The sequence below is a fragment of the Polaribacter sp. 20A6 genome (genome assembly GCF_011378915.1).
In the GTDB taxonomy this organism is placed as follows: Bacteria; Bacteroidota; Bacteroidia; order Flavobacteriales; family Flavobacteriaceae; genus Polaribacter; species Polaribacter sejongensis.
The window spans coordinates 1-57,671 of the sequence record NZ_WTPZ01000009.1 but is presented as its reverse complement, the minus strand read 5'-3'; the positions used below and the strand labels follow the sequence as shown (position 1 = coordinate 57,671).

General features: G+C 30.1%; 40 protein-coding genes and 1 riboswitch (1 of these 41 running past the window's edge). Of the genes, 21 read left to right on the top strand and 19 right to left on the bottom strand.

Annotation, left to right across the window (positions count from 1 at the left end):
* From GQS57_RS16635 to nrdG, 3 genes are all read right to left on the bottom strand, one after another.
* Positions 1-310, bottom strand: the 5' portion of a protein-coding gene (locus GQS57_RS16635; protein WP_205860288.1) for an MFS transporter. 845 nt of this gene lie to the left of the window's left edge; 310 of the gene's 1,155 nt are visible here — the first part of the coding sequence; the start codon lies at positions 308-310; its stop codon lies off the left edge, out of view.
* A 214-nt stretch (positions 311-524) separates the two neighbouring features.
* Complete coding sequence (nrdD, locus tag GQS57_RS16630; protein WP_165733991.1) at positions 525-2,315, bottom strand: anaerobic ribonucleoside-triphosphate reductase; 1,791 nt, start codon at positions 2,313-2,315, stop codon at positions 525-527.
* A gap of 3 nt (positions 2,316-2,318) precedes the next feature.
* Positions 2,319-2,771 carry an anaerobic ribonucleoside-triphosphate reductase activating protein gene (nrdG, locus tag GQS57_RS16625; RefSeq protein ID WP_165733990.1) on the bottom strand — a complete coding sequence of 151 codons (453 nt, stop codon included), beginning with the start codon at positions 2,769-2,771 and terminating at the stop codon, positions 2,319-2,321.
* Positions 2,772-2,889: 118 nt separating this feature from the next.
* A riboswitch (cobalamin riboswitch) is annotated at positions 2,890-3,088 on the bottom strand.
* Between the two features lie 258 nt (positions 3,089-3,346).
* On the opposite strand from nrdG, the gene cysS reads away from it, so the two are divergent.
* The 4 genes from cysS (at position 3,347) to GQS57_RS16605 (ending at position 6,451) form a co-directional block, all read left to right on the top strand.
* Complete coding sequence (gene cysS, locus GQS57_RS16620) at positions 3,347-4,825, top strand: cysteine--tRNA ligase (protein WP_165733989.1); 1,479 nt, start codon at positions 3,347-3,349, stop codon at positions 4,823-4,825.
* Between the two features lie 117 nt (positions 4,826-4,942).
* Positions 4,943-5,176 carry a membrane protein insertion efficiency factor YidD gene (yidD, locus tag GQS57_RS16615; protein WP_165733988.1) on the top strand — a complete coding sequence of 78 codons (234 nt, stop codon included), beginning with the start codon at positions 4,943-4,945 and terminating at the stop codon, positions 5,174-5,176.
* A 98-nt stretch (positions 5,177-5,274) separates the two neighbouring features.
* Positions 5,275-6,135 carry a prolipoprotein diacylglyceryl transferase gene (gene lgt / locus GQS57_RS16610; protein ID WP_165733987.1) on the top strand — a complete coding sequence of 287 codons (861 nt, stop codon included), beginning with the start codon at positions 5,275-5,277 and terminating at the stop codon, positions 6,133-6,135.
* A 4-nt stretch (positions 6,136-6,139) separates the two neighbouring features.
* The gene (locus GQS57_RS16605; protein ID WP_165733986.1) at positions 6,140-6,451 is read left to right on the top strand and encodes a DUF6787 family protein; all 312 of its coding nucleotides are present in this window, start codon (positions 6,140-6,142) and stop codon (positions 6,449-6,451) included.
* Here GQS57_RS16605 and GQS57_RS16600 read toward each other — a convergent pair.
* Positions 6,448-6,717 (bottom strand): hypothetical protein, encoded by a 270-nt coding sequence (locus tag GQS57_RS16600; RefSeq protein WP_165733985.1) that lies wholly within the window; start codon positions 6,715-6,717, stop codon positions 6,448-6,450. The genes GQS57_RS16605 and GQS57_RS16600 overlap by 4 nt on opposite strands.
* A gap of 93 nt (positions 6,718-6,810) precedes the next feature.
* Here GQS57_RS16600 and GQS57_RS16595 point away from each other — a divergent pair, with 93 nt between their 5' ends.
* The 4 genes from GQS57_RS16595 to GQS57_RS16580 all read left to right on the top strand — a co-directional run bounded on the left by GQS57_RS16595 (position 6,811) and on the right by GQS57_RS16580 (position 10,757).
* Positions 6,811-7,437 carry a CoA pyrophosphatase gene (locus GQS57_RS16595; protein ID WP_165733984.1) on the top strand — a complete coding sequence of 209 codons (627 nt, stop codon included), beginning with the start codon at positions 6,811-6,813 and terminating at the stop codon, positions 7,435-7,437.
* A gap of 53 nt (positions 7,438-7,490) precedes the next feature.
* The gene (locus GQS57_RS16590; protein WP_165733983.1) at positions 7,491-8,306 is read left to right on the top strand and encodes a 1-acyl-sn-glycerol-3-phosphate acyltransferase; all 816 of its coding nucleotides are present in this window, start codon (positions 7,491-7,493) and stop codon (positions 8,304-8,306) included.
* A 165-nt stretch (positions 8,307-8,471) separates the two neighbouring features.
* Positions 8,472-9,824 carry a 30S ribosomal protein S12 methylthiotransferase RimO gene (gene rimO / locus GQS57_RS16585; RefSeq protein WP_165733982.1) on the top strand — a complete coding sequence of 451 codons (1,353 nt, stop codon included), beginning with the start codon at positions 8,472-8,474 and terminating at the stop codon, positions 9,822-9,824.
* Between the two features lie 207 nt (positions 9,825-10,031).
* Positions 10,032-10,757 carry a diphthine--ammonia ligase gene (locus tag GQS57_RS16580; RefSeq protein ID WP_165733981.1) on the top strand — a complete coding sequence of 242 codons (726 nt, stop codon included), beginning with the start codon at positions 10,032-10,034 and terminating at the stop codon, positions 10,755-10,757.
* A gap of 85 nt (positions 10,758-10,842) precedes the next feature.
* Here GQS57_RS16580 and GQS57_RS16575 read toward each other — a convergent pair whose 3' ends face one another.
* Positions 10,843-13,320 carry a M14 family metallopeptidase gene (locus GQS57_RS16575; RefSeq protein ID WP_165733980.1) on the bottom strand — a complete coding sequence of 826 codons (2,478 nt, stop codon included), beginning with the start codon at positions 13,318-13,320 and terminating at the stop codon, positions 10,843-10,845.
* A gap of 199 nt (positions 13,321-13,519) precedes the next feature.
* Between GQS57_RS16575 and bshC the strand changes: the two genes are divergently transcribed.
* Together bshC and rlmF are read left to right on the top strand one after the other, a co-directional pair.
* Positions 13,520-15,112 (top strand): bacillithiol biosynthesis cysteine-adding enzyme BshC, encoded by a 1,593-nt coding sequence (gene bshC / locus GQS57_RS16570; RefSeq protein ID WP_165733979.1) that lies wholly within the window; start codon positions 13,520-13,522, stop codon positions 15,110-15,112.
* A gap of 196 nt (positions 15,113-15,308) precedes the next feature.
* Positions 15,309-16,163 carry a 23S rRNA (adenine(1618)-N(6))-methyltransferase RlmF gene (rlmF, locus tag GQS57_RS16565; protein WP_165733978.1) on the top strand — a complete coding sequence of 285 codons (855 nt, stop codon included), beginning with the start codon at positions 15,309-15,311 and terminating at the stop codon, positions 16,161-16,163.
* Between the two features lie 390 nt (positions 16,164-16,553).
* Here the strand turns inward: rlmF and GQS57_RS16560 are convergent, their stop codons facing one another.
* Complete coding sequence (locus GQS57_RS16560; protein ID WP_165733977.1) at positions 16,554-17,156, bottom strand: hypothetical protein; 603 nt, start codon at positions 17,154-17,156, stop codon at positions 16,554-16,556.
* Between the two features lie 149 nt (positions 17,157-17,305).
* Here GQS57_RS16560 and GQS57_RS16555 point away from each other — a divergent pair, with 149 nt between their 5' ends.
* On the top strand, positions 17,306-18,793 hold the full coding sequence (locus tag GQS57_RS16555) for a hypothetical protein (RefSeq protein ID WP_165733976.1): 1,488 nt from the start codon (positions 17,306-17,308) through the stop codon (positions 18,791-18,793).
* A 10-nt stretch (positions 18,794-18,803) separates the two neighbouring features.
* On the opposite strand, the gene GQS57_RS16550 is transcribed toward GQS57_RS16555, so the two are convergent.
* The 5 genes from GQS57_RS16550 to argS all read right to left on the bottom strand — a co-directional run bounded on the left by GQS57_RS16550 (position 18,804) and on the right by argS (position 23,907).
* Positions 18,804-19,082, bottom strand: coding sequence for a hypothetical protein (locus GQS57_RS16550; protein WP_165733975.1), 279 nt, complete (start codon positions 19,080-19,082; stop codon positions 18,804-18,806).
* A gap of 62 nt (positions 19,083-19,144) precedes the next feature.
* Positions 19,145-19,816, bottom strand: coding sequence for a hypothetical protein (locus GQS57_RS16545; RefSeq protein ID WP_165733974.1), 672 nt, complete (start codon positions 19,814-19,816; stop codon positions 19,145-19,147).
* Between the two features lie 184 nt (positions 19,817-20,000).
* On the bottom strand, positions 20,001-20,375 hold the full coding sequence (locus tag GQS57_RS16540; protein WP_165733973.1) for a LysM peptidoglycan-binding domain-containing protein: 375 nt from the start codon (positions 20,373-20,375) through the stop codon (positions 20,001-20,003).
* A 173-nt stretch (positions 20,376-20,548) separates the two neighbouring features.
* The gene (lpdA, locus tag GQS57_RS16535; protein WP_165733972.1) at positions 20,549-21,937 is read right to left on the bottom strand and encodes a dihydrolipoyl dehydrogenase; all 1,389 of its coding nucleotides are present in this window, start codon (positions 21,935-21,937) and stop codon (positions 20,549-20,551) included.
* Between the two features lie 194 nt (positions 21,938-22,131).
* Positions 22,132-23,907, bottom strand: coding sequence for an arginine--tRNA ligase (gene argS / locus GQS57_RS16530; protein WP_165733971.1), 1,776 nt, complete (start codon positions 23,905-23,907; stop codon positions 22,132-22,134).
* 189 nt (positions 23,908-24,096) lie between these two features.
* On the opposite strand from argS, the gene GQS57_RS16525 reads away from it, so the two are divergent.
* From GQS57_RS16525 to bglX, 3 genes are all read left to right on the top strand, one after another.
* Positions 24,097-24,621 carry a YkgJ family cysteine cluster protein gene (locus tag GQS57_RS16525; protein ID WP_165733970.1) on the top strand — a complete coding sequence of 175 codons (525 nt, stop codon included), beginning with the start codon at positions 24,097-24,099 and terminating at the stop codon, positions 24,619-24,621.
* A 742-nt stretch (positions 24,622-25,363) separates the two neighbouring features.
* Positions 25,364-27,526, top strand: coding sequence for a glycoside hydrolase family 3 protein (locus tag GQS57_RS16520; protein WP_240915514.1), 2,163 nt, complete (start codon positions 25,364-25,366; stop codon positions 27,524-27,526).
* A gap of 207 nt (positions 27,527-27,733) precedes the next feature.
* Positions 27,734-29,989, top strand: coding sequence for a beta-glucosidase BglX (bglX, locus tag GQS57_RS16515; protein WP_165733969.1), 2,256 nt, complete (start codon positions 27,734-27,736; stop codon positions 29,987-29,989).
* A 161-nt stretch (positions 29,990-30,150) separates the two neighbouring features.
* On the opposite strand, the gene GQS57_RS16510 is transcribed toward bglX, so the two are convergent.
* From GQS57_RS16510 to GQS57_RS16500, 3 genes are all read right to left on the bottom strand, one after another.
* Positions 30,151-32,025, bottom strand: a complete 1,875-nt coding sequence (locus GQS57_RS16510) for a cytochrome-c peroxidase (RefSeq protein ID WP_165733968.1) — start codon at positions 32,023-32,025, stop codon at positions 30,151-30,153.
* Positions 32,026-32,110: 85 nt separating this feature from the next.
* Positions 32,111-33,712, bottom strand: coding sequence for a metallophosphoesterase (locus GQS57_RS16505; RefSeq protein ID WP_165733967.1), 1,602 nt, complete (start codon positions 33,710-33,712; stop codon positions 32,111-32,113).
* Positions 33,713-33,717: 5 nt separating this feature from the next.
* Complete coding sequence (locus GQS57_RS16500) at positions 33,718-34,584, bottom strand: lipopolysaccharide assembly protein LapB (protein WP_165733966.1); 867 nt, start codon at positions 34,582-34,584, stop codon at positions 33,718-33,720.
* 508 nt (positions 34,585-35,092) lie between these two features.
* On the opposite strand from GQS57_RS16500, the gene GQS57_RS16495 reads away from it, so the two are divergent.
* The 4 genes from GQS57_RS16495 (at position 35,093) to GQS57_RS16480 (ending at position 41,628) form a co-directional block, all read left to right on the top strand.
* Positions 35,093-35,671 carry a sigma-70 family RNA polymerase sigma factor gene (locus GQS57_RS16495; protein WP_165733965.1) on the top strand — a complete coding sequence of 193 codons (579 nt, stop codon included), beginning with the start codon at positions 35,093-35,095 and terminating at the stop codon, positions 35,669-35,671.
* Between the two features lie 112 nt (positions 35,672-35,783).
* A complete protein-coding gene (locus GQS57_RS16490) occupies positions 35,784-36,725 on the top strand; it encodes a FecR family protein (RefSeq protein WP_165733964.1) in 942 nt (313 codons plus the stop codon).
* A 153-nt stretch (positions 36,726-36,878) separates the two neighbouring features.
* Positions 36,879-40,049, top strand: coding sequence for a TonB-dependent receptor (locus tag GQS57_RS16485; RefSeq protein WP_165733963.1), 3,171 nt, complete (start codon positions 36,879-36,881; stop codon positions 40,047-40,049).
* Between the two features lie 28 nt (positions 40,050-40,077).
* A complete protein-coding gene (locus tag GQS57_RS16480) occupies positions 40,078-41,628 on the top strand; it encodes a RagB/SusD family nutrient uptake outer membrane protein (protein WP_165733962.1) in 1,551 nt (516 codons plus the stop codon).
* A gap of 243 nt (positions 41,629-41,871) precedes the next feature.
* Here GQS57_RS16480 and GQS57_RS16475 read toward each other — a convergent pair whose 3' ends face one another.
* The 4 genes from GQS57_RS16475 to GQS57_RS16460 form a co-directional block, all read right to left on the bottom strand.
* Positions 41,872-43,410, bottom strand: a complete 1,539-nt coding sequence (locus tag GQS57_RS16475; protein WP_165733961.1) for a RagB/SusD family nutrient uptake outer membrane protein — start codon at positions 43,408-43,410, stop codon at positions 41,872-41,874.
* Between the two features lie 19 nt (positions 43,411-43,429).
* Positions 43,430-46,414, bottom strand: coding sequence for a SusC/RagA family TonB-linked outer membrane protein (locus tag GQS57_RS16470; RefSeq protein WP_240915513.1), 2,985 nt, complete (start codon positions 46,412-46,414; stop codon positions 43,430-43,432).
* 440 nt (positions 46,415-46,854) lie between these two features.
* Complete coding sequence (locus GQS57_RS16465; RefSeq protein WP_165733959.1) at positions 46,855-51,009, bottom strand: hybrid sensor histidine kinase/response regulator transcription factor; 4,155 nt, start codon at positions 51,007-51,009, stop codon at positions 46,855-46,857.
* A 513-nt stretch (positions 51,010-51,522) separates the two neighbouring features.
* Positions 51,523-52,758, bottom strand: coding sequence for an FtsX-like permease family protein (locus tag GQS57_RS16460; RefSeq protein ID WP_165734009.1), 1,236 nt, complete (start codon positions 52,756-52,758; stop codon positions 51,523-51,525).
* Between the two features lie 4 nt (positions 52,759-52,762).
* Between GQS57_RS16460 and GQS57_RS16455 the strand changes: the two genes are divergently transcribed.
* The gene (locus GQS57_RS16455; protein WP_165733958.1) at positions 52,763-54,025 is read left to right on the top strand and encodes an exo-beta-N-acetylmuramidase NamZ domain-containing protein; all 1,263 of its coding nucleotides are present in this window, start codon (positions 52,763-52,765) and stop codon (positions 54,023-54,025) included.
* Between the two features lie 75 nt (positions 54,026-54,100).
* Here the strand turns inward: GQS57_RS16455 and GQS57_RS16450 are convergent, their stop codons facing one another.
* Positions 54,101-54,994, bottom strand: coding sequence for a transporter (locus tag GQS57_RS16450; RefSeq protein WP_165733957.1), 894 nt, complete (start codon positions 54,992-54,994; stop codon positions 54,101-54,103).
* Positions 54,995-55,261: 267 nt separating this feature from the next.
* On the opposite strand from GQS57_RS16450, the gene GQS57_RS16445 reads away from it, so the two are divergent.
* Positions 55,262-56,296: a quinone-dependent dihydroorotate dehydrogenase gene (locus GQS57_RS16445; protein WP_165733956.1), complete on the top strand. Its 1,035-nt coding sequence runs from the start codon at positions 55,262-55,264 to the stop codon at positions 56,294-56,296.
* Positions 56,297-56,350: 54 nt separating this feature from the next.
* Positions 56,351-56,965: a LysE family translocator gene (locus GQS57_RS16440; RefSeq protein WP_165733955.1), complete on the top strand. Its 615-nt coding sequence runs from the start codon at positions 56,351-56,353 to the stop codon at positions 56,963-56,965.
* The last annotated feature ends 706 nt before the right edge of the window (positions 56,966-57,671 follow it).

The window sequence follows — 57,671 nt, the reverse complement described above, 5'->3', positions numbered from 1 at the left end:
AACCTGCCATAAACCTAGAAACGAGTAAAAGTGAATATATTGGAGAAACAGCAAATAATGCATTAAAAACAGCAAACAAAAGCATTAGAAAAATTAATACTTTTCTAGGTGAATATTTAGCGGTAAATAGTACTAAAATAGGAGAACCAATAACAACACCTAAAGCGTATAAAGAAATTAAATGCCCTGCAGAAGGAATATCAATATTTAAGTCTTTAGCAATATCGGGTAAAATACCCATCATTGTAAATTCTGTCATTCCTATGGCAAAAGTCCCTAGTGCTAATGATAATAAACTCTTTTTAATCATATAATTTTTTTGACACCCTTTTTTAAAAGTTTGGCAAAAGTACTACATGTAAACTTTCTACAAGACATATAATTGTGAAGATTTGTTTGATTTAAAAAATGGTTTCTATTTGGGAGGGTAACTGTAATTTTCTTATTGTTAGTTTTTTATTTACTTATGGAAGGAACAAGTTTCTGTAAAAGAAGAAACTCATTCCTTAATTAGTTGGGGTGGTTTAAGAAGCTTTAATATTGTTTAAGTGATAAAACCTTAAATCGTGTTCATTTTGTCTCTCTGAACTAAAGTTCGAAATACGCTTTAGGTATCCAATAACTCGTGTTCCGTAGTCTATATTTTTAGAATTGCACTCACAACATTTTTGAAGTGTTTTTTTATCAATATGACCACATTCATTACAAATAGTAATCTTTACATTAAAACAAAAATAATTGCATCCAGCTTTTGCTGTAGCTTCAATTAGCTTAAGAAAACCGTCTTTATTAGGAGCTTCTTCTAGGTTTAAATGAAGTGCAGAACCACCATCTAAATACTTTATAATATCTGTACCATGCAGTATTATTTTATCCAAAGAATTGATAGCATTATTTTCTACAGGATAGAAATAAGAATTATAACAATCTCTGGGTACAAATAAGCCATCTTCTTTGTCCCATTTTGCATTTTTTACACCTAAATTTTCAGCAGGGACAAACTCAGTATTAAACATGTAACCATACGTTACTTTAGCTTCCTTGTTTGCGTCGAAAATTATTTTGAGCTGTTTTTCTACAAAATCTTTATAGATTGGCGTATTTTCTGCTTTTATTCCTTGACTTTCTGCTGCTTCTACCATTCCATTAATTCCGATAGTTAGAAACTGTTTATCAAGTGATATAAAACCAGCATCATAAACCGGAAGCATTCCTGCGTTTTTATATTCTTCAATTAATTTTCTGTAGGCAATTTGATATTTTTGAATTTTATTGATTTCGGTTTTAAGATCTTTACCTTGTTGAATTAAGCGATTCATATTTAGAGTAATCACATTAATCGAGCCAGTTGAAACACCTCCAGCACCGAGAGAATAGCTAAAAGTATTATCGCTAATTTCGTTCCTTAGCCTGCAGCAAGAAGCTAAACTATCTGCGCTTTCAGATTGATATATAAAAAACGAATTTCCTTCGCTTAATTCTGTGGCGCACATATTTGCAAATTCGGTATCTACAGGTTTGCCTTCTTTTACTAACATTGCAGCGGTAACTACCGGAAAAGTTAAAACAGCTTTTTCTCTTTCTTTATTAAACCATTTCATAAAGAACTGTTGTAGTTCTTTAAGGCTTTCCCATTGCGGTTTTGTCATGTCAGGGAAAACAAATTCACCAAATAAGCTATCAAAATATTTTTCATCATACAAAGAAATGTTCCAGAAAACAGATTGATAACCTCTGGCAGCTGCAGGTTGGTTTATGGCGTAAACAGCATGTTGTAAGTGGTTAGAAACCGTTTTTGTATTAGTGTAGAGGTAATCTTTTCCAAAATCTTTTCTAGCAAAATAATCGAAATATAGTAAAAATTCTACAGTTGCCAAAGCACCTGCAAATTGAGAACTTACCGCAAAAACAAGGTTTACAAATTCACCACAATAACTCTCTAAGTGTTGAGGAGCTTTACTTTCTCCGCCCAATTTTGTCAATCCATCAAATAAAAACGGATACATGCTAATAGAAGTGCAATAGGGTTTTAAAGAAGTTTCATCATGTACATAAATTTCATGAGCTTCTATTTGTCTTACATATTCATTAGCTAGTTCCTTGTTAAACAACTGTTCAATTTTATTTTTCACCAACTGCCTATTTACTTGTACATTGATGTCTTTATTTAATTCAGCTTCCATTGTGGCTATGTTTTTTGAAGAAACATTTGCGTTGGCATCTATTTTAGAGCCATCTGCAGCATTGTTAGCGTTAATGTAATTACTGATAAAATTAATTTTTTGATCTACCTGTTTTTGTGTTAAGCGAATCATAGCTTAATAGTTTTTTAAGAATAAATGATTTAATATATTATTTGTTTTTACGTCTATAAATTGCTGATTTGTATTAGGATTTTCTAAGCCTCCTTTTTTAGAGATCCATTTTCCAGTTTTAAGCCAAGTAAGGTGTTGTTGTAAGTTTTTATCAATCCTTTTTTCACCAGTATACAGACAGGTTTTATAGCCTTCTTTTTGTGCATATTTAAGGTGATTAATAAGTTCTTTTTGATGCCATTCGCCTCCCATAAATAAAACACAACTTGCAAACCCTTTGTATTTTTGTAATGTTTTTTGGTATAATTTGATAGAGAGTTGTTGTCCGTTTTCTTCTTTCCATAATATGGGTGAATGACAGCCTTTACAACGAATCTGGCATCCACAAATGCTAAAACATATGCTGATTTCACCAGGAACTTCTTGCAAAACAACCTGAATACTAGAGTAATTCATGTTCACGAAAATTATAATCAATAAAATGTATTTATTGATGGTTAATAATGTGTCAAAAAAGGTACGATAACCAATGATATAAGTAGATACATCGTGCCAATAACCTTTATCCCGAAAGCTCGACTAATATGAAATTGGCAGGTCTTCTGACTTACTCTAGTTTTTACGTCTTCCCATTTTAGAAATAAACAGTGACAAAGAATGTAACAACCTTTAATAGAGCTTACAGCTGCGGGAACAGTACAGGTTTTTCACCTGTTTCCCTTTTAATTATAACAACTAAAGCTGTTATTAGAACCAAATTCTATTCAAATTTAAAAATGATTTCACAACTTTTACTCTAGCAGATAATAACTTGTTAAGAAACTTATGAACAGCTTTTTTTTGTTGACTTAGTTGTTTATATAGTTTTTATTTTAAAATTTAACTTTATTTTTTTTTAGAATATTATCCGAATAAAGAAAAAAAACAGGTTTTATGACAAACTTTAAATCTTATTAAACTTCTAACAAATTCCATTTCGTCATTCTTTTTAAAGTGTCTATCTTTATCCGCTGTAATTAGTCACTTATTTAATGGAACTGTACAAAGAAAATCAACTGAAAGTATACAACTCTTTAACAAAGAAAAAAGAGAATTTTAAATCTATAACAGACGGATACGTTGGTATGTACGTTTGTGGTCCAACCGTTTATAGCAACGCACATTTAGGTAATGTTAGAACTTTTATGTTCTTTGATGTTGTGTATCGTTATTTATTGCATTTAGGCTACAAGGTACGTTATGTGCGTAATATAACCGATGCAGGTCATTTAGAAAACGATGCAGATGAAGGTGAAGATAAAATTGCTGTAAAAGCTCGTTTAGAACAAATTGAGCCGATGGAAGTTGTACAGCGTTATACTGTAGATTTTCATGATGTTTTAAAAAACTATAATTTTTTACCACCAAGTATAGAGCCTACTGCAACCGGACATATTGTTGAGCAGATAGAAATGATTAAAGAAATCATTGATAAGGGGTTTGGGTACGAAGTAAATGGTTCTGTATATTTTGATGTACACGAGTATAATAAAAAAGAAAATTACGGAATTCTTTCAGGAAGAAAAGTAGAAGATTTATTAAATAATACCAGAACTTTAGACGGGCAATCTGATAAGAAAAATCCACAAGATTTTGCACTTTGGAAAAAAGCGGATGAAAAGCATATTATGCGTTGGCCTTCTCCTTGGAGCGATGGTTTTCCGGGTTGGCATTTAGAATGTTCTGTAATGAGTACAAAATATTTAGGTGAAAGTTTTGATATTCATGGTGGTGGAATGGATTTAAAATTCCCACATCACGAATGTGAAATTGCACAATCTAAAACATGTAGTGGTGTAACGCCCGTAAATTATTGGATGCACACAAATATGCTTTCTTTAAACGGACAGAGAATGGCCAAATCTACAGGTAATTTTATTTTACCGAATGAAATTTTATCTGGAGAAAATAACATTTTACCGAAACCATTTTCGGCAAGTGTAGTTCGTTTCTTTAACATGCAAGCCAATTATAGAAGTATTTTAGATTTTTCTGGTGATGCTTTAGAAGCGTCGGAAAAAGGACATTCTAAATTAATGGAAGCGGTTAATTTTTTAGAAAAAATAGAAGCTGGTAAAACATCTACTTTTAATGTTCAAGAATGGAAAACAGCTTGTTATGCTGCCATGAATGACGATTTTAATACGCCAATGTTAATTCCTCAATTGTTTGAGGCTGTAAAGGTTATCAATCAAATAAAAGAACATAAAGCAAGTTTAACTGCAGAAGATTTAACTGAATTTAAAACAACAATTAACGCATTTGTATTTGATGTTTTAGGGTTGATGAATGAAAAATCTCAAGACAATTCAGAAAAAATAAATGGAGTTGTGGAATTGTTGATTAAGTTAAGAAAAGAAGCAAGAGAAAATAAAGATTGGGCATTGTCTGACCAAATTAGAGATGAACTAATCGCTTTAGGAATTCAGCTAAAAGATGGCAAAGAAGGCACCACTTTTTTAATCAATTAAAAAGGAAATTACGAATTATGAATTTCAATTTTTTGAGTGTGATTGTCATTTCGAAAGAGGAACGATTGAGAAATCTCATAATCAGGATGTATTCATTTAATTCTTAAATTTTAATCATTGAAAAAAATACTTTCTTTTCCATTTATATTGCTAGTTCGTTTTTATCAGGTAGCAATTTCACCATTTACACCAGCAACTTGTAGATACAGTCCAACGTGTTCACACTACACCATTGAGGCATTACAAAAACATGGTTTAATTTCTGGTGGATGGTTAGCGTTAAAGAGAATATTTAGTTGTCATCCTTGGGGAGGAAGCGGTTATGATCCTGTTCCGGATAAAAAAGAATAAATTAAATTGACATCTCGAGCGCAGTCGAGATATTTTTTTAATAGTGCATTTTATAATGAGGTTTCGACTGCGATCGACTAACATAGAATAAGAAATATATGAGCTTTTTAGCAATTACATGGGATCCTTCAATAGGAATAGATTTAGGTTTTTTTATCGTACGTTGGTACAGTTTAATGTTTGTAGCAGCATTTTTATTAGGTTTAAGACTAATGAAGAAGATTTATGTTGAAGACAAAATTCCTGCAGAAAAATTAGATGTATTATTTATGTATGTCTTTGTTTCGATGCTTGTAGGAATGCGTTTAGGAGATGTGTTTTTCTATAGCTGGTCTTATTATCAGAATCATTTATTAGAGATATTTTTACCGATAAAAGAAAGTGCAAACGATTCTTTATTCGGGATTATAAAAGGATGGAAATTTACTGGTTTTACTGGTTTTGCTAGTCATGGAGCTGCAATTGGAATTCCTATCGCAATGTATTTTTATGCAAAAAAACACTTGAATAAACCTTGGTTATTTATCTTAGATAGATTGGCAATTATGGTTGCTTTGGCAGGTTTCTTTATTCGTTTTGGTAACTTTTTCAATTCAGAAATTTACGGAAAAGCAACAGGTTCTAATTTTGGAGTCATTTTTAAAGCGGCAGGAGAAACGGAGCCAAGACATCCAACACAATTATATGAAGCATTTAGTTACTTAATATTGTTTTTTGTGATGTGGCATTTATTTTGGAAAACAGATAAAAAAGAACAAACAGGATTTCTTTTTGGTCTTTTTATGGTAGTACTTTGGTCTTTACGTTTCTTTATAGAATTCTTAAAAGAAGCACAAGTAGATGGTAGAGAAGATTGGGTTTTTAACTCCTTAAACACAGGTCAGGTTTTAAGTATACCATTGGTTTTAATCGGTTTTTGGTTAATGTTTAAGAAATCTAAAAAAGCTGGAAACAAATAGTTTTATGGAGAAATTAAAACAACGTTGGGGAGTAAAAAATAATTGGTCTATTGTAGCAATTATTTTAGTGTTTTCTATAAACGGTTCTTTTGCTACTTGGGTAGCTAAACCTATAACAAGTTATATCGGCTTGTCTCAAGAAACAACAAATCCTTGGGTATTTTGGCCTTTAAGAATTTTATTAATTTTTCCTATTTACCAAGCTACACTTCCAATTGTAGGTTGGTTTTTTGGGCAATTTAAATTCTTTTGGTCTTTTGAAAAAAAGTTTTTAAGTAGATTAGGTTTAGGATTTTTATTTAAAAAAGAAGATTAAAACGTTATAATTTCTTCTACATCTTCCTTTTTAATTACATGGCTATAAAACCACATTATTGTAAATGTTGGTATAATATCTAAAAAAGGGAGAGCTTCTTCAATAAAACTAATTACAGCAGCAACTTTTCCTTGTTTTCCTTTGTACATCTTGGTCATTAAATAACTAGATAATGGTGCCCAAAGAACATCTATAAAAGGTATTGGAATGATACCAATAAGATCTAGTACAATGCTTAAAATTAGTTTCTTGTATTTTTTAGTCATAGTTATATTTTAATAGGATCATTCAAAATTCTTGCCAAATAGGGTTTAATTAAAATCGAAATGAATAATTTTGTTAAAATTAAATTTTTATAAGTGAATTTTAACGATTTTAAAAATAAAATAACGCAACTTAAAACAACCGAGTTGGGTGGTTTAAATGCACAATTTAAATTAGCACCAAAAATTAGGTTAAAGTACGATGCTGATAAAATTACTGCAAATAATCCAAGAAAAGCGGCAGTATTGGCATTGTTTTATCCAAACTTAAAAAATGAAACTTGTTTTTTACTAACTCAAAGAGCAAGTTATAAGGGCATACATTCTGCGCAAATAAGTTTTCCTGGAGGCAAGAAGGATACAGAAGATGAAAACCTTGAAAAAACAGCTTTAAGAGAAACCTTTGAAGAAGTTGGTGTAGCTGAGGCGACTGTTGAAATAATTAGAGAATTGACAGATGTATACATTCCGCCAAGTAATTTTTTAGCAACGCCTTTTTTAGGATATGTAAATCAACAACCAAATTTTAATCTAAATTATGAGGTTGAGCAAACAATTGAAGTTTTATTAAGAGATTTGTTAAGTGAAACGAATTTAACGGTTATAAAAATGAATACTTCTTATATGGATAATGTAGAAGTACCTTGCTTTAAGTTAGGTGGTTATATTGTTTGGGGAGCAACAGCTATGATGCTTTCTGAAATTAAAGAACTCTTTAAATAGCATCTTTCTTAATTGTTTTGTAAGTTTGTTAAACTAACTAAAACGAATATAGAATGCCTTTATTTAAAAGGAATCCATTTGGCCATATTTTATTACTAAAAAAATGGCTTATCAGAATTTTCGGAATTGTATCTCACGGTAGATATCGTAAATTTAATAGTCTACACATAGAAGGTTCAGAAAATCTTAAAAACTTACCAGATTCTGGAGTTTTATTCATTTCTAACCATCAAACTTATTTTGCAGATGTAGCTGCTATGTATCATGTTTTTAATGCTTCTTTAAGTGGTAGAGACGATTCTATAAAGAACATAGGTTATATCTGGAAACCGAAGTTAAATGTTTATTTTGTTGCGGCAGGAGAAACAATGAGATCTGGTATATTACCTAAAATATTTGCTTATATGGGCTCTGTATCTATAGAAAGAACCTGGAGAAGTGATGGTAAAGATGTAAAAAGACAAGTAAAAAATTCTGATATTTCTAATATAGGAAAAGCAATAAAAGACGGTTGGGTAATTACTTTTCCACAAGGAACAACAACGCCTTTTAGACCAATTAGAAGAGGTACGGCTCATATTATTAAAACCTATAAACCGGTTGTAGTACCTATTGTAATTGATGGTTTTAGACGTTCTTTTGATAAAAAAGGCTTGAGTATTAAAAAACGTAATGTATTGCAGTCTATGGTTATTAAAGAGCCATTAGAAATAGATTATGAAAATGAAAGTGTAGCAGATATAGTAACAAAAATTGAGTTTGCTATAGAACAACACAAATCTTTTTTAAAGGTTTTGTCTGTTAAAGAATTAGAGGCATTAACTCAAGAAGAAGAGGAATTGAATAAAAAGAGAGAATTTTGGAGTTAACAATTTCAATTTGAAAATAATAAGTATCAAACCTCGATTTTTTCGAGGTTTTTTTATGCAAAAAAACAAGATTTATGGTATTAAAAAATCGTAATTAATAACCATATAAAAACTATATAGATAAACCCTAATTAAGCTGTATATTTGCAGTCAGAAAAAAATGATATGCGTACAAAAACCATCAAAAAAAATAAGATCAACGTTGTTACTTTAGGTTGTTCTAAGAATATTTACGATTCGGAAGTATTAATGGGGCAGTTAAAAGCCAATGGAAAAGAGGTTGTTCATGAAGATGAAAATGATGATGGAAATATTGTCGTAATCAATACTTGTGGCTTTATTGGTAAGGCAAAGGAAGAATCTATCGATACTATTTTACACTATGCAAACAGAAAGGAAGCTGGAGAAATTGATAAAGTTTTTGTTTCTGGATGTTTAAGTGAACGTTATAAGCCAGATTTAGAAGAGCAAATTCCTAATGTAGATCAATATTTTGGTACGCATGATTTACCTAATTTATTAAAGGTTTTAGAAGCAGATTATAAGCACGAGTTAATTGGAGAACGTTTAACAACAACTCCAAAACATTATGCATATTTAAAAATTGCAGAAGGTTGCGATAGACCTTGTTCATTTTGTGCAATTCCTTTAATGAGAGGAAAACACGTTTCTACTCCTATAGAAGATATTGTTACAGAAGCAACAAAATTAGCCGAAAAAGGAATTAAAGAAGTAATGTTAATCGCACAAGATTTAACTTATTACGGATTAGATATTTATAAGAAAAGAGCATTAGCAGATTTATTAGTTGCGTTAACAAAAGTAGAGGGAATTGAGTGGATTAGAATGCATTATGCTTTTCCTACAGGTTTCCCTATGGATGTTTTAGAAGTAATGAAAAGCGAGCCTAAAGTGTGTAACTACTTAGATATTCCTTTACAACACATTAATACAGAGTTGTTAAAGTCTATGAAACGTGGTACAACGCATGAAAAAACAACAGCTTTAATTCATAAGTTTAGAGAAGTTGTGCCAGAAATGGCTATTAGAACTACATTAATTGTAGGTTATCCAGGAGAAACAGAAGAAATGTTTCAAGAGTTAAAAGATTGGATAGAAGAAATGCGTTTTGAGCGTATGGGAGCTTTTGAATATTCTCATGAAGAAAATACAGGAGCATACGTTTTAGAAGATGATGTACCTGCAGATGTTAAGTTTAGAAGAGTAAATGAGATTATGGAAATTCAATCTCAAATTTCTTGGGAATTGAATCAAGAAAAAATTGGTAAAACTTTTAGATGTTTATTCGACAGAAAAGACGGGGAGTTTTTCTACGGAAGAACAGAATCTGATTCGCCAGATGTTGATAATGATGTTATTGTAGATGCAAAAGAACATTATATTAAAATTGGTGAATTTATTGATATTAAAATTCACGAAGCTGGAGATTACGATTTATACGGTACACCAACTGTTAAGCAAGAAAAGCCAGTTTCTTTAAATCAAAAAAGAAAATAATCATTGAAAATCCTACTTATGTAGGATTTTTTTATGAAAAATAATTTCTAGTGTCCACCAAAAATGTTACTAATAGACTTGAGTTTTTAGCTTTATTTATAAATGATATTTCCAATAATCAACTTATGTGAATCGATTAAGTCTTGTTTCTTATGTCTTTTAGCGTAGCGGTCTTAAGTCAATTTAGTTAGTGATAAAATTACCCTTATGAAAAAAACGTATTTTAATTGGAGTTCGGGTAAAGATTCCGCCTTGGCGCTTTATAAAATTTTACAAGATCCTACTTATAATTTAGATTTATTGGTAACTACAATCAATAAAGATTTTAATAGAGTTTCTATGCATGGACTTAGAAATGAATTATTATATAAACAAGCCGAATCTATAGGAATCAACCTAAAAACCATAGAATTTCCTGCGGATGTTACGATGGATTTGTATGCTGAAATAATGAAAGAAGCGATGGATTCTTTGGTTGAAAATAAATACTCTCATACCATTTTTGGTGATATTTTTCTAGAAGATTTAAAAGCATACAGAGACACTAAATTAGCAGAAGTTCATATCACAGGCGTGTATCCACTTTGGAAAAAGGATACAAAAGAAGTATTGCAAGAGTTTTTAGATTTAGGGTTTAAAGCAATTACCGTGTGTGTAAATGCAAAGTTACTTGGCGAAGAGTTTGTGGGACGAGTTATAGATGAACAATTTATAAAAGACTTGCCAGACAATGTGGATGTTTGTGGAGAAAATGGGGAATTTCACACCTTTGTTTTTGACGGTCCTATTTTTAAAACACCAATTGATTTTACTATCGGAGAAAAAGTGTTGCGTTCTTACACGTTACATGATAATGAAGATGATAACTGTTATCAATCTAAAAAAGAAAACTCAAATCACGATACGAGTTTTTGGTATTGTGATTTGAGTTAGAATTTTACTATTGTATGTTCGACCGCAGTCGAGAACTATAGTATTATTAAAATAGGTTTATACTGCTCTCAACCTGACATATAACTTATTTCAATTGATCAGAATTTAGTAAGAAAACTGCATTGGCAACAAATAGTTTTCCGTTTTGCCAAAAAGATCTAAATAACGGATTGTCTACCATATAAATAATGCTTCCGCTACCCATTTTTTCTTCAGTAAATAAAATTGATTTTGGTACGTTTTTAACCGCTTTACTTCCTGCGTAACCCGATACGTTTTTAACATTTTCATCAAAGTAAGCAACGTTATTTCCTTCTTTTAAATACTCATAAGTCGTTCCACCTAATTTTAAAGAAAAATAGTCCTTTCCATAACCAAAAGCTAGCGGATGCGTATTGTCTAAAGTGCTTTTAAAAATACTACCAGTAATTAAGTTGGCAACATTTTCTCGCTCTCTATCCGCATAAGGAGTTAAATTATCTTCTTTAATTAGTTCTTCGGATATTTTCTTTTTTAAAGAGAATTCCTTTTTATCAGCAAAACTATTTAAAGCACTTCCAATGGCAATTAAAGTACCATCAGAACGTGTCCAAGTTTTTAATTTATCTAAAGTAGTTTTTGTTAAAATGCTATTATATCGTCCTTCAGGAATAATAATAACATCGTACTTTGAAAAATCTAAGGAACCAAAGTTTTCAGAATTTACGTTCGTTATTGGATACTGTAATTGTGTTTCAAAGAAATGCCAAACCTCACCAAAACTTAAAGAAGAAGTTCCTTTACCAGATAAAACAGCTACTTTTTGTTGGTTGATTGGTTTCACAGAATAAGACCCAAAATCTACGCCAGAAGAAACAAAACCTGTAGAAACATTTGCTAATTCTCTTTGGTGTTTGTCTGCAATGGCTATTAAATTAGTATCAAAATCATCATTTCTATTGTCATTTCTTAAAATAATTAAGGTTCCTCTTTCATACGATTTCCCTTCAATAGAAAATGGTTTTTCAGAAAAACGAGGGGTAATATCTGCTTGTAATAAAGCACCTAAAAAAGTAGCATCGTCTAAACTATTCCATTTAGAAATGTAAGCATATGCACTTTTATCAACTATATTAGTAATCTTGTTTGTAGTTTTACTAATAGCAGAACTTACTTTCGTTTTAGATGCAATTGCTTTAAATCCGTGTGCATAAGGCAGCGACCAAGCAGTAATATCATAGGTTAAAGAATCTACTATTTTTGCTTTTGGCTCAAAAAGGACCTTTACCATTTTACCTTTTGGCTGATTGGTGTGTATAACTAAATCAGATGAAGAAACAGCCATTTTACCTTCTGTTTGCGTACTATAATCATATCCTTTTACACTACCGTTATTAGTGTTTTCATATTTAATTTCATGTGTGTCTAACAATGCCTTTAAACGATTTGTTTTATCTTCATTCTCGTTTTTTAGTACATAACTTTTATACTCTAAAGCATCGTTTTTAAAGAATTTTCTAAATTCTGTATTTAATTTCTCGGCATTTTTAGATGCAATTTCTACGGTAGACAAACCTGTTGTTAGGTGATGAATCGCTCTGTCTTTTAAAGTCAAAACCTCTCCCTGATCTGTTTGAATACCTAAACCAGCCATTCCATGACCAGCTTGTTCGTACGTCATTCCAATTGCACCCATATAGGTTGGATACGTATCTCCGTAACTTGGGTACAGTAAATCGAAACTTTCTTTTGTAAAATACAACCAGCCTTCTTTGTCAAAATAGTTCGCATGGTTTTTTCCTATTTCTGTCTGAAATTCTCTTTGCCAATCAGAAATAATTTCATGAAAAGGTTCAGCCGCAGGCGCAAAATAATACGGATTATTAATATATTGTTCATGGAAATCTACGTGCACGTGAGGCATCCATTTATTATACATTTTTATACGTTGGGCAGATTCTACTTGTGTTGTCCAAGCCCAATCTCTATTTAAGTCGAATAAATAATGATTTGGTCTTCCAGAAGGCCAAGGTTCTGCATGTTCTTTTGCATTTTGGTTGATGTTAAAAGGAGTACTTTTTACTTGATTGTACCAATTTACATATCTATCTCGTCCATCAGGATTTACAGACGGATCAATAATTACAACGGTATTTTCTAACCAAGTTTTCTTTTTAGTAAGTAAATCATAAAGCGTTAACATGGCAGCTTCTGTACTAGAAGCTTCATTTCCATGAACGTTGTAGCTTAACCAAACAATGGCTTTGTTATTTTTTTCGTTTCCAGGAATAATCCCAGTTTGAGTAAGATTCGCAATTCTAATATTCTCTAAATTATCAATATTTTCTTCGGAAGAAATATAACTTAAATACAAAGGTCTATGCTCATTTGTTTCTCCATATTTCTCTAATTTTACATTAGATAAAGTGTTACTTACATATTTAAAATAGTCTATAACCTTATAATTTCTGGTAAAACGAGATCCAATTTCATAGCCTAAAAATTCAGAAGGAGACTGTAAAGTTTGAGAAAAAATACTTCCAAGTGTTAAGAAAGCAGTAATAAAAAGTAATTTAATTTTCATGAAGATGCGTTTGAAAGCCAAAAGTAAGAATATATTTTTTTGTTTTTCAGAAGATTGATTCTTTATCTTGTTAAAACTTTGTTAGATTGGATTGGGGTTTACGACAAAGAAAAAATTATTCGTATTTTTATCAAAAATTAATCAAACTAAATGAATTCTACTTCAGAATCTGATTGTTGCCAAAACCGTGTTATTTAAGATGAAAGTAACACAGATACCATTTCAAAAAACAGGATTTTTTTCTAAGATAATGCTAGATTATTTAGAGAAAAAAGAATCTATACAACCATTTTATAATAATTTTCCTGATATTTCTGGTTTTCATAGTCAGATAGAGGAGAAGCAAAAATCATTTAGATTGCAATCTAGATTGGTGCTAGTTGATGCTTTAAAAAATCAATATCAAGGATTTAATGCTTCAAAAAATACGGAAGAAAATATTGAGAGCTTAAAGTTACAAAATACATTTACCGTAACTACAGGGCATCAATTAAATTTGTTTACTGGACCGTTATATTTCTTATATAAAATTCTTTCAACAATTAATTTGTGTGAAGAATTATCAGTAAAATTTCCCGAACAAAATTTTGTTCCAATTTATTGGATGGCAACAGAAGATCATGATTTTGAAGAGATTAATTATTTTAATTTTGATGGAAAAAAAGTTCTTTGGAATAGAGAAGATGGCGGAGCAGTTGGACGATTTTCTACTGTAGGATTAGCTGCTGTTTTTGATGTTTTTTCTGAACACTTAGGCCATTCTAAAAATGCAGAATTTCTAAAAAAGTTGTTTTCAGATGGTTATTTAAAACATGATAACTTAGCGGATGCTACTCGTTATATAGCAAATGAATTGTTTAGTGATTATGGTTTGATAATTTTAGATGGAGATGATGCTAGTCTAAAACAATTATTTAATCCGATTGTTAAAGATGAGCTAGAAAATGAAACTTCATTTAAAGCCGTTTCTAAAACCATTTCAGATTTAGAAAAGAATTATAAAATTCAAGTGAACCCAAGAGAAATTAATTTATTTTATTTGGGTGATGAATTTAGAGAACGTATTATTTTAGAGGGTGGAATTTATAAAGTAAACAATACAGACATTACTTTTTCTAAGGCTGAAATTTTAAAGGAAGTAGATGAAAATCCGAAATTATTTTCTCCAAACGTAATTATGAGACCTTTATACCAAGAGGTTATTTTACCAAACCTTTGTTATTTAGGTGGAGGAGGAGAGATGGCGTATTGGTTAGAATTAAAAGATTATTTTGAAGCAGTAGCCATTCCATTTCCTATTTTATTATTACGTAATTCGGTACAAGTAGTATCAGAAAAACAAGCAAAAAAATTAGAGAGATTAAATATTTCTTTAGAAGAACTGTTTTTAAATCAACATGATTTATTAACTGAAAAAGTCAAAGAAAACTCTGATATTAAAGTGAACTTCGATGAAAAGATTCAGTTTTTAGAAAAGCAGTTTTTAGAACTAAAGGAAGTAGCCAAACAAACAGATGTTTCTTTTGAGAATGCTGTAAATGCACAAGAAAGAAAGCAAATTAAAGGTTTAGAAAATTTACAAAAACGTTTGTTAAAAGCAGAGAAAAAAAGACAAAAAGATTTAGTGGAAAGAATTACATTATTACAAAATGAAATTTTACCAAATCAGAGTTTAGAAGAGCGTCAGCGTAATTTTTCTGAATATTATTTAGAGTATGGTTCGTCATTTACAAAAGCTTTAAAAGTTGCATTGAAACCATTGCAATTAGAATTTACAATTTTGGAGTTGTAACACAGAGACTCGCAGAGAAATTACAGAGATTAACAGAGCTTTTTTGTGAATTAGAAATCTGATACACAATAACAAACTATTTTAAACTTAGCGTATAAATTCAATTAGATTCATCATTTTATAACTTACTTTTGACACGCTGTTATAATCAGTGAAATTTGTGTAAATTATTTACACTATAATTACATAAAACACAATGAAAGACAAAGGCTTACACCCAAAAAATAAATTCAACAAAGGTTATAATTTTGATGAATTAAATACCATAAACCCAGCATTAAAACAATATGTTGCTAAAAATCAATTTGACACTGTTACTATAGATTTTTCAAATCCGGATGCAGTAAAAGAATTGAATAAAGCTTTATTATTTTCTTTAGATAAAATCTCTACTTGGAATTTTGGTGACAAAAATTTATGCCCACCAATACCTGGTCGTTTAGATTACATTCATCACTTGGCAGATTTGTTATCAGAAGAAAAAGATATTAAAATTCTTGATATCGGTACAGGAGCAACTGGTATTTATCCTTTATTAGGAATTGCAGAATACGATTGGAATTTTGTAGCTACAGACATCGATTTAGATTCTTTAGATACTGCCCAAGATATTATGGATGATAATAATTTTACAAATAAAATAGAATTACGTCAGCAATTAAATGAAGAGCAAATTTTAAAAGGAGTTTTAAAAGATACCGATTCATTTTCTGCAACAATGTGTAATCCGCCTTTTTACAAATCGGCAGAAGAAGCACAAGGAGCAAATGGTAGAAAATCTAGAAACTTAGGTAATAATGCCGTTAGAAACTTTGCAGGAAATAACAATGAACTTTGGTACGTTGGTGGAGAAAAAGCTTTTTTACATAATTATTTGTATGAAAGTTCTTTGTTTCCTAAAAGTAGTAAATGGTTTACAAGTTTAGTTTCTAAGAAAGAAAACGTAAAGAGTTTAGAAAAGTCTTCTGCAAAGTTAGGAGCTGTTGAATTCAAAATTATTCCGATGCATCAAGGAAATAAAGTAACTAGAATTGTTGCTTGGAGATTTTAATAAAAAAGACCATCTTAATTTTCCCAAAGGAAGAAATATATTTTATAAAAAAGGCTCAATCAAAATATTTTGATTGAGCCTTTTTTTATGAAGCAAATAATATTTAAATTTTCAATCTAATTGAAATCGTCTGAGATTTCTGATTAGTTTATCCTGAGTGAAGACGAAATACTAAATACACATTTGTTATATAATACAATATGTCATTCCAAATGAGGAACGAAGAGGAATCTATCTACTCAAAGAATTGCTATAAAACTCTCCGAGAATCTTGGTGTAATAATTACCCCACAATCATCAGAATCATCAGTGAAATCCGTGAAATTTGTGTCTTTTTTTTTATTTTCTCTGAGAAACTCTGTGTCTTCTCTGTGAATCTTTGCGAAACAACTAATTAAAAACAACATCTTCAATTTTATACTTTTTACAAATAAAGTGTAAAAGAGTATAAACTAACATGTGTACAAACACCAAGCAGATAAAAGCATATAAAGGCACTCCAAAAAGTTGATATGGCCAATAATAGGTCCAAACACCTAAGTAAATAGTAATGACTTCTCCAAAAGCTGGAAGAATTAAAGCCAATAATATTGCCAGAAAAATCTTGTTTTTTTGAGTTTTCTCTTTTAATAAAGGAATTAAAGTACGTTCTAGCTTATATAAATAATGGAAAGCAAGCATCCAAGCAAAAGGCAACCACAAAGGCAATTCTCTTGTAACTTCATGATATTCCCAATAGCCATTTGCTACACCCCAAGTTTCACCAACGATACCACCAAAACCGGTTAATAGCATTCCGACTAATAACAACCAATTTTTGTTTGTTTTTGGCTGAATAATTTCTTTGTAAACGTTATGTATAATTTTTAAAACTAAAATACCTGCTATTATAGCGTCATATTCTTTTAAAACACCAATAAGAATTCCTGCAATTATTAATTTTAATAATGCTTTAAGCGTTTCTTTTAAGAATAGTTTTTTATTAGTAATCAATGTATTATTTCTTTTGTGGCAAAAATAAGGTTCTAAACTGAGTCAACTCTTCTTTTTTTATAAAATTGAACGGTATGAGTTCATTCTTTTGTGCATTGAATTAAGAAAGAACAGATTAGTGTGTTAAATTTGTTTTAAAGCAAACTCACATGAATAAAAATAAAACCTTTAAAATATTATTAGTAGTTATTTCTATTTTGGTAGTTTATAAAATTGTGGATTATTATGTTACAGACAAAGTAGATGCTTATTTAAAAACACAACCATTAAGTTATGATGCTGTATCAGTAAATTTATTACTTGGTAATATTACTTTAAAGAATGTAACAAGTGTAAAAGATAGTCTTCAATTTACAACCGAAAAATTAGAAATAGAAGATGTTTCTTATTATCAATATCTAAAAAACAAGTCAGTTTCTGTTGGGAATTTAAAAATACTGAACTCTAAAATTACAGGGAAGCTAATAAGTAAAGAAACTAAAAAAGAGGATAATACTAGTCAATCAAGTAAAGCTCCTTTAGATTTAAAAATAGATAATATTCAGTTTGAGAATATCGAAATTGATATCATTAAGAATGATAATTTTCCTTTAACTGTACAAAACATTTCTTTTGAAATGAATGGTTTTGAGTTGGATGATACTCAAAATAAAACGATTCCTTTTTTATATGATCATATAGAAGTCTCAATAAGTAATTTTGAAACTCAGTTTTCTAAAGTTCAGAAAGTTAAATTTTCTAAACTAAATTTTGAAAAAGACAATTTAACCTTAGATAGTTTAGAAATTTTGCCTTTAAAGTCGAGAGAAGAATATATCTATCATGTTTCTCAAGAAAAAGAATTAATGACTTTATTTAGTGAAAAAGTTGTTATTTCTGATATAAAAATTGAAGAAAAAGAAAAACTTCACGTTAGTGTAAACCATGTTTTATTTGATGAAGTTTTTTTTAATTTATATTTAGACGGAACTGTTTTAGAGCATCCAAATATAAGAAAGGATTTGTATAGTAAAAGTCTTAGAGATTTACCTTTTAATATTGATGTGAAAAATGTAGATATTAAAAATTCTAAAATTGTTTATGAAGAATATATAATTGAAAACAACAAACCAGGAATTCTAATTTTCGACAAGTTACAGGCGCAAATAAGTAATATTAATAATAGTAGCGATAAAGCTACTAAGTTAACAACAGCAAAGATTCAATCTAATTTTATGGAACATTGTCCGTTGGATATTGAGTGGACATTTGATATTAATAATAAAAATGATAATTTTAGAATAACAGGAAGTTTGTTTGATGTGAATTCAAAAAACATGAGTTCTTTTTTATTACCTACCATGAATGTGAAAATGGATGGTTATATAGATAAAATGTATTTCGATTTTGAAGGAAATGATTTTGCCTCTAACGGGAAGTTAAATTTAGATTTTAAAAATTTTAACATCAAGGTTTTAGAAAAAGACAAAACTAAAAATAAAGTGCTAAGTTGGTTGGCAAATCTATTTATAAAAGATTCCTCTAAAAACGGAATTGTAAAGGTAGAAACTGAAAATGTAGAAAGAGATACCACAAAATCTTTCTGGAATTTTTTCTGGATAAATGTTCAAAAAGGACTACAAAACTCTTTGATTTAACAGCTTAAATCTATGATTGTTTTTTTAATCTCTGATATTTTTTCTCATAAATAGTAAAAGAAACATAATAAGAAAGAAGGAAATAAACGCAAAAAATAGTAAGGACTTTAGAAACGAATTGCAAGGTTAAAAAACCTTGTACACTTTCTAGTAATTGAAAAACAATACCAAAAGGAATTGCAAAGTAAAGGCTTTGTAATAGTGCGTATTTAACCCTATTATTTCTCTTTGCTTCCCAGTATTCTATAAAGTTGTCTTTCTTTTTTGAACCAGATTCTTTAGAACTCATATTTTGTTTTTATAAGTTTCAAATATAATTAAAACCAAAGATAATTACTTTGGTTTCAAAGGTTAATTATAAAAGAGTTCCTTTTTATCTTCAAGGATCGCTTCTCCTTTTATCAACCAAGAAAAACCAAAAGCCCAAAGCGCAAAGGTTTCAAAATAGAAAATAATGTCTGTTTCATTTCTAGCTTCTTCACTCATAATATAAAAACTGGCACCTGCACCTGCTACACAAACGATTATTAATATTCCACACCAGAAATAAAATTTATTTCTTAATTTTTTCATTTCAGAACGGTTCTGTTCGGCAACTCCTCTTCTAAAGATAACTAAACAGAAATAAGCAAAAACAGCGAATAATAAAGCAGCAGATGAAAAATGAATAGTTCTAACAATACTACTTTCACTGGTTGTAGGAAAAAGCGCAACTAATAATGCAAAGGCACCACCTATGTTGGCAAAAAAGTTATCGTTATATAAAAGTCCTTTTCCTTCACTTTTATAGCCTTTATAAGTAAATAAGAAAAAACCAAGCACAAATAAAAAACCGACAAAAACATCTCTTAGTTTCGTACCATAATAATCACTAATAGAATCTTGAATAAAGTTCTGTTTATCAAAGTAAAACATTCCAAGTCCTAGAATTACAGGTAAAAAGACACCAATAGAACCTATTAACTTTCTTAAAAGTTTGTAGGATATAATTAAATTGTTATCAGATTCATGTTCGGTTTCCATAGCTTGTAGTTGTTTAATTTGTTGGTAATCAAATATAAACAATTATTTAGGGAACTGAGATCTAACAATACAACACAAAAAAAGAGGTAGTCTAAAAGTATTAAGTTTGTCATGCTTAAATAGATTAAGATTGACAAAAGAAACCTTTTAAAGCACCTCTTTTAAATATGTATTCGTTTATTCCTTATAGGTTAGGAATCACTAATTCTTGTCCTATTTGAATTGCATCAGGATTGCTTAAAATATTTGTGTTAGCTTCAAAAATAACATTGTATTTTCCAGATTTTCCGTAATATTTTTTAGATATTTTACTTAAAGTATCTCCACTTTTTACAGTATGAGATGCAAAAATAGAAGTATCAGCAACTTCAATATTTGCTTGTATATCTGTAGGGTTATCACCACCTACTTCTTTTATTTTATCCCAAAGAAGGTTTTTTTCATATTGGTTTTTTGCAGTACCTGTTACGTGTAAAACACCATTTTCTTCTTTTACATCACCATTTGCAATTGCTAATTTCTCACCTAAATCTAATACTCCTTGATATTTTGTTTTCATCTTATTTTTTAGTTATCGTTAATACTTTAAAGATACAAAAAAACCGAAGCAAGAAGCTTCGGTTTTCGATAAAAGTACTGTTTTTATCGTTAGAATTAAACTATCGTAAATAATATTACTTTTTTCTGTTAGATTCGTATTTCTAAAGTGCTACAAATCTAATAATCTATATTCTATAAATGAATCACTTCATCATAAGCGTCAGCAACAGCTTCCATAACTGCTTCACTCATGGTTGGGTGAGGGTGAATTGTTTTTAAAACTTCATGACCAGTAGTTTCTAATTTACGTCCTAAAACTGCTTCAGCAATCATATCTGTAACACCGGCACCAATCATATGGCATCCTAACCATTCTCCGTATTTTGCATCAAAAATAACTTTTACAAAACCTTCAGTAGCTCCTGATGCAGTTGCTTTACCAGATGCAGAAAATGGGAATTTACCAACTTTTAAATCGTAACCAGCTTCTTTAGCTTTCGCTTCCGTCATACCAACAGATGCAATTTCTGGAGTAGCATATGTACAACCAGGAACGTTTCCGTAATCGATTGGCTCTGTATGTAAACCAGCTAATTTTTCAACACAAGTAATTCCTTCTGCAGAAGCAACGTGTGCCAATGCTTGTCCAGGAACTACATCACCAATAGCATAATAACCAGGTAGGTTTGTTTGGTAAAAATCGTTTACTAAGATTTTATCTCTGTCAACAATAATTCCAACATCTTCTAAACCGATGTTTTCAATATTAGATTTAATTCCAACTGCAGATAATAGGATGTCTGCTGTTAAAGTTTCTTCTCCTTTTTTAGTTTTTACAGTAGCAACAACTCCATCACCAGAAGTATCAACAGATTCTACAGAAGAATTTGTCATTACTTTAATACCTGCTTTTTTAATTGATTTTTCAAATTGTTTAGAAACATCAATATCTTCAACTGGTACTACATTAGGCATAAATTCTACAATAGTAACATCAGTTCCCATAGAATTATAAAAGTGAGCAAACTCAACACCAATAGCTCCAGAACCTACAACAATCATAGATTTTGGTTGCGCAGGTAAACTCATTGCTTGTCTATAACCAATTACTTTTTTACCATCTTGTGGCAGGTTCGGTAATTCTCTAGAGCGCGCACCTGTTGCAATAATAATATTGTCTGCACTATATTCAGTTACCGTTCCATCTTCGGCAGTAACATCTACTTTTTTACCAGTTTTAATTTTACCAAAACCGTTAATAATATCAATTTTGTTTTTCTTCATTAAAAAAGCAACACCTTTGCTCATTCCTTCAGCAACACCACGACTTCTTTTAATTACAGCATCAAAATCTTTATCAATAGCTTCTGCTTTTAAACCATATTGATCAACATGCTTTAAATAATCATAAACCTGTGCAGATTTTAACAATGCTTTTGTAGGTATACATCCCCAGTTTAGGCAAATTCCACCTAAGCTTTCTTTCTCTACAATGGCAACTTTAAAGCCTAATTGAGAAGCTCTAATACCTGTTACATAACCTCCAGGTCCACTTCCAATAATAATGATGTCGTATTTCATAATTGTATATTTAACTTTTTATTTTTATCTATGTTACTTCTAGTTATTTTTTTTAATAGTATCTAGAAGTTGGGCGTTTTAACAGGCTTTCCGTTGTATCTTTTGCTAAAAAAGCAAAAGGATGCCACTTCAATCCCTAACGCTTGCTAATTTACTAACTTTTGGTCTTACAGCCAATGTAAGATTCAACTAATTTACATTCTCTCTGGAACCTGAATTCCTAATAATAAAAAGGCAGATTTTATAGTATCAGCTACTTTTTTAGACAATTGCACTCTAAACGCTTTTTTATCTAAATCTTGTTCTCCTAAAATATGTACATTCTGATAAAAAGAATTAAATTCCTTTACCAAATCATACGTGTAATTTGCAATAATTGCTGGTGAATAATTAGCAGCAGCTTGTTGCACTGTTTCCGGATACAACTCTAATTGCTTCAATAACTCTTTTTCCTTTTCGTGTAATTCAATTTTTACAGGTTGAGAATAATCAAAATCTGCTTTTCTAATAATAGACTGAATTCTAGCATACGTATACTGAATAAAAGGACCTGTATTTCCTTGAAAATCTACAGAAGATTTCGGGTCGAATAAGATTCTCTTTTTAGGATCTACTTTTAATATAAAGTATTTTAAAGCACCTAAACCAATGGTTTCGTATAATTCGTTTTTCTCTTCATCAGAATACCCGTCTAGTTTTCCTAATTCTTCAGAAATTTCTTTGGCAGTTGCCGTCATTTCATCCATTAAATCATCTGCATCTACAACAGTACCTTCTCTAGATTTCATTTTACCAGAAGGTAAATCTACCATTCCGTAACTTAAATGATGTAATTGTTTTGCCCAATCAAATCCTAATTTCTTTAAAATTAAGAACAATACCTGAAAGTGATAATCTTGTTCGTTTCCTACCGTATAAACCATTCCGCCAACATCTGCATAATCTTTTACACGTTGTATAGCGGTACCAATATCTTGCGTCATGTAGACAGCTGTTCCGTCAGAACGTAAAACGATTTTCTCGTCTAAACCATCTTCTGTTAAATCGCACCAAACAGAACCGTCTTCTTTTTTATAAAAAACACCTTTTTCTAAACCTTGTGCAACTACATCTTTTCCTAATAAATAAGTATTACTTTCATAATATAAGGTGTCAAAATCTACGCCCATACTTTTGTAAGTAACGTCAAAACCTTTGTAAACCCAAGAGTTCATTTCTTTCCAAAGTGCAACAACTTCGGCATCTCCAGCTTCCCATTTCAACAACATTTGTTGTGCCTCCACAAATAACGGAGCTTCTTTTTTAGCTTCGTCTTCTGTTTTTCCTTCCTCAATTAATTGCGCAATTTCTTTCTTATATTCTTGGTCAAACTTTACGTAGTAATTACCAACCAATTTATCACCTTTTAAACCCGTAGATTCAGGAGTTTCTCCGTTACCAAATTTTTCCCAGGCCAACATAGATTTACAGATATGAATACCTCTATCGTTAATAATCTGGGTTTTGTAAACTTTTTTACCTGCAGCTTTAATAATTTCGGCAACAGAATAACCTAATAAATTATTACGAACGTGCCCTAAGTGTAAAGGTTTGTTGGTATTTGGTGATGAGTATTCTACCATCATGGCTTTGTCATCCGCCTTTGGCGAAACGATTCCATAAGTAGTATCTGTGTAAATAGCATTGAAGAAATTTGTGTAAAAACTATCGTCTATTACTAGGTTTAAGAACCCTTTTACAACGTTATAATTGGTGATTTCAGTAACATTTTCTACTACATATTTACCTAAATCCTCACCAATCTGTACAGGATTTCCTTTTTTGTAACGTAATAAAGGGAATACTACTACTGTAATATCTCCTTCAAATTCTTTTCTAGTTGCTTGAAATTCTACAGTTGGAATTTCTATATTGTATAATGCTAAAAAACCTTCTTTTACTTTGGTTTCTATGATGTTTTGAATGCTCATGTAGTGTCTAAAATTGAAATGCAAAATTACGTTAAAAGATTAAAAGATTCAAGAGTTCACAATTAAAGATTTATAGGTTTCAATTAGAGGAGTTTTAAGGATTATAATAAATATAATTCACATTTAAAATAGTTGGCAATCCTTTTTTTAGAAATCTTTTTTTAAACTATTAAATTGTATTTTTGCACAATGGAAAAACGTCTAGAACAATTACCAAAATTAGCAGAAGAAACTAGAAAGGAAAGTCTAAAGTACTTTGCGACTCTTAAGAAAAGAACGCCTAAAAATTTAGATTATGTTGTGCAGGAATTACATGATGCTGAGTTTAAAAAAACAGATTGTTTAGATTGTGGAAACTGTTGTAAAACTACGAGTCCTATTTTTACGGATAAAGATACAGAACGTATTTCTAAACATTTAAAAATGAAAGTTGCAGATTTTCAAAAGCAATATTTAGAAAGAGACGAAGACAATTTTATGGTGTTAAAAACGGCACCTTGTTCTTTCTTAGATGAATCTGATAATAGCTGTTTTATTTATGATGTTAGACCAAAAGCTTGTGCAGAATACCCGCATACAAATAGAAAAAAGTTTATAAATATTTCAGATTTAACAGTAGCAAATACAGCTATTTGTCCAGCTGCATATTCTATTGTAGAGGCATTAAAAAAAGCAGTACCAATGGTTTCTAAAGTAAAAAAGAGAAGGAGCTAAGTAGTACCTTTGTTAAAGATATCTAAAAATACATTTCAAATATTCTTTTGGCACAGAACTTGCTTTTATAAAAATGAAGACAACGTAGTTAACTGTTTTCATTTTATAATTATTTGAATTAGTTGATTTAAAAAAACCATCTCAAGCGAGATGGTTTTTTAGTTTTATAAATTATTTTTGTATCAACTTAATAGCTTTTACAGTTTCTTTTTGAGGTAATTTACATGTTCCTAAATTACAAACGTAAATGTAAGTTTCATCTTCTACGAACTTATCTTTTAATAGCGGAATACTTTCATTTTCATTTACAGAACCTACAATTATAGTATTAGGTATATAATGATCTTGTAGCTCATTTTTAATATTTTGTGCTTCATTTCCTAGAATTGCAACTTCATAAAAAGGTTTTAAGAATAGAGTTCAATCTTTTTTATATTTTTTAGGTTCTTTAAAATATCAATACAATTAAAGCAGTATAAGCAGCTAACTTACAAAAAGTCTTCCATATAAGATTTAAAGCAAAATATAGAACAAATGAGTATTGGGACTATAGAAGCTTAGGGAATCAAATGAATTGCAACAAATGTTTTATTCTTAGTTGAAATAGTTTTATTAAAATACTTCGTTTAAAAGTAGTTTTATCAAAATAATTAAAAGTAAACTAAATTTGAAAAACATGAGAGTTCCGTTTAACAAAAATATTCCGGTGTTCCTTTTTGTTTTCTGCTTACACATATCATTTATGAAAGCACAAGATAAAATACCACAAATTCAATTAGATAAAAATGAAGTTTCTACTGAATTTATAGAAGCCAAAATAGATAGTATTATTGCTGTTTTAACTTTAGAAGAAAAAGTTGCAATGACACATGCACAATCTAAATTTAGTACAAAAGGAGTTGCTCGGTTAGGTATTCCAGAAGTGTGGATGTCTGATGGACCACATGGAGTTAGAGAAGAAATTAGTTGGGATGCTTGGGAGAATGCAGGTTGGACCAATGATGCTATTACTGCTTTTCCGGCGCTTACATGTTTAGCGGCAACTTTTAACCCAGAATTAGCAGAAAATTATGGTTTTAGTTTAGGTGAAGAAGCAAAATATAGAGAAAAAGAGGTTTTATTAGGTCCTGGTGTAAATATTTATAGAACGCCTATGAATGGTAGAAATTTTGAATATTTAGGAGAAGATCCTTTTTTAGCTTCCACCATGGTAGTTCCTTATATTAAAGGAGTTCAAGACAATGGGGTTGCAGCTTGTGTAAAGCACTTTGCTCTAAATAATCAAGAACATTTAAGAGATAAAATTAATGTAGAAGTAGGTGATAGAGCTTTGCACGAAATTTATTTACCAGCATTTAAAGCAGCGGTGCAAAAAGGAAATGTTTGGGCATTAATGGGCGCTTATAATAAATTTAGAGGTCAGTACACTACTCATAATAAAATTCTGCATAAAATTTTAAAAACAGATTGGAATTTTGATGGTGTTGTAATTAGCGATTGGAGTTCTGTGCATTCTACAGAAGAAGCCGCTTTGTATGGTGTAGATATGGAAATGGGGACAGGAACAGATGGTTTGGGGACTACAACCAATAATCATTATCAACATTATTATTTAGCAAATCCGTTTTTAAAAGCGATAAAAAATGGGGAGTTAAGTGAAGATTTGGTAGACGATAAAGTACGTAGAATATTAAGGTTGATGTATCGTACAAACTTAAATCCGAATAAAACTTTAGGGAAATTGAATACAGATAACCATCTAAAAGTGGCTAGAAAGGTAGCAACAGAAGGAATTGTATTGTTGAAAAATGAAGATAATTTTTTTCCTATTCAGGATAAAAAAGGAATTACAATTGCTGTAATTGGAGAAAATGCTACAAGAGATATGACACAAGGTGGAGGATCTTCTCAATTAAAACCTCTTTTTGAAATTTCTCCTTTGCAAGGGATAAAAGATAGATATAAAAATGCTACAATTATTCATACAATGGGTTATGAGTCTGGTGCTTCTGTTTATGATGAAATTTTACCAGCTAATTTAAACCAAGATTCTTTGTATGTAAAAGCAATTGAGGTTGCAAAAAAAGCAGACATTGTTCTTTTTGTGGGAGGTTTAAATAAAAGTCATCATCAAGATAGTGAAGGAGATGACAGAGAAGTTTTTGATTTGCCTTACGGACAAGAAAAATTAATAAACGGAATTCAAGAAGTTAATGAAAACTTAGGTTTCTTATTGGTTACAGGAAACGCGGTAAAAATGCCTTGGATTTCTAAAACAAAAGGAATTTTACAAACTTGGTATTTGGGTAGTATGGCTGGTCATGCAATAGCAGATGTGGTTAGCGGAGATGTTAACCCTTCGGGGAAACTTCCTTTTTCTTTTCCAAAGGAATTAAATGACAATGCAGCACATGCTTTTGGACAAATTTCGTATCCAGGAGATGGCGTTAATCAAAATTATAGCGAGGGTATTTTAGTTGGATATAGATGGTTTGATACCCGAAAAATAAAACCTCAATATGCTTTCGGATTTGGTTTATCTTATACGGATCTTAAAATTTCTGAAGTAAAAATAGATCAAAAAAAATATGCTAAGAATGATCAAATAAAAATAACTTTTGAGGTTGCAAACACCGGAGATAGAGCAGGAGCAGAAGTTGTACAAGTATATGTTGGTAAACATAAATCTAAAGTAGAAAGAGCTTTAAAAGAATTAAAAGGATTTTCGAAAATATATTTAGAAAAAGGAGCTAATAAAACGGGGACAATTACTATTGATGCATCCACATTAGCCTATTATAATCCAGAAATTTCAGACTGGACTGTAGAAGAAGGAACTTATTATTTATACGTTGGTAACGCATCTAATAATATTGTAAAAAAGATAAAATTTGATTTGTTTTAATTTGAGTTGATTAAAGTGAAAAAGCAGTATGAATTTATTTTTGTACTGCTTTTTTTGAATAAAAAAATGAATCATTCTTTATATAATTACTACAAGTGTAGATATAATTAAAGATAAAGTAAAAAAGTAGCCTTTGTGATTTTTAGGAATTAAAGATGCAATAAATACTTTTTTGATAGAAAATAAACCAACAAAATGAATAATATTATGAAAAAAACATTCCTTCTATTACTGTTATTGGTAACAATTATAAGTTGTAAAGAAAATAAGGAGGCTTCTTTTACAGGAGACACAACGCATGAAGCAAAGATTGAGGTTTTACTCTCTAAAATGTCTTTAGAAGAAAAAATAGGGCAAACCAATTTAAGAGGTATGCACAGTACAGAAAGTGAACTTCCAGAAAAATTAATAGCATCTGTTAAAAAAGGAGAAGTTGGTGCTTTTTTAAACATTATGAATTTAAACTATGTAGATGAACTACAAAGAATCGCGGTTGAAGAGAGTCCAAACGGAATTCCATTAATTTTTGGTAGAGACGTAATTCATGGTTTTAAAACTATTTTTCCAATTCCATTGGGATTAGCTGCAACGTGGGATACACAGATTGTAGAAAAATCTTCTGAAATATCAGCTTTTGAGGCTACCTCATCAGGCATACGATGGACGTTTGCCCCAATGTTAGACATTGCAAGAGATAGCCGATGGGGAAGAATTGCAGAATCTCCAGGAGAAGATCCTTATTTAGCAAACGTTTTAGGTGCTGCTTATATTAAAGGTTTTCAAGGAGATGATTTAAGCAATCCTTATAGAATGGCGGCTTCTGCAAAACATTATATTGCCTATGGTGCTGCCATTGGAGGTAGAGATTACAACACGGTTAATTTAAGTGAACCTCTTTTAAGAAACATTTATTTACCACCATTTAAAGCAGCTATAGATGCTGGTGCTGCAACCGTAATGAGTTCATTTAATGAAATAAACGGAATTCCAGCAACAGGACATGAGTTTCTATTAAAGGATGTTTTAAGAGGAGAATTAAAATTTGATGGCTTTGTTGTAAGTGATTGGGATTCGGTTACAGAAATGATTGCTCATGGTTTTGCAAGTGACGAAAAGCATGCTGCAGAATTAGCAGCTAAAGCAGGATTAGACATGGAAATGAATAGTGAAGCTTATGAAAACCATTTAAAAGAATTGATTAAAGAAGAAAAGGTAACTTTAGAAGAATTAGATGAATTTGTACGTAATATTCTACGAATTAAATTTAGACTTGGTCTTTTTGAAAATCCGCATAGAAATAAAGAACATACGGGTAATTTGTATGCAGAAAGTCATTTAGAAGAAGCTAAAAAAGCAGCGATTGAAAGTACTGTTTTATTAAAAAATAAAAATTCTATCTTACCTCTTTCAGAGAAAACAAATGTTGCCATTATTGGTCCTTTGGCAAATGCGCCACACGAACAATTAGGAACTTGGGCTTTTGATGGAGAAAAAGAACATACCAATACACCTTTAGATGCATATAAAAAAGCGAATACAGATTTTACGTTTGCAAAAGGATTAGGGCATAGCAGAGATACTTCTAAAAAAGGTTTTCTAGAAGCTATAAATAACGCTGAAAAATCTGATGTTATTTTATTTTTTGGAGGAGAAGAAGCAATTTTATCTGGTGAAGCACATAGTAGAGCAAACATTAATTTACCAGGAGCTCAAGAAGAATTAATTAACGAATTGGCTAAAACAGGGAAACCTATTGTTTTAGTAATTATGGCAGGTAGACCTATTACCATTACAAATATTATAGATAAAGTAGATGCTGTTTTAATGGCATGGCACCCAGGAACAATGGGAGGTGAGGCTTTGTATGAAATTCTACATGGAATAAAATCTCCTGAAGGAAGATTGCCCGTTTCTTGGCCAAAAACAGCTGGTCAACTCCCGTATTTTTATAATCATAAAAATACAGGTAGACCTGCGGATAGTATTAATTTTATTCCGATGGATAAAATTCCTATTGCTGCATGGCAAAGTTCACTGGGTAATGATTCTCATTATTTAGATGTCGGTTTTACACCTCATTTTCCTTTCGGTTATGGCTTAACATACACAACTTTTAAATATGCAGATATTTCTATATCTAAAGATATCATTAATTTTAATGAAGATTTAGAGCTTAAGGTATTTATTACAAATACAGGTGAAAATGACGGTAAAGAAATTGCACAACTCTATATACAAGATGTTGTTGGTAGCATTACCAGACCTGTTAAAGAGTTAAAAAGGTTCGAGCATGTATTCTTAAAAAGTGGAGAAACAAAAGAAGTTACTTTTAAAATATCGGCTAAAGATTTAGAGTTTGTCAATCATAAAATGATAAAAGCAGCAGAAGTGGGAGTGTTTAATATTTGGGTTGGACCAAGTGCATCAGAAGGTTTAAAAACATCATTTTCTCTTAAAAAGTAAATATTAACTGGTAGATTCAACGGTTCTTTGTGGTAGCAATAGAGATGTTTTATATATTATTTCCCTAGTTTTTCTCTAGGGAAATATTTAATACAGATTAAGAGTAGTAAAATTATAATGTATTAAAATAAAAGACGCATAATTATTTTAAAATGGAGCCTTTAATTCTTATTGGTTGTAAAGTCAGATGTATCTGAAAGTGTTTTTATGAAAGCGATAATATCATCAATTTCTTGTTTAGATAAATTTAAATGTGCGTTAGAAAGTGTTTGATTTTCTACTTTTACTCCCATTCCTTCTCCACCTCCTAAGTTATAAAACTCTAAAACATCTTCTAAAGTATAAAATAAACCATTGTGCATATAAGGGGCAGTTAAATCTGTATTTCTAATAGAAACCGTTTTAAAAGAATTTTTAAAATAACGTTGTTTATCGCCTATAAGTCCATTATTATAACGCCCTAAGTCTGTGTCTAATTTAGGGTTTATAGAATCAAAACCTTGCGTAATACCTAAAACCTCAGACTCAGATTCTAAATAAAAGGGAGGTGTAGTTCCATTAAAAATTGGAGCAAAATGGCACGTAGCACAAGTTCCTTTTCCCATGAATAAATTAAAACCTCGTTTTGCATTCTCTGGATATTTTGTTGTTTCATTTCTTACATATCTATCAAATGGACTCTTAAAGGATTTTAAAGAATTTACGTAGGCTGCAATAGCATTACTTATAGAACGTTGGTTGATATTTTGTTTGGTAATTCCTTCGTAAGCATCTTTAAATAATTTTCTATAATTAGCATTTTTATTTAATTTTTCTATAATAGCCTTAAAAGTAGTATTAAATTCTAAGGGATTATCTAAAACATGAGCAACTTGAGTTTCTAAAGTAAATGCACGCATATCTAAAAAATAACGTGTAGAATACCCTGCATTTAATAGAGTTGGAGAGTTTCTAGCTCCAAAGACTCCTTTTTTATTAGAGACACTTTTAGGTAGACCATCTGCAAACCCTTTATTTGGATCATGGCAAGTTAAACAAGACATTTTACCACTATTAGAAAGTTGTGGATCATTAAACAATAACTTGCCTAATTTAATTGTTTTTTTATTATCTAAAGGAAGATAAACTAATTCTGAATAAAAATCACTGTCTATAAAATTAACATCAAATATATTTTTTGCTTTATAATTTTGAGCATGTTTTTTATACGGTTCTAATAGAATATTATTTAGATTTTGAAACTCTAATAAGTTACCGTATAACGGATTTACTACTTCTTTTAAAAAGAGCATTCTATCAAATTCATTAAAATTGTTTTCTAATTTTAATAAATTTTCTCCTTTTTCAAAAAGTCTTTTAATATGATGAAATTTAATAATTGCATTAGGATTTATTCCTTCCTTATAGTGCAAAAAAGCAGTTTTCATGCTTTGCAAACTCACTAAACTTTCCTCTAGACCATTTACAGAACCAGGCGTGTCGTAACCTGTAATTCCTAAAGTGAAAATTCTAACCATTCCAGAGCGAATAGACTCTATAATTTGACTAGATTTTAATAGAATTGGTAAGTGGTTTTTTAGAAGGAAATCTACACGCTCTTTTAATTTATTAGCTAATTTTTTAATATGTTGTTTGTTTTCTAAGGAATTTTCTTCAAAAATGGCTTCATCTAATGCCTGCAAACCATTGGGCTTTATAACTTCAGTGGCTTCAAAATATTCACTTATTTTTGGTAACGGAGCTCCGTTTATATAAGTAGTATTGTAAAATGTTTGGTAATAATCAAAAATAAATTCAATTTTCTTATAAGCTAATCTTGTTTTTTTTACTTGGCTTTTTATATCTTTTAAAGAAGCCTTTTTATTTGTAAGAGCATCTAATAAGTTTACTTCTTTTTGAAACTTGTAAAAATTATTTGTATAATCAAAAGCTATATTTTTTAAAATAGAATCTGTTTTATAAACGGCTGTTTTTTTACCAGATAAGATAAAAAAGCAACTAAAAAGCAACATACATAAAATGCTTATTTTTTTCATTTAGTACAAGTTTTATAAACTATTAAGGCTTTTTTATCAGAATAAAAAAGCCTTAATAGTAATTTATTAAAATGAGAATTTAAAATTATTTTAAAATAACAGATTTATAAAACGTTCCCTTATCCGTTGTTATTTCTACAACATACGTACCTAATTCCATTTTTTTAACGTCAATTACTTTGTCATTAGTTTCTTTAATCAACTGCCCAATATTATTATAAAATTTAACTGTTTTTAATTTTTCTTTAGGCTTTAAGTTGATGGTAAGTACACTATTAATGGGAGATATAAACGACTCTTCACTTTTTATAATTTCTTTTTTGATAGAAGAAGATTTAATAGTGATGTTAGGTTTATTGATGGTAAAATAATCATCAATCTCATTAGTATCTCGTATAAATTTAACAGTTAAATTTTGTCCACCTTTACCATCATCATCAACCTCCATAACACAAGAACCTAGTTTATTTAAAGAAATATACATTGCTTTATGGTTTAATTCTCCGCCAGATATTTGTCCTGCAGACCCTGTTGTTATATAAACAGCTCCTTTAGTATCTTCTTTCGTTTTTATGTAAGCACCATTACCATCTATTTTTCCATCTCCATTTCCATTTTTACCAACAATGTTACCTCCTTTAGTTATTTGTTTAGGATTAAAACTATTAGAAAAACCTTGATGCCCGTTTAAAAAATAAGAACGTTCATAAGAATGGCTATGGCCGTTTAAAACAAGGTCTATACCATTGGCTTCTAACATGGGCATAAAGTTTTCTCGCATTTCAATCAATCTATCTTCTACGTCAGAATCATGAGAACCTTTAGAATATGCAGGGTGATGGAATAAAGTTACAATCCAATCTTGTTGTGTATTTTGAATATCTGTTAAAGCCCAATTATACATTGCATCACCAACAGCTCGACTAGAGTGGTGAGAATCTAATATTATAAAATGAATATTAGCATAATTAAAAGAGTAATAAGCTTCAGTGCCAGAGGCTGTTCCGCCTGCTTCGGCTTCTTTAGGAAAAGAAAAAATATCATAATAAGGACCAGATTGCGTGTCTGAATCAGCAGTATAACCATCATGATTCCCTAAACAAGACCAAGCAACAGATTTTTTTAGCATCTCGTTATAAACATCAAAAAAAGCAAGTTTGTATTCTATATCCGTCCCGCTACTATAGGCATTATCGCCTAAAAATAACATCATATCTGTTTTTCCAGTGTTTATAGAATCTGTATCAATATATTTATAATAGGCATCTCTTACATTTCTTTGACTTTTATTATCTGTACCCGGATCTCCCAAAATCCAAGCGCGAACAAATTGATCTGTACCAACTTTTGGAGCAGTTATTACATACATATCACCAGAAATACTTTCAGCTAAAACTTCCTCTTGATTACCAATATTAAAATAGTATTTTGTGTTTGGCAGTAAATTAGATAAATCAACTTGGTGTTCTGTTGTTTTATTTTTATTAATTTTATTGTTAGATAAAGAATCTAATTTAGTTCCGTAATTAACAACAGATGCTGTTGCAATATCCGTTCGCCATTTTACAATAACGCTTGTAGGTGTTCCGCTTTGTAAATAAGGACCTCTTTTTACAATGACAGAAGTTTGAGAAAATAAAGAGACTGAAATTAATGTCAGTAGTAAAAATATGCTTTTTTTAATCATAATATTTAGTTGTTAATGGCGTTTTCTAAAGTTTTAATTTGTTGTTTTAACTTAATTGTAGAATTCATTTTTTTAAACTTAGCATCTAATTTTTCTATATTAATAGAAGCTAATTGTATGGCTATATTTGCTTGCTGATGTTGGTGTAAGCTTGCTAAATATTTGGCTTTTTTATAATACCAAAACTCTTTTCTATTATATTCTATAATAAAATAATTATATTGATTAATTACTTTTTCTGTTTGATTAGATTCTTTTAAATAATCTAACTTTTTTAGTTGAAGAGATAATGTATTTGCACCCAATTTCTCTAAACCTACTTCTATTACTTGTAAAGCATCTTTATAATTTTTATTATTTTCTGCAAGTATTATTTTTGCATATTCTAAAATGTTTTCTGGGCGAATATCTTGTAGATTATCAACAACATATTTGTATGCTTTTACCGATTTTTTATAGGCTTTTAAATGGAATAATATTTGAGCTTCTAGTTTTTTAGCTTTGGTATTTAATTTCTCTTTTTTTAAATAAGAAGTTATAGCTTTTAAAGCTTCGTTATATTCTTCTGATAAATAATTTACCTCAGCAATTCTATATTCTAAAGCATTTTTTTTATTTCCTAAAGTTTTAGATTTTTTATAATCGATTAATGATTTTTTATATTCTGTATGTTGTTGGTATAGTAAACCTCTTTGAAAATAAAGGTTAAAATTATTTGGGTCTTTTTTAATTTCTAGAGTCTTTTTTTCTATTCGAATAGATAAATCTCCGTGTGCAAATACTTGTACGGATAATAATAAAAAGGAAACAATAAAAAGTATTCTTATAAGAAGAGGATTCCCAAAGTTTAGGGAATATGATTTTTTAACCATGTAAAAGGAAGGTTTTTTTAAGGGCAAATGTATATAATCTGTTTGCAAATGATTTTTCGAAAAATTAAAAACAAGAACGACTAAACACGTTGACAATAGAGGGCGTAACGAATATTTAATTTAAAACAAATCAACCTAAATTGTTGTTTATTAGGTTTTTGTGATTTTCTGTTATGTTTAGATTAACAATTAGTTAAGTAAATGTTTATTCTGAAATTGTTTATTAAAACTATAATTATACATGCTTCGTATATTAATTTACAACTAAAATAGGAACAAAACCTGTTTTAAGTACTCTTATTTAGAACTTTAAAAGAGTATGGTTTTTTTATTAGAAAGAAATTTTAAGATATTACTTTTTGTTGTATTTGTGTTCTTTTAGGTGTTTAGAAAGCTTAGTAACAAGTGTTTTTTATTGTCTAAAATTTTTAATTTATGATTTAACGGAATGATAATATATACTTGTTAGTAGTTGCGGTTAAATGCTTTTTTTTTGTAAAATCTAAAGATGATAACAATTAAACTTATGGGTAAGAAGCAAGATTACAATAAGGCCTACAATGAGTATTGGTATCAATTATTTGGGTATGCGAATAATATTTTACATTCTAGTGAAGACGCAGAAGATGTTACGCAAGAAGTTTTTTTAGATTTATGGAATCGGTTAGACAATTTATCAATAGAACATTATAAAGCCTATTTATTTAAAGCTGTAAAATTTCAATGTGCAAAAAGGCTTCGCAGTAAACCTTTTACTGAAGTTTTATTAGAAAAAATGGAAGCTGTTTTTAATTTTGATGATACAGCAGAAAGTGAAAAAATAGAAGAAAATAAAGTAGTACTGATTAAAAAAATAGATATTTTAGCCGACGATTTATTGCCAGAAAGATGTCTTCAAATTTTTAAACTTCGCTTTAAAGAGAGTTTAAGTTACAAAGAAATTGCCGCTGTATTAAATATTTCTACAAGTACAGTTGATAACCAAATAACCAAAGCATTAAAAATTTTACGAGAATCAGGAGTTTATAATTCAGAAATGATGTTACTTCAATTTGTGTTAATAGGCATTGTATCTGCACAATGTTAATTAAGTGTTATCTAGGTTAACAAAACTTTAACTTGAAATAAAAACATAGGGGACATTTAAAATTTGGGTACTTAACAGTAGAGGAATCTATTTTCCAATATGTAAGTACATTATGACAGAACAGAGTTTTAAAATTATTTTAAAAAAATACCAAGAAGGAACAGCTACGCAAAAAGAAACTGAAAGTGTAGAATCTTTTTTTGATGAAATGCAAAAAGGTGGAAAAAATCCTACGGATTTTAAACACAATCTTTCCCTTAAAAATACAATCTACAAAAGAATAGAGAAAAATAAAAAAACCAAAATAACTTGGTATTGGGCAGTTGCTGCTTCTATTATTATTCTATTAGGTTTTAACTTTTATTCAGTAAGCAATAATAAAGGAATTTTATTTTTCGGAAATCAGCATAAAATAGCACAAATTTTAAAAGAAACTCATTTAAACGAACTGGTGAAAGTTTATTTACCAGATGGCTCTTTGGTAGTTTTGAATGGGGAAAGTTCTATAGAATATCCTAAAAATTTTAATGATACAATTAGGTTGGTAAAGCTAAAAGGAGAAGCTTTTTTTGATGTAACTAAAAATCCGAAGAAACCATTTGTAATTGAATCTGGTAAAATTACAACCAAAGTTTTAGGCACTTCTTTTAATATAAGAGAGGCAGAAAATACAACTGAAGTAGTGGTTAATACAGGTTTGGTAAACGTAACTTCTAAACAACAATCTGTATTTATTAAGCCTAATCAAAAAGTAACTTATAATAATAAAACAAGCAAGCTTTATAAGAAAGAGGTAAATGCAGAGGTTACAAATCTTTGGTGGAAAGAAGAAGTGGTTTTAGAAAAAATAAAAATTGAAGAACTAGTAATAGAGCTTCGAAAGTTATATAAAATTCCATTTGTTTTTAAAACAGATAACCTTAAAGAAGAGTATTTCTATTCATTAAGATTATCTAAAAATGAAACATTAGATAATTTATTAGAGCGTATCAATTTTATCAACGAAGTAAAACTAATCAAAAATAATAATATGGTTGAAATAGTGAAAAAATAGAGATAATAATTAAACAAAAATCATAAGAATTACATTAAAACAAAGTAAAAACTAAGACTTAATTAAATGAGGAAAAATCACAGTAAAACAGTACAAATATTACTATTTGTATGTTTTTTTAGTACGATTCAGATGTTTGGAGCATCTAAAAATATGAATACAACAAATTTAACTCTAAATGAAAAAGGAGCTACACTTGTAAAAATTTTAGACAAAATTGCTAATGTAACCCATTTTAATATTACGTATGGTGATTTTATTGCCAAGAATAATAATCAATACAGTGCTGTTTATAAAAATAAATCATTGACTTTAATTTTAGAAGATTTAGGTAAACGTGCTCAGTTTGATTTTAAAGTAAATGGAGATGAAATTTTAATTGGTAAAATAAAAGAAGCTAAACAACCACTACAAAAAGCGGTGATTACGGGAAATATTGTAGATGAAATGGGAGAACCTTTACCTGGAGCGACTATTCTAGAAAAAGGAACAAATAATGGAGTTACAACAGATTTTAATGGGCTATTTTCATTAAAAGTTTCTACTAATAATGCTGTAATTGTAGTTTCTTATTTAGGTTTTGTAACACAAGAAGTTCCGTTAAACGGAAAAAAAGAAATTTCTGTTCGTTTAATAATGGATTCATCTAGTTTAGATGAGGTTGTAATTGTAGGATACGGAAGTGTTAAGAAGAGTGATTTAACGGGGTCTGTTTCTTCTATTAATTCAGAAGATTTAGTAGCTTTTCCAGTGATGGATGCTACACAAGCTTTGCAGGGTAGAGCTGCAGGTGTAACTGTGCAATCTACAAACGGTGCGCCAGGTTCTGATTATAGCATTCAAATTAGAGGAAATACTTCTATAAATGCTGGTAATGATCCTTTAATTGTTGTGGATGGTTTTATTGGTGGTGTTATGCCTCCGGCGGAAGATATAGAAGCGATGGAGATTCTTAAAGATGCTTCTTCTACAGCAATTTATGGTGCAAGAGGTGCAAACGGAGTGGTAATAATAAGTACAAGAAGAGGTGCAAAGGGAAAAACACAATTTAGTTTTTCTTCTTCTTACTCAACGCATGAAGAGATCAATCGTTTAGATTTATTAAACGCAGATCAGTTTACAACTTTTATTACAGAATTAGACCCTAGTTTTGTACCCGAATTTACAGGAGAAGGAGTAGATTGGCAAGACAAAATCTATAGAACAGGTGGAGTTCAAAATTATCAGCTATCTGCTTCTGGAGGAACAGAAAAAATAAATTATTATTTATCTGGTTCTATTTTTGACCAAAAAGGAATTGTAGAAAGTTCAGATTTTAAAAGATATTCTATTACTTCTAATTTAGATCTAAAAGTATCGGAATCTGTAAAAATAGGTTCAAGTATTTTTGCTCGTAGAACTAATAAAAACGGAGTTAAAAGTCAAGAAGGAGGAGACGCAGCGCAAACTGGTGTAATTTCTGGAGCGTATAAATTTTCTCCAACACAAGGAGTTACAGATGAAAATGGAGATAATTCTTTAAGCGTAATTGGGTATCCAATTGATAATCCTTATGCAATGTCTACTGAGTATGAAAATGAAGCGATAACCGATTTGTTTCAAGGAAATGTATATGCAGAAGTTGGAATTCTTAAAGATTTAAAATTAAAATCGACTTTAGGTGTTAGCATCAACCATTCTAGAACTGGTGCTTATTACCCAACAACTTTAGATAGAGGAAATAGTGTAGGTGGAGAGGCAACTTTTAGCAATAGAAAAAGCACAAGTTTTATCAACGAAAACTATTTAACGTATCATAAAGTTATCGGTAAAAATCATGATTTTTCAATAATGGCTGGTTATTCTTTGCAAAAAGATAGGTCAGAATCTTCTAATATTATTGCTTCTGGTTTTATTTCTGATTCTTTTTCTTTTTGGAATTTAGGTGGAGGAACAAATCCGTCTTCTGTAGATTCAGAATTATCAGAAACTGCTTTCGAAGCTTTTTTTGGTAGAATTAACTATACGCTTAATGATAAGTATTTATTTACGTTTACTGGGCGTCAAGAAGGGGCTTCTGTATTTGCAGCAAATAATAAATACGGCTTTTTTCCATCAGCAGCTTTTGGTTGGAAAATTTCTGATGAAAATTTTTTATCAGAATCAAACACTATTAATTTATTAAAATTACGTTTAAGTTATGGTCAAGTTGGTAACCAGGCAATTAGTCCTTATCAATCTTTAGCATCATTTACAGATGTTTTTTCTACAGTACAAGGTAGTACAGTAACAGCGATAAGACCATCTACAATTTCTAATAACGATTTAACTTGGGAAACTACTACACAAACTAATATTGGTGTAGATCTTCAAATTTTAAGAAATAGGTTTGGTGTTACTTTAGATTATTATAATATGACAACAAATGATCTTTTGTTTGATGTACCAACGCCAAATTATACAGGTTTTTTAACTCAATTACAAAACATTGGTACCGTAGAAAATAAAGGATTTGAATTTGCTGTAAATGCAACTATTTTACAAGGAGATTTAAAATGGAAAACGTATGCTAATATTTCATTCAATAAAAATAAAATAATAAAATTGGTTGATAATGATACGGATGGAAACGATATTTTTTATTCATCATCGCCTTTATCAGGAGCAGGAACTACACAGTTATTAAGAGAGGGATTATCTGTTGGTCAATTTTGGGGATATCTTTATGACGGAGTTGTACAAACTGCAGATGATGTACTTGTTGGAGGAGAAGAAATTGGAGGAGAAAAATTTAAAGATCTTAATGGTGATGGCGCTTTAACGGATGATGATAGAGCAGTTATTGGAGATCCACATCCAGATTTTAGTTGGGGTTGGAATAATGATTTTAATTATAAAAACTTCAGTCTTAATGTATTTGTCCAAGGTTCTAAAGGTGGAGAAATATTAAATTATACTTTAATGGAATTAGGTGCTTTAAACGGTAGAACAAATGTTACTACAGAAGCTCTTAATCGTTGGTCGCCTACAAATACAGATACAGATATTCCAGAAGCAAGAGTTAGTAGAGGTTTTGTAACTTCAGATAGATGGGTAGATGATGCAAGTTATATTAGAGTAAAAAATATTTCTTTAGGATATAATTTTTCAGAAGCATTGTTATCTAAAATTAATCTGTCTTCTGCTAGATTGTATTTAAGTGGACAAAATTTATTTACAATTACAGATTATAAAGGGATAGATCCAGAAGTATCTTATAGCAACTCTAGTAGTAATATTGGGCTAGATTATGGTAGTTATCCAAGCGTTAAATCTTACACTTTAGGGTTAAACATAGAATTTTAGTATTTAATAAAAATTTGAAATTATAATTATGAATAATATAATAAAATTATCTGCCTTAGCTGTTTTAACTTTTATGGTTAGTTGTGTAGATTTAGATGAAACTCCAGAAGGATCTTTAACTCCAGAAGGATTTTTTAATACAGTAGATGATGTGTATCCAATGATAGATGGTACTTACGGTTTAATGGCTTCTTCTAGTTATTACGGAGCCGGACTTACAGTTCCGTTACAATTAATGAGTGATATGGTAGATAATGGATATGAATTTGGTGATTATGCCGAGTTTAGTCCTTTTTTAGTAACACCTACAAATTCTTATGTAAACGATATTTGGGCATCCTCTTACCAAACAATTGCAACAGCAAATACAGCAATAAAAGGTATTGGTCTTTTAGAAGATACAAGTGAGGCTGATAAAAATTTGGTAGAAGGAGAAGCAAGATTTGTTCGTGCATTTTTATACTATCATTTGGTAAGGCTTTATGAGAACATTCCTTATATCGATAATCCAGATATTGCAGATCCTTTAAGTATAAAACAATCTACAAAAGAAGAGGTTTTTGCTAAAATTATTGAAGATATGACGTTTGCTTTTGATAATTTAGAAATGACTTCTAGAGGAAATGTAAAATCTAGACCTTCTAAAGGTACAGCTGCTACCTATTTATCTTCTATTTATCTGACTTTAGGAAATTGGGAAAAATCATACGAAAATGCGAAATGGGTAATTGACAATGCTGGCGAATTAAATTATGCTTTGCAAGATGATTTTCAAAATATATTTAGAAATAGCGAACAATGGACTTCTACAGAAGATATTTTTACCATAGATTTTACAAGTAATCAAACAGGACAAAATCCAAATCCGGTTACTTATGAAAACGATAATAAAGTTGGTCCATTTACTGGAGTCGAAGGCGGAGTAAAACCAATTAGAGGTTGGAGTATGTTAGTACCTCATGTTAATGTTTACAATAATTGGGATGTTAGAGATTATCGATTAAAAGTAAGTTTAGCAGATTCTTTAATTTTAAATGATGGGACTGACATTGTTAGACCTTATACAGATTTCGAAATTGCAAGACCGCATATTTCGAAATTTAATAGATTTCCGGGAGATGGTAGAACAACTGCTGGCTGGAGATCAGATTTAGATTTTGTTGCTTTTAGATATGCTGAGGTTTTATTAATTGCTGCAGAATCTGCTAATGAATTAGGTTTAACTACAGCATCTGTAGGATTTGTAAATCAGATTAGAAAGCGAGCAAGAAATGCTGGTACTATTAATTTTGATGGTAGTGGTTATGGAATTTATGCTCCTTCTAGTTTCCCTGAGGATGTTGATTCTGGTATAAATACAGATAATTTAAGAACTACAATTATAGAAGAAAGACGTGTAGAACTTGCCTTTGAATTTAAAAGATGGTACGATATTGTTCGTTTAGATTTAGGTGATAAAGTTTTTAATGCTGATGGATTAGAACCTCATTCTAACTTTAATAAGTTTAGATATTTGTTACCGATTCCACAAAACGAGATGAATAAAAATGATAATTTTGTGCAAAATTCAGGTTATTAAAAACCAAAAAAAGATTTAATATAATATCACCTCTCTTTAAAGTTATTTTAGGCAGAGGTATATTATATTTCTAAAATAAGGTTTATTCTCTATTATTTTTGATTGAATAATATGAAGTTGATGCAATAGTTAATAAGAAAGAGCTTCTTCTGAGTTTTTGTTTTTAAATAAATAAAGCAGCATGAAAATATTATTCATACTGCTTTATTCTTTTTAAATAAATTAGGGGATATTTATATATTATTAGTATCCCGGATTTTGATCTGCATCAGATAATTCTGGGTTTTTATCTATCTCTGTAATAGGAATAGGGAATAGATCATTTTTAGAAGTATAGCCAGTACCAGACAATTCTGTTGCTGCTTTCCCCCATCTCACTAAGTCCCAAAAACGTTGACCTTCGTGTGCTAATTCTAAGAATTTTTCATTTACAATAGCATCAAATAAATCGGTACCACTAGTATTACTATTAATATTACCTAAACCAGCTCTATTTCTAACTTTATCTAATTCTATTCTTGCTTTAGAGTCTTGCCCGTCTTTATTATATGCTTCTGCAGCTAATAATAAAACTTCTGCATATCTAAATAACCTAAAATTAGTACTGTAATTTAATTCTTTAATACCATCTTCACTAGTGTCTTCAGATTTTGTTGCGTATTTTATTCTTATAGCTCCTTCATAATCCCAAATTACTCCTCCTGTAGCTAATGAAGCGTTTACACTTCCGCCTGCATCAATTAACTCAGCTTCTGTCATAATAGTTGCAGCTTTTCTGTCTATGTCTCCTGCATCTTCAAAAGCATTTATTAATTTTTCTGATGGTAAGTTAAATCCCCATCCATTAATAAGATCTGTACCAGTAAGATCAAAGATCCCATCTCCTCTTGGTCCCATTAATTGAATGTGTAGATTACTTTCATTTCTACCTCCCCAGGCAAAGTTACCCCAATCTCTTGCAGTTGTAGAAATATATCCTATTTCGAATAATGATTCTTTTCCAAATTCATGATTAATGCTCCAAACATCTGCGGGGTTTGCTTCTAAATCGATAGCAGGATTAAGAATTACAGATTCAAAATATGGAATTGATTGGCTATACTTTTCTTGAAAAACGAGTACTTTACCCATTAGTGCTTCTGCAGTTTCCTTTGTTGCTCTAAAACTATCTGATGCTCCTTTGCCAGGTAAATCTGCAATTGCAGCAGTTAAATCTAGTTCAATTTGGGTATATATATCTGCTCTAGATGATTTTACGATTCCAAAATCTTCTGCTTTTTCTGGTACTGTTAATCTTAAAGGAACTTCACCAAACATGGTTGTCAATTCGAAATAACACCAAGCTCTCATAAACTTCGCTTCAGCTAAAGCTCTGTTTTTGTTACTTAAATCACTATCTGCAATGTTGTTTATAACTAGGTTTGATAATGAGATAGTTCTGTAAAAAAGATCCCAAACACTAGTTATCGAAGCATTAGAAGAAGATACATCTACATAATCATCTATAGCTTGCAGTTGAGACTGATCGTCTGCATTACCACCTGCAGCATTTGCATCGTCTCCAGGAAGCAGCTTTACTAAAAAAACACTACTCCAGTCTACAGCATAATTAAATTGCATTAAATCATAGATGCCTATAACAGCAGATTCTACATTCTCCTCTTCAAGAAAAAAGGTGTCTAAATCATCAACATTTATTCTTGGGTTTTCTGTAAATTCTTCGCTACAAGATATAATCCCTAGAAAAAGAACTCCAATAATTGTTAAAATTGTTTTTTTCATAATATGTATGTTGTTTTTATTAAAAGTCTAGAGAGAGTCCGAATACTACTTTTGCAGCCGTAGGGTAAAAACCTCTATCTACACCAATAGAATTATAGTTGAAATTTCCAATTTCTGGATCTAAGCCTTTGTAACCTGTAAAGGTGAAAAAGTCATCTAGAGAAACGTAAAACCTTAAGTTGTTAATATGCATTTTTTCAATAGTATTTTTCGGCAAAGAATATCCAAATTGAATTTGTTTAATTCTCATAAAAGAGCCATCTTCTACCATTAAATCTGTGTCATAAGAAGCAATTACATTAGCGGCTCCTGGGTAGGTAGCTACGTCACCTGGTTGTGTCCATCTTTCATTAAAGAAATGTACCGGTTTGTTTGTAATTGGTCTAGACGGTTGATGATACGTTGAAATAATATCATTACCCAATGTTCCTTGAAATTGTAGGTTAAAATCAAACGCTTTATACGCTAAACTGATGTTTCCACCAAATAAAACATCTGGATGCGGTGATCCTATATTTGTTTTATCAGCATTTGTAATGCTTCCATCTTTATTGGTGTCTACTTTTATAACTTCACCAGTTGCAGTGTCAATTCCATCTGTTTCGTATCCATAGAAATACCAAGAAGGTTGTCCTTCTGTAAACCTTGTAATTCCATCAGGATTTTGAGGAGCCCCAGCACCTGCAAGAGAAGTCCCCTCTGGTACAAATAGAATCTCTGTCACTTTGTTTTGTAGAGTAGATAAGTTTGCATTAATGTTGTAGCTAAGTCCACTTTGTGTAGTATCTCCATAGCCTAATTCAAATTCGAAACCTTTATTTTCTATGGTACCAGAATTAAATTCATTAGAAAGGAAACCTGCCGAACCTGGTGTAATTAAAGAACCGTCGTTAATAATAGCATCTCTAGTTGTTTTCTTGTAATAGTCTGCGGCAAAAGTTAATCGGTTATCTAAGGCTCTTAAATCTACTCCTAAATCTAACTGCTCAGAAGTTTCCCACACTAAGTTAAGGTTTGAATATCCTGTAATCTGAGCACCTATATTTCCTAAATAATCAATATTTTGTCCGTTAATTATAGAGGTAATATATGTTTTATCTGAGTTACCATTTAAGTTACTTCTACTTCCATTTTGCCCCCAACTTGCTCTTAATTTTAAATAATCTATTTTAGATTCTCTATTCCAGAAATCTTCGTTTGAAGCTACCCAACCTGCAGAAAATGCAGGAAAAGTACCCGCTTTATTTGCTATTGGAAATTTATCTGATTTATCTCTTCTAATAGAAGCTTCAAATAAATACTTTCCTAAATAATCATAAGAAAGTCTACCAAATATAGACACCATATTATCTGGTGATGGATCTATTTGATTTACTTGAGTGTTAAATTCTGGTAAGTCAAAATTAAAGCCAACAAAATCTGCAATAGAAGCAGAACCACTTCTAGAAGTGGGAGTTGTTACTCTTGTTTCTTCTGCAGAATATCCTGCTAATAAAACAAAATTATGATTCCCTAAGGCTTTCTCATAAGAAGCAAAATTTTCCCATAACCATCTTTTAGATTCTACAACGTTTTGAGAACCAGAATACGTTGTGTTTGATGCTTCTGAAGAAACATAATATGGATTGATCATGTTCCTTGTATCCCATTGATTTTTGTCATATCCAAATCTTGTTGTAAAAGAAAAGCCTTCAAAAGGTTTAAATTTTAAATAAGCAGAGGTTAAAAATTGATAAGCATCTACAGTAGTTTTGTTAATGTTATTTGCATAGGCAACAGGATTTACAACCTCTCCAGTAGAATAACTTGGGTATCCATAAACATTACCATTTGCATCTTTTAATACCGGAACACCATTTGTGTTAGAGCGGTCTATAACAGATTGTGGTACGGAACCGTTAGCATAAGTGACGGGTGTTAATGGATCTAAAATAAGCATATTTTGAATTACACCTCTAGTGTCACTATTTTCTTGAATCCCACTCTTATCTGAAGAAGAATAGGTAGAATTAACACCTACTTCTAACCATTTAGCAACATCCCCTTTTAAGTTTACTCTAAAAGTAGATCTTTTAAAAGAAGAGTTTCCATTGCCAACAATACCATCTTGATCTAAATGAGAGGCAGAAGTAAAATAAGAAAATTTTTCTGTAGCTCCAGATAGGTTAATGTCATTTCTGTGCATAATGGCAGGAGAGAAGGTTTCTTCTATCCAATCTGTATCATAGCCATTGTCTGTTACACTTGTTAATCCTGCTTCGTTCATGTACTGAACAAATTGTGAAGCATTCATTAACTCCATATCTGTTTTTAAAAATTGAACACCTATTTGAGAATTAAAAGACACTTGTAATCCTCCTTTTCGTCCTCTTTTAGTTGTTATAATAACTACACCATTTGCACCTTCTGTACCATAGATTGCAGCAGAAGCAGCATCTTTTAGTATTTCGATATTTGCAATATCTGAAGGAGCAATATCTGCAATAGATGATGCTTTCATACCATCTACTATAAATAAAGGCTCTGAATTTCCACTAGAACCCGCACCACGAATTCTTATTTTTGCACCAGAACCTGGTGAACCAGAAGAAGACGATACCGTAACACCAGATGTTCTACCTTGTAATACAGACTCTACTCTTTGATTAGAAGAACTTTTAATTTGTTTAGAGTCGATACTAGAAATTGCTCCGGTAACTAAACTCTTTTTCTTACTACCATACCCAACAACTACAATCTCGTCTAAAGACTCTAGGTTGTCTTGTAAAATTACATCTATCTTTGTACTGGTTCCCACAAGAATTGTTTGAGAATTCATTCCTAAATAAGAAAAAACTAACTCATTTTCTGGAGAAACGTTTGCTATTGAGTAATTTCCCTCAAAATCTGCATTTGTACCTTTAATAGTTCCCTTAATTACAACTGATACTCCCGGTAAAGTGTTTCCTGCGGAATCCGTTACCTGACCAGTAATTGTCTTGCTTTGCGAAAAAACATTCTGCATACATAATATTAGGCATGCAATAATCGTGACTTTAAATTTTATCATCATTCATATTAATTGGTTAATTAAAATACTTGTTTTGATAAACAATGTAGCAACTAAAAAAAATGTATTATAAATTAAGTAATACTATCAATAGTAATAACATAATAATTACTAATAGTACCTCGTAAAATATTTTATTTTTAAACTTTTTCTGTTCCATAAACATTGTCGTACTCTTCAAATTTATAAGAACAAATCAATATTTTATATCACAAAAAAAACAGCTTTTAAAACAATTGTAGCTATTTAACCTTTATTTAACACGTATGCTACATTTAATTCATTGTCCGCTTCAATTTTACTATTGCAATGTTTTAAAAGGAACTTATTTGTATTACTAATACAATAAGACGTACTTTAAAAGTAGTTTTCTGGGTGTTGTTATGGTTTTATAATTAGATATTTATGTCTTTTTTTATTTCTATTTCAGAAGGTAAAATTCCAAAATGAGCTTTAAAGCATTTAGAGAAATAGGATGGGGAAGAAAAACCTACACTAAAACATGCTTCACTAATATTGCCTCTGCCAGAATCTAAAATTTGTTTAGCTCTTTCTAATCTTATTTTTCTAATAAATTCATTAACGGTTTGACCTGTTATTGCTTTTATTTTTCTGTATAATTGACTCCTGCTTAGTTTTAATTGTGATGCCAACTCTTCTACACTTAAGTTAGAGTCCGAAATATTATTATTTATATATTCTAATAGTTTTTGTATAAATTCTTTATCTATAGAGTTGGAGTTTATTTTTTCATCAGCACCACTTATTGCTCCAAAAAATTTATCGAAAATTAATTGTCTACTTGTAATTAATTGTGACAAACGAAGTTTTAATAATTTTAAATCGAATGGTTTAATCATATAAGCATCAGCACCATTTTCTATACCTTCAATTCTATTTTCTATGGTTGTTCTTGCGGTTAACATCATTACAGGAATGTGGCTTGTAGAGGCATCTGTTTTTATTGTTTTACAAAATTCAAAACCATCCATTTCTGGCATTACCACATCTGTAATAATTGCATCTGGTAAGGTTTCTTTTGCCATTTTAACGCCTTCTTTACCATTACCAGCAACAAAAACCTTGTATTCTTTACTTAATTCTATTTTTAAATAATCTAATAATTCTATATTATCTTCAACAATTAAAATGGTCTTAGTTTTAGTTAGTTTAGATGCTTCTGTAATTGGAATTCCTGTGTCTTCTGGAGTAATTAATAAGAATTGTTCTTTTATATTTACTTTCTTCTCATTTTCATATATAATTTGATCTTCTGTATAATGAGCATTACCAGTTGGTAATAGTATTTTAAATGTGGTGCCAGAACCTACTTTACTTTCTACCTTGATGTCTCCTTTATGGAGGTACACAAAACTCTTTACTACTTCTAAACCAATTCCAGTTCCACCGATATAGGTTTTGTTTTGATCTTCTACTTGATAAAAGCGTTCAAATATTTTTTCAACTTCTTGTTCGTTTAATCCTGTTCCTGTATCAGAAATTACTATTTCTATTACTTCCACTGGTTGCTTTTTATCAATTAAAGGTAAGAGGTATCGTTTGTGATTAGAAAATAAATCAATATTTATTGCACCTCCTATGGGAGTTGCCTTTATTGCATTAGATAAGAGGTTGAATATGATTTTTTCTAACATCTTTTCATCTGCCCAAACACTTAAATCTGGTACATCTGAATCTACACTTAATAAAATATTTTTATTGGTTGTTTCTTCTTGAAAATAGTTCGCAATGTTTTTAGAAAACTCAATTAAATTAATTTTAGAGGCTCTAATTTTCATCTTATTATGCTCTAATTTTCTAATATCCATTAATTCATTTATCAACCTGTAAAGTCTGTTTGTATTTTTGTAGATGATTGCATGCTTATTTTTAACACTTTGTGGTAGGTCTAATTCTTTGTTGCTAATAATATCTTTAATAGGGTTTATAATTAGTGTTAATGGTGTTCTAAATTCATGAGAAATATTTGTAAAAAATTGAAGTTTCTTTTGATTCAATTCATCATTTTGACTTTGTGCTAAACGTTCATTTTTTAATATTTCTTTTTCTTTTATTCTTTGTTGAGTTAAGCTGTTTAGTAAATAAATGCATAATAAAAACACTAGAATATAGCCTAATATTGCCCAGTTGGTTTTCCACCAAGGTGGAAGAATGGTAATGTTTAATTCTAATGGTACGTTACTCCAAACACCGTCATTATTAGAGGCTTTGAGTTTAAAAATATAATCTCCATGATCTAAATTTGTATAGGTCGCATTTCTTTTATGTCCAACGTAATTCCAAGTAGTTTCATAACCTTCTAAATAATAAGCATAATTATTTTTTTCTGGTCTTGTATAGTTCAAACCAGTATATTCAATGGTAAATACAGATTGCGTATGTGAAAGTTGAATATTTTTTGTCTCTGAAATAACTTTTTCTAATGGAGAGTTTTCAGTAAGAGGAATTACTTTTTCATTAAACAATTTAAAATCTGTAAAATGCAGAGAAGGTAAGCTCGCATTTGTGGCTATTTCTTTAGGATTAAAATAATCTAACCCCTTAAAATCACCAAAATACAAAATACCTTTTTCATCTTTTAAAACTGCTCCAAAATTAAAATCATTAGAAAGTAAACCGTCATTTGATGTATAATTAGTAAATTTTTCTTCTTCTATGTCAATTTTTGTAAGTCCAGAGTTACCACTAACCCAAATATTTTTATCATTATCTTCTATGATTGCAGCAATATTCTCTTCCTCAAAACCTTTCGATTTATTATACCATGTATAGGTGTCTTCTTTTTTATTGTACCTACAAAGTCCTGCTCCTCTTGTTCCAATCCAAATTTCATTTTTAGAAGATTCATAAATACTTAAAATATGACTGACGTCAGATAAGTGACCATATTCTTTCTGCATTCTAGTTTTTAAAGAAACAACATTAAAGGTATCATTTTCTAATCTTGTTATTCTAAACAGACCATCGGCAGTTCCTACCCAAATAGCATCTTCTGCATCTACAAAAACTACCATAAGTTTATTGCATAAAGATTGATGAGCTACAAATTCTTTAGAATTAAATTTTGTAAAAGTGTTTGTAGTTGGGGTGTAAGAGTGTAGTCCTTCAAAAAAAGTAGCAATCCAAATGGTACCTTTAGAATCTTCGGAAAAACTTCTTACCGTATTTGCTTTAAAGTTTTTTACAGGATTATGTTTACTGAAATTTATGAATTTTTTAGATCCGTTTTTTAAAAGATAAATACCATTATCCCAGCTTCCTGCCCATAAATTATTTTTAGAATCTAAAAACAAACTCACAATGTAATTAGAATTAAGTCCCGAATAAACAGTGTTATTTTCTTTATTGATATGAGTTATTTTAGCGTTTTTAGGGTTGTAAACATCAATACCACCGCCATCTGTAGAAATCCATAAATTACCAGTTTTGTCTTTTACAACACTTGAAACGGAGGGGATTGTTAACGAATTATTTTTATTAGGTAAGCTTTTTATGTCTTTAAATTTATCATAGAGTTTATCGCTAACGGCAACACCACTGTTAAAGTATCCCATCCAAATTCTATCATTTTTATCTATAAAAAGTTCCCAAATAGAATTATGTAAAATACTGTTTTCTTCTGTTTTATTTGAAACATAATTTTTAATAACATCGCCATTCTCTTCTAAGTGAAAAAGACCATCATTCTCTGTTCCAATCATCAATGTACTATCTGATAATTGAATTATTTTCATGATTTTTTTCGACGTAATATCAAATTTATTTAAGCGTATTATATTGTTATTTCTATCATTGGTAAGGCCACATTTGTAGACGCCATTTTCTCTTTCAAAGCCAATCCATAAATTGTCTTTAGCGTCTATATACAAGTTAGAAATTGCGTGATTAATAGATTTTTCTTCACCAGCAAAAATTCTAGTGTCAATTAGTTTATTATGTATAAAGTCAATTTCTTTTAAACCAAGGTTTGTGCCTACAAAAGTTTTGCCTTGCTTTGTGTGTCTTATACTAGTAATCGATAAGTCTGGAGATTTTTTATTTAAAATTCTTTCTGTTAAAAGTGTATTAATGTCTAATTTGTAAAGACCTTTTCTGTCTGTTCCTACTAACAAATTACCAGCAGCATCTTCTTCTAAAGCGAATACATTTTCTTTATAGTCAAGATCAGTATTTAATTGTACTTTTTTAAAATGATCTAAATCTCTATCGTATAAATTTAATCCATTTTCTGTTCCGCACCACAGTCTATTTTTACTGTCTAAAAAAAGACATTGTACTAAATTATTGCTTAAAGAATAAGTGTTTTCAAAATCAAATTTATAAGGAGTATAGTCTATACCATCAAATTTATATAAACCGGTTCCAGTAGTACCAATCCAAATAAACCCTTGGTTGTCTTGCACAATGGATGAGACGCCCACTTTAGGTATGCCTTCCTTAATATTTACAAACTGAAATTCTTTATAAGGTTTTTGTGCATAGTTAATTATGGAAGACAAAAATAGTATTAAAACCAAGAGGTTTTTCATAAACTAATAATTTAATAGTTACTGTAATATTACATTTTTAAACCTAATTATTTCAAGTTGATTTTAGATTTATTTGGAGGATGTTCTAATAAAAATCCATTTTTTTATCTAAATAATAGGTAGTTAGATAAATATATTTTTGGAATGTTATTATTTAATTATAAATGTAATCAACTTTTTAACTTGAAAGTAGGGGAAGCTTTACAAATTAGATCTAAAGATAGCTTTTGTAAATAAATTAAAGTGCAACAAATTAAACATCTAATGAAAGAGATGTTGCTTTCTACTTCAGAAATAAATATAAGAGAATGATTTACAGGTATTAAAAGCGCTACTTTTGTTGTAGAAACCTTTTATAAAACAGAAAAACAATAATACCTATTTATAAGTATTATTGTTTTTCTGTTTGTCTTATTTAAATTTAAAATAAAGTGCAGTAATTTTCATTTAACTAAAACGTTGTGAAATTTTAATAAACAAATTAAATAAAGAATATTGTTTTAATAAAGAGATTTAAGCAAACTTAATAGACTTAGAAGGCTGAATTTTAGTAATTATATATGATGGAATAATCAGCATTAAAAAAGACATAATTAAGGTACCAATATTTAGCAATAAAATAGCTTTTAGAGAGATGTAAACAGGCATTGTAGTTACATAATAGGTCTCCGGATTTAATGTAATTAGCTCAAAGTAATATTGTATAAAAAGGATAGACAAACCAATGATGTTTCCCCAGAATAGGCCTTTTAAAATAAGGTACGAAGCGTTGTATAAAAATATTTTACGGATGCTTGTATTCGTGCTTCCTAAGGCTTTTAAAATACCAATCATCTGTACGCGTTCTAAAATTAAAACGAGTAGGGCAGTAATCATATTTATGCCTGCAACTAAGATCATAATGGCAATAATAAACCACACATTATTGTCAAAAAGTTCTATCCATTCAAATACAGCAGGGTAACTATCTAAAATAGTTTTACTATTCAAAGTTGCACCAATATTACTGTAAATTTCTTCTCCTTTTTCTTCGATTTTATCGAAACTATTTAGAATAACCTCAAAACCTCCAACTTCATTTTCTGTCCATTTATTTAGATTTTGGACTTCTCGGATGTCGCCAATCATCATAGATTTATCAAATTCTGCAAAACCAGAATTGTAGATTCCTACTATGGTATATTTTCTGTTTGATGGTAGCTTACTAGTAGAAGTTTTTATAAAAGTAGCTAAAACAACATCGTTTAATTTCAACTGTAAACGATTCATTATTGTTTGAGACAATAAAACCTCTTTGGTTCTATCTTGATTAAAATTTGGGGTTCTACCTTCAACTAAATACTCGTTAAAAAAAGTCCAATCGTAATCTGTAGAAACTCCTTTAAAAATAATGCCTTCAAATTCTGTTTCTGTTCTTAAAATTCCTGCTTTATTAGCAAAAACCTGAATGTTTTTAATTCCGTCTACATTTTTAAACTTCGGATAAAAATCTTGGTTTTTATCAACAGGAACCGTTGAAACATCAGAATTATTAGCATCGTAATTAATAATTTGAACATGGCCTTTAAAACCAGCCATTTTATCACGAATTTTATATTGCAAGCCAGCGCCAGTTGCAACAGAAATTAGCATAATAATTATTCCCAAGGCAATTGCTGTGATTGCAATTTTTATTATTGGAGATGATATGCTATTTTTATACTTTTTACCGGCAATAATGCGTTTTGCAATAAATAACTCGTAATTCAAATTGATGATAGATTTTAAACCTTTCAAAAGTACATATTTATTCTTATTTCTAATGCTGAATTTTCAGCTGATTTCTTATGCTCAAATTACACCAGTTGAAAGTGCTGGATTAAAAGTCGAAAGTGAACAAATAACTGTAAAGGTGGGAGCAGAAAGTACTCATTTGTATCTCAGTTTATTAAAAAATAAAAATGTAGCAATTGTTGCAAATCAAACTTCTGTTTTGTCTGTTATTCAGAGAGCGGAAGTAGCACCTAATGTTATGGGGGCTAAAAAAGTTACGCATCACTTGGTAGATTATTTACATAATTATAAAGGAATAAATGTAAAAAAAGTTTTTGCACCAGAACACGGTTTTAGAGGGAAAGCAGATGCTGGCGAAGTTGTAAAAGACGGATTTGACACCAAAACAGGTTTACCAATTATATCGCTTTACGGTAAAAATAAAAAACCTTCAGCAGCACAATTAAAAGGAATTGACGTTGTAGTTTTTGATATTCAAGATGTCGGTGCTCGTTTTTATACCTATATTTCTTCTTTGCATTATGTAATGGAAGCTTGTGCAGAACAAGGAATCCAAGTGATTTTGTTAGACAGACCAAACCCCAATGCATATTATATAGATGGTCCTGTTTTAGAACTAGAGCATACGTCTTTTGTAGGAATGCATAAAGTTCCGGTGGTTTACGGAATGACTATTGGCGAATATGGAAAAATGATAAATGGTGAAAAATGGCTTAAAAACGGAATTCATTGTGATTTAACAGTAATTCCTGTAGGTAATTACAATCATCAAACGGAGTATAGTTTACCGATAAAACCGTCACCAAATTTACCAAATGATAAAAGTATAAATCTCTACGCTAGTTTGTGTTTTTTCGAAGGAACAAATGTGTCTGCAGGAAGAGGAACAGAAATGCAATTCCAAATTTATGGTTCTCCGTATTTAGCAAAAAGCGAATTTACTTTTACTCCAAAAGTAAATGAAGGTGCAAAATATCCAAAATATAAAAACATATTATGCTACGGAGAAAATTTACAAGAAGTAGAGCGTCTTAATAGATTAGACTTGTCGTTTTTAATAAAGGCTTACAAACAGAATACTTCTAATGAGTTTTTTAATAATTTCTTTACAAAATTAGCGGGTACAAAAAAGCTGAAACAACAAATAGAAAAAGGAGTCTCTGAAAATGAAATTAGAAAAACCTGGGAGAAAGATCTGGAAGCGTTTAAAGTAGTTAGAAGTAAGTACTTGATTTATCAGTAAAAAAAGAACTTCAATAGTTTAAAATAAAAAAGCTCGTAATTTCTTACGAGCTTTTTTAATGGTATTAAAAGAAATCTATATGTTAAGGTTGTAAGTTAATCCAACAGAAAAGTTGGTAGATTTACCAATATTACGTCCATCAATTACACTACTTACACCAACACTAGCTCCTAATTCTGGAATAATGTTCTTATAAATAGTTGCACCTAATCTTGTGTATTCTACTTTAGTTTCAGGAAAATTTCCTCCAAAAGTAGCATCACTAATATCTACACCATCAGTAGAAGCTAAATAATCTAACCAACCTTCTACATAAATAAAAGAACTTGCATATCCTATTTTAGTTGTTGCATAATAAGCATTTGGTACATCAAAATCAGCCCCACCAGCAGTATTATCTGCATCTCCTTTAAATTGGTAAGAATTTAAAAAAGTTGCAAAAAGACCATCATTATTTTGTAAATGTAAACCGGCAGTTAAATTAGTAGAAAATGTATTATTACCAAGAGATAAAATTCCGTTTGCTTCGTAACCTGTAGGAATATCAACACTTAAACCCGTTATAACATCTAAATTTAATTTATCAAAATCAAAAGTATACGCATTGTATTTTAATCCAACAGAAATATCTTGAAAACCATCTTGTTTAGTAGTTCCGTTAAAAGGATCTGCAACACCATTTCCTTCTGCAGAAATGTAAGGTGCATTTAAAACAACAGATAATTTGTTTGTAATACCATATTTTGCGTATAAACTGTATATGTTTTGATCAATTTCATTATGTGCAGGCACTGCATCCATTTTAGTTTTTCCAGCATAAAATTTTTCATAATTACTAGAGGTATAAGAAGCTGTTACAGATAAATCTCCTTTTTTTGGAGTAAAACCATCTAACAATCCTTGTGCATTAGTTTGTGCTGTTAAAGCTAGTCCAAAAACCAACCCTAATACTATTTTACTTGTTTTCATTTTGTGTTTTTTAATAGTTAGGTTTCTTTGTCGAGTGCTAATTATTTACATTACAAGATAATTTTTTTCTTTTCTGAAATAGAAAAATAGAAAAGAAAATATTTTTTATTTCTACCTCTTTTTGAGTGTGTTATCAATTTTAAAAAAAGATTATTTTTTTTAAAATTTTTTGATTTTTTATTTGAAATAGGTTTTAGAGTTTTATCATTATAAAATTTGTAATTTTGAAAACTAGAAATAAGCTACTTAAAATAATTCTAGTAAAGCATGTACAAATCTATTGTAAGACCGATTTTCTTTTTATTCGATCCAGAAAAAATTCATTACTTCACTTTTTCTTTAGTCAAAACACTTTGTAAAATTCCTTTCGTTCCTTCTATATTCAGAAGTTTATATGTGGTTGATGACAAACGATTAGAGAAAACGTTATTCGGAATAACCTTTAAGAACCCAGTAGGTTTGGCGGCAGGTTTCGATAAAAATGCAGTTTTGTATAATGAATTGGCAAATTTTGGTTTCGGATTTATAGAAATAGGAACCGTAACTCCAAAAGGACAAGTTGGCAATCCTAAAAAAAGGTTGTTTAGACTAAAAGACGATCAAGGAATTATAAATAGAATGGGTTTTAATAATGACGGAATGGAAGCTGCCATTAAAAACCTTAAAAAGAATAAAGGAAAAGTTATTATTGGTGGAAACATTGGTAAAAATACGGCAACAACTCCAGAAAATTATACGCAAGATTATTGCGAGGTTTTTACAGAATTGCATCCTTATGTAGATTATTTTGTATTAAATGTAAGCTGTCCAAATGTTGGTAGTCACGCAAAACTGAATGATAAAGACTATTTATTAGAATTAATTTCTGCTTGTCAGAAGCTTAATAATAAAGAAAAAGTACAAAAACCAATTTTATTAAAAATTGCTCCAGATTTAAATAATATTCAGTTAGATGAAATTATTGAATTGGTGCATGAAACAAAAATTGATGGTGTAATTGCTTCCAACACTTCTACAAATAGAGAAAATCTAAAAGCTTCAAAAGAGCGTTTAGCAGAAATAGGAAATGGTGGTGTTAGTGGTCAACCTGTTAAAAACCAAAGTACAGCTGTAATTAAATATTTGGCAGACACCTCTAAAAAAGCTTTTCCTATAATCGGAGTAGGAGGTATTCACTCAGAAAAAGATGCGTTAGAAAAACTAAATGCAGGCGCAGATTTAGTACAAGTGTACACTGGTTTTATTTATGAAGGACCAAGTTTGGTAAAGCGAATTAATAAAGCAATTCTAAAACAATCTTAAATTCTAACAAAAAGTTTAACTAAGCAATTTACTACTTAAAAGAACTTAATTGTTATGACAGAAACTCTAATCTCTTTTGCTTTTGCAACCGCTATTTTAGCATTTTCTCCAGGACCAGATAATATTTTCGTGCTAACACAAAGTATTGTAAACGGAACAAAATACGGTATTGCTACAGTTTTAGGCTTAATGTCTGGTTGTTTGGTGCATACTACATTGGTCGCTTTTGGGGTATCGGCAATCATCAAAGAAAATGAAAGTCTTTTCTTTATCATTAAACTATTAGGAGCAAGTTATCTGCTTTTTTTAGCGTTTAAAGTCTATAAAAGTGATGCCAAAATAGTATTATCGAATAGTAATATTCCAAAAGAGTCTGTTTTTCAATTGTTTAAAAAAGGATTTATCATGAATGTTTTAAATCCTAAAGTCGCTTTGTTCTTTTTGGCATTTTTTCCACAGTTTTTGTTTTCTAAAACAATTTCCAATGTTATTCAGTTATATACATTAGGAGCACTTTTTATTGCCGTTTCTTTTTTAGTATTTTCACTCATTGCAATTTTAGCAGGCAGTATTTCTACCTATATAAAGGAGCACACTAAAATAGGAGTGTACCTAAAATGGGGGCAAATAATTGTATTTACCTTCATTGCAATTATGATTTTGTTATAAATGAAATTAAAAAGTACTCACCTTTTTAGATAGTACTCATAGTTTTCAAATCTGAATATTCTTTTGGGTGTTCCCTTTTTTTTAGTTTATATTACATAAGTATCGTTATTATTTAATGACCACTTTCAATTTAAAGAAGGTTTTAGATAAAAAAGGTCGGGCTTTCCACTATATCTTTTTGTATGCTTATTTCTGCTATCGCTACAATAATCATATAAAAAGGATGCCGTTTCAATCCCTAACACAGCTAATTTGCCAAATGAAGTTCCTTTTCAAGGATTAATACATATATAAGTAATGACTTAATAGGCAATAAACATTATAGATTACTTCCTTAACATTTAAGACAACACCATTACCAAGACCTCACAGGTTTTTAAAACCTGTGAGGTCTATTAGTCTTAAGTAGTTGATAGTACGTTCTTTATTATTAGATGCTATTTATTTTCATATAGACTGTATATAAGTCTTAACCAAATACACCTTAATTCCATACTATATTATCCAAACAAAACTCCAGAACTAATGTTTCTATGTGTCAAAAAAACTTTTTTCATAATTTTTTTAGAGTAGTAAGATCATAATAACCCTTTTTCTCTCCATCAGTAAGGCACGCAATTCGTCGAATTCATTCCATTTATAAATATGCACCTATATATAAGAGCTCATATTATTCCGGTTTTAAGAATTACTTTGTGGAAATTCT

Excerpts from the sequence above, each read along its gene's own strand:
- GQS57_RS16490 (WP_165733964.1), top strand. The coding sequence starts at position 35,784 with ATGACAGAACAGAGTTTTAAAATTATTTTAAAAAAATACCAAGAAGGA.
- GQS57_RS16480 (WP_165733962.1), top strand. The coding sequence starts at position 40,078 with ATGAATAATATAATAAAATTATCTGCCTTAGCTGTTTTAACTTTTATG.
- bglX (WP_165733969.1), top strand. The coding sequence starts at position 27,734 with ATGAAAAAAACATTCCTTCTATTACTGTTATTGGTAACAATTATAAGT.
- lgt (WP_165733987.1), top strand. The coding sequence starts at position 5,275 with ATGAGCTTTTTAGCAATTACATGGGATCCTTCAATAGGAATAGATTTA.
- rlmF (WP_165733978.1), top strand. The coding sequence starts at position 15,309 with ATGAAAGACAAAGGCTTACACCCAAAAAATAAATTCAACAAAGGTTAT.
- GQS57_RS16505 (WP_165733967.1), bottom strand. The coding sequence starts at position 33,712 with ATGATTAAAAAAAGCATATTTTTACTACTGACATTAATTTCAGTCTCT.
- GQS57_RS16475 (WP_165733961.1), bottom strand. The coding sequence starts at position 43,410 with ATGAAAAAAACAATTTTAACAATTATTGGAGTTCTTTTTCTAGGGATT.
- GQS57_RS16445 (WP_165733956.1), top strand. The coding sequence starts at position 55,262 with ATGTACAAATCTATTGTAAGACCGATTTTCTTTTTATTCGATCCAGAA.
- argS (WP_165733971.1), bottom strand. The coding sequence starts at position 23,907 with ATGAGCATTCAAAACATCATAGAAACCAAAGTAAAAGAAGGTTTTTTA.
- GQS57_RS16605 (WP_165733986.1), top strand. The coding sequence starts at position 6,140 with ATGGAGAAATTAAAACAACGTTGGGGAGTAAAAAATAATTGGTCTATT.
- bshC (WP_165733979.1), top strand. The coding sequence starts at position 13,520 with ATGAAAGTAACACAGATACCATTTCAAAAAACAGGATTTTTTTCTAAG.
- GQS57_RS16440 (WP_165733955.1), top strand. The coding sequence starts at position 56,351 with ATGACAGAAACTCTAATCTCTTTTGCTTTTGCAACCGCTATTTTAGCA.
- GQS57_RS16465 (WP_165733959.1), bottom strand. The coding sequence starts at position 51,009 with ATGAAAAACCTCTTGGTTTTAATACTATTTTTGTCTTCCATAATTAAC.
- cysS (WP_165733989.1), top strand. The coding sequence starts at position 3,347 with ATGGAACTGTACAAAGAAAATCAACTGAAAGTATACAACTCTTTAACA.
- GQS57_RS16510 (WP_165733968.1), bottom strand. The coding sequence starts at position 32,025 with ATGAAAAAAATAAGCATTTTATGTATGTTGCTTTTTAGTTGCTTTTTT.
- nrdD (WP_165733991.1), bottom strand. The coding sequence starts at position 2,315 with ATGATTCGCTTAACACAAAAACAGGTAGATCAAAAAATTAATTTTATC.
- GQS57_RS16520 (WP_240915514.1), top strand. The coding sequence starts at position 25,364 with ATGAAAGCACAAGATAAAATACCACAAATTCAATTAGATAAAAATGAA.
- GQS57_RS16555 (WP_165733976.1), top strand. The coding sequence starts at position 17,306 with ATGAATAAAAATAAAACCTTTAAAATATTATTAGTAGTTATTTCTATT.
- nrdG (WP_165733990.1), bottom strand. The coding sequence starts at position 2,771 with ATGAATTACTCTAGTATTCAGGTTGTTTTGCAAGAAGTTCCTGGTGAA.
- GQS57_RS16500 (WP_165733966.1), bottom strand. The coding sequence starts at position 34,584 with ATGGTTAAAAAATCATATTCCCTAAACTTTGGGAATCCTCTTCTTATA.
- GQS57_RS16580 (WP_165733981.1), top strand. The coding sequence starts at position 10,032 with ATGAAAAAAACGTATTTTAATTGGAGTTCGGGTAAAGATTCCGCCTTG.
- GQS57_RS16540 (WP_165733973.1), bottom strand. The coding sequence starts at position 20,375 with ATGAAAACAAAATATCAAGGAGTATTAGATTTAGGTGAGAAATTAGCA.
- GQS57_RS16550 (WP_165733975.1), bottom strand. The coding sequence starts at position 19,082 with ATGAGTTCTAAAGAATCTGGTTCAAAAAAGAAAGACAACTTTATAGAA.
- GQS57_RS16600 (WP_165733985.1), bottom strand. The coding sequence starts at position 6,717 with ATGACTAAAAAATACAAGAAACTAATTTTAAGCATTGTACTAGATCTT.
- GQS57_RS16545 (WP_165733974.1), bottom strand. The coding sequence starts at position 19,816 with ATGGAAACCGAACATGAATCTGATAACAATTTAATTATATCCTACAAA.
- GQS57_RS16455 (WP_165733958.1), top strand. The coding sequence starts at position 52,763 with ATGATAGATTTTAAACCTTTCAAAAGTACATATTTATTCTTATTTCTA.
- GQS57_RS16470 (WP_240915513.1), bottom strand. The coding sequence starts at position 46,414 with ATGCAGAATGTTTTTTCGCAAAGCAAGACAATTACTGGTCAGGTAACG.
- GQS57_RS16450 (WP_165733957.1), bottom strand. The coding sequence starts at position 54,994 with ATGAAAACAAGTAAAATAGTATTAGGGTTGGTTTTTGGACTAGCTTTA.
- GQS57_RS16590 (WP_165733983.1), top strand. The coding sequence starts at position 7,491 with ATGCCTTTATTTAAAAGGAATCCATTTGGCCATATTTTATTACTAAAA.
- GQS57_RS16525 (WP_165733970.1), top strand. The coding sequence starts at position 24,097 with ATGGAAAAACGTCTAGAACAATTACCAAAATTAGCAGAAGAAACTAGA.
- GQS57_RS16485 (WP_165733963.1), top strand. The coding sequence starts at position 36,879 with ATGAATACAACAAATTTAACTCTAAATGAAAAAGGAGCTACACTTGTA.
- lpdA (WP_165733972.1), bottom strand. The coding sequence starts at position 21,937 with ATGAAATACGACATCATTATTATTGGAAGTGGACCTGGAGGTTATGTA.
- GQS57_RS16495 (WP_165733965.1), top strand. The coding sequence starts at position 35,093 with ATGATAACAATTAAACTTATGGGTAAGAAGCAAGATTACAATAAGGCC.
- rimO (WP_165733982.1), top strand. The coding sequence starts at position 8,472 with ATGCGTACAAAAACCATCAAAAAAAATAAGATCAACGTTGTTACTTTA.
- GQS57_RS16575 (WP_165733980.1), bottom strand. The coding sequence starts at position 13,320 with ATGAAAATTAAATTACTTTTTATTACTGCTTTCTTAACACTTGGAAGT.